The following is a 57,671-nucleotide window of genomic DNA, read 5'->3' as shown; positions in this document are numbered from 1 at the left end:
GGACTCGCCGGGCGAACCGTTCGGTGCAGGCCCCGGCCAGTCCGGGGTGATGCTGACCCTCGCGGGCCGCGGAATACTGACCGCACCGGCCGCGCTGGCCGCGATCGACGGCGTCACGTCGATCCGCCAACTCGACGAGGACGCCGACCCCGACTAACGCGCCTCCCCGTAGCGCGGGCCGAACGCTTCCGCGGGAAACAGCTTGGCGGACAGCACCGCGTCACGGATCGCTTTCGCGACGGCCGCGACCTCCTGCGCGTCGTCGTCGGACACTTTCGACCACGGCGCGTACCCGAGGTCGTCGGTGAGGTCCTCGACCCGTGAGCGCACCTGCGCGCCGGACTCGGTCAACGTGCCGTCGGCGCCGATCAGGCCGCGCGATCGCAGGCTTTCGAGGCCGTCGGCCCACTGCTCGTCGCTCCAGCCGCGCAGCGCGCGGGCGAACTGCTCGGAGAACCCGATACCGGCGATGGTGTGGCTGATCAGCGCCTGGAGCCCGTTGAGATCGTTGGCGATCAGCGCCGCGGTGTGCCCGTCACCGCGATACTCCCGCAGCAGCGTGACCGCGTGCCACAACCGGCCCGGTGTCGTCTCCGGCCACGGCAGCCCGGCATGACCGGCATACAGCGGGCGTCCGTCGCCGTTGGGAATCGACTCGGCGGCACGCCGCAGAACCTCCGTCGCCCGGGCCAGTTCCGGCGACCGCGCCAGCTCGGCACCCAGGATCCGCGGCACGACCTCCTCGACGATCTCGTACCGCAACGCCGTGACCTCATGCGGCGATGCCAATGTCCACGCGTGTGGGATCGACCTCGACACCAGGTCCGGGTTGAAGTTATAAAACGTCGCCGCCACCACCTCGGCCGTGACCGCTCCCATCGGCGCGGAGCGCACCGCGAAATACGGTGTCAAACCGTGCATTCCGAGTGCACCGAAACGCTCGGCGGCGTCCGGTACGAAGTAGGACAGCGAATGCAGTGAGTCGATGCTGCGGGTCAGTCGGCCCGCGCCGTATGCGTCCATCCGACTGACCCTACGCCGCGCGCGACCGGCGCCCGCTTCGCGTGGACGCCACCAAGCCGAGCGCGGCCACGGTCGCGAACACGGCGAACAACCACCGTGCGGGCGTCGCGGTTCCGGTCTCGGTCATGTTCACGACCACCCCGGCCAGTCCAGCGCCGAACGCGCCGCACATCAGTTGGACGGTGTTGATCGCGGCGGCCGCCGCGGGGCCCTCTGCGGGGTCGTCGACCCGGCTCATCGCCCATGCGGACAGATGGGGCCAGGCGATGCCCACGCCGGTGCCGGTGATGAGTAGGGCGAGCGCCCACGCCGTGATCAGGACCGCGGAGCCGTCGTCGTGGAGCGTGAGTACGGTCAGTCCCAGCCCGGCGGCCATCACCGCGGGTGCGACGGCGACGGTCCGTCCGATCGCCCGATCGTTGCTCATCGATGCGCTGCCGATCTCGCCGACCGTCCATCCGATGGCCAGACCCGCCGCCAGGAACCCGGCCGCTACGGGGGTCAGTCCCGCCAACCGCTGACCGAACAGCGGTACGTACATGTCGGCCATGGTGGCCGCCATCAACACACCCAGCGACAGGTATATCCACTTCAACGGGCCCGGCCCGAAAGTGCTGGGCGGCAACACCGCGGCGGGCAGCCGCCGGTCGACGACCAGGAAGACCGCCACCAGCAGTGCGCCGAGGACCAGCGTCGTCGCGGTGGCCCACGCCTGGCGCGGCACGCCCGCCACGCTGACCGCCAGCGCCGCCGAGCCCAAGAGCACCAGCGACCACACCGGGATCGGCACCCTGGGTATGTCGACGTCGGCGTCCCTGCGTGCGGGTAACGCGATGGGGACGAGCGCGGCGACCGCAGTCGTCAAGATCACCAGCATGCCGAACGCCCAACGCCACGAGGCGAATTGGGCGAAGAGCCCGCCCGCGGCCGGGCCGACCAGGGTGCCGACTCCCCACATCGCCGACACCAATGCCGACGCCTTCGTCCACAACCAGTTGGGCAAGGCGGTGTTGATCACCGCGTAGCCCAGCCCGGCCACCAGTCCGCCGCCGAGGCCCTGCACCGTGCGGCCCACCAGCAAGACCTCCATGGACGGCGCCGCGGTGCACATCACGCTGCCCATCGCGAATACGCTGAGCGCGAACAGATATGACAAGCGTGGACCCAACCGCATCAACGTCGAGTGCACGGTGGTCGCGGCGATCACCGATGCCACCAGATACACGGTGGTCACCCAGGCGTAGAACCGCTGGCCGCCGATCTGGGCGACGGCGCTGGGCATCAGGCTGATCGTCAGGAACTCGTTCGTGGCGTACAACGCGACACCGCCGGCGAGCACGGTCGACGCGCCGAGGTTCCTCGGACCCAACAGCTCACGCCAGCTGCCCGTGCGAAGCGGCGCGGTTTCGGTCACGCGCTCACGCTACGAACTCAACCAAGGTTGAGGTCAAGCCTGGGGCGTGTTACTTCAGGCCGGCGGCGTCCATGCCGCGCAGTTCCTTCTTCAGGTCGGCGATCTCGTCGCGGATGCGGGCCGCCAGTTCGAACTGCAGGTCACGCGCCGCGGTCATCATCTGCTCGGTGAGATCCCTGATCAGGTCGGCCAGTTCGGCTCGGGGCATGTTCGACGTGTCGCGGCCCTCGATGATCCCGGCGCTGACCGCGCGTCCGGGCTCACCCTGCGCGCGACGACCACGCGACGCGTTGCGGCCCGAACCACCGACCTCCACATCGTCGGCCTCGCGGTACACCTGGTCGAGGATGTCGGCGATCTTCTTGCGCAACGGCTTCGGGTCGATGCCGTTGGCCTCGTTGTAGGCGATCTGCTTGGCGCGCCGGCGCTCGGTCTCGTCGATGGCCTCGCGCATCGAGTCGGTGATGTTGTCGGCGTACATGTGCACTTCGCCGGACACGTTGCGGGCCGCGCGGCCGATCGTCTGGATCAGGCTGCGGGTGGAGCGCAGGAAGCCTTCCTTGTCGGCGTCGAGGATCGCCACCAGCGACACCTCCGGCAGGTCGAGGCCCTCGCGCAGCAGGTTGATGCCGACCAGCACGTCGTACTCGCCGAGGCGCAACTGCCGGAGCAACTCGACGCGGCGCAGCGTGTCGACCTCGGAGTGCAGGTAGCGGACCCGGATCCCCATCTCGAGCAGGTAATCGGTGAGGTCTTCGGCCATCTTCTTGGTCAGCGTGGTGACCAGGACGCGCTCGTCGCGCTCCGTGCGCTTGCGGATCTCGCCGATCAGGTCGTCGATCTGCCCCTTGGTGGGCTTGACCACCACCTTCGGGTCGACCAGGCCCGTCGGGCGGATGACCTGTTCGACGAACTCGCCGCCGGACTGGCTCAGCTCGTAGGGCCCCGGAGTCGCCGACAGGTACACCGTCTGCCCGATCCGGTCCGCGAACTCCTCCCAGGTGAGCGGGCGGTTGTCGACAGCCGACGGTAGCCGGAAGCCGAAGTCGACCAGATTGCGCTTGCGGGACATGTCGCCCTCGTACATGCCGCCGATCTGCGGCACCGTCACGTGCGACTCGTCGATGACGAGCAGGAAGTCTTCGGGGAAGTAGTCCAGCAGCGTCGCGGGCGCCGATCCGGCCGGCCTGCCGTCGATGTGGCGCGAGTAGTTCTCGATCCCCGAGCAGAAGCCGACCTGGCGCATCATCTCGACGTCGTAGTTGGTCCGCATCCGCAGCCGCTGTGCCTCGAGCAGCTTGCCCTGACCCTCCAGCTCGGCCAGCCGCTCCTCGAGTTCCTGCTCGATGGTCGAGATCGCGTGGGCCATCCGCTCCGGTCCCGCGACATAGTGCGTCGCCGGGAAGATCCGCAGCGAGTCCACCTGGCGCACCACGTCGCCCGTCAGCGGGTGCAGGTAGTACAGCGCCTCGACCTCGTCGCCGAAGAACTCGATTCGGACGGCCAACTCCTCGTAGGACGGGATGATCTCGACGGTGTCCCCGCGCACCCGGAACGAACCACGGGTGAACGCCATGTCGTTGCGCGTGTACTGGACGTCGACGAGCAGTCGCAGCAGCGCGTCACGCGGAACCTCGTCGCCGACCTTGAGCTCGACGCTGCGGTCCAGGTACGACTGCGGCGTGCCCAGACCGTAGATGCACGACACCGACGCGACCACGACGACGTCCCGACGTGACAGCAGGCTCGATGTCGCGGAGTGCCGCAGCCGCTCGACGTCGTCGTTGATCGAGCTGTCCTTCTCGATGTAGGTGTCGGTCTGCGCGATGTACGCCTCGGGCTGGTAATAGTCGTAGTACGAGACGAAGTACTCAACGGAGTTGTGCGGCAACATCTCCCGTAACTCGTTGGCCATCTGGGCGGCGAGCGTCTTGTTGGGCTCCATCACCAGGGTGGGCCGCTGCACCCGCTCGATGAGCCACGCCGTGGTCGCCGACTTCCCCGTACCTGTGGCGCCCAGCAGCACCACGTCGTGCTCCCCCGCCCTGATGCGGCGCTCGAGGTCGTCGATCGCGGCGGGCTGATCGCCGGCGGGCGCGTACGGGCTGACCACCTCGAAGCGGCCGCCGGTGCGCACGACAGAGTCGACGGGGCGGTACTCCGAGTGCGCAAGCACGGGATGTTCGGTAGCGAAGGCCATAATTCACCAGGTTAAGCGTGCACACCGACAACTTCATTCCCCGCCGGTGCCGCGAACGCGCTAGCGTGACGGCATCCACGCTCCCAAGCACGAGACGTTCGACCTGAGCGCCCGCACCAACACCGATCCCAAGGGCATCGTGCGGGCCGTCGACACCTACTCCGAGCAGCCGTGGGGGCTCTACATGGCCCGCCCCACCCCCGGCCGCGCCCAGTTCCACTACATGGAGTCGTGGCTGCTGCCGTCGCTGCGGTTGCGCGCGACGGTGTTCCACTTCAATCCCGGCCACGAACGAGACCAGGACTACTACCTCGACGTCGGTCGCTACACCCCAGGGCGACCGGCCTGGCACTCCGAGGACCACTACCTCGATCTGGTGGTGCGCACCGGCGTCGGAGTGGAGGTCGCCGACATCGACGAGCTGCTCACGGCCGTCCGACACGGCCTGCTGACACCGGAAACGGGCGAGGAAGCGGTGCAGACGGCGGTGTCCGCGGTCGACGGACTGGCCCGGCACGACTACGACCTCGACCGCTGGCTGGCGGGCCACGAAATGGCGCTCACCTGGCGCGGCAAGGCCAGTGCGTCCGACGAGTGAGCCACCACCAGGGGGCAGCGCTTAGCCGTTGCTGCCGTTGCTGCCGTTTGCTGCCGTTTGCTGCCGGTGGTCCCGCCGTCTGCGCCGGTACCACGGTCGCCGTGGGCGCGTAACGGTAGACCGCCGGGCACCGATCTTGATTGTGATGGTAAGGACTGCGAATTTGCCCGGACAGACGCGAACGGTAGTCTTCGGTCACATGAGCCCCATCCTGCGCAGATCGACGGCTGCCGCGGCCGCTGCGGCAGTGTTGATGGGCTCGTCGGCGGCCGCATCGGCCCAGCCGAGCACCGAGCCTCCCCCGCCGCCCGCCGTCGAGCAGCCGGTTCTGCCCGAGCAGCCGGCCGCGGACGACGGGTTGGCGCACAACGTCATCTATCGCGCCCGCGCGGACGGGACGTCCCGCGGTGCGGTGGTGGCCTACAAGATCGACGACACGAACGTCAACAGCGAACAGCCCACCCTGCTGCCGGGGCGGACGTTCGAGGTCAACACGGTTCTCGACGATCCGAAGCTGGCCGGCATGGAAGTGTCGATCGACTGGCCGTACGGATCGAACCTGCACTGCGAGATCTTGGTCGACGACCAGATCGTCGCCCAGGCCGACCAGTTCATCGCACCGAGGCTGCTGCGCCCCAAAGACGACCCGCAGTACGGCACGTTGCAGTGCGGCGCCCCGTTGAACACCGACGCCGCGGCGCTTCCGCCCGTGGATCCGGCGGCCGCGCCGCCGGCGGATCCGGCAGCCCTCCCGCCCGCCTGACCGCTACGGCCGCCACCCCGTGGTGTCCGCCCACTCCCACGCGCGTCGATAGGCGTCGAGGAACCAGGGTTCCTTCGCGTCGGCGTAGGCGTCGGTTCTCGCATGCCCCTCCGCGACGACGCGGTGTTTCACCGCGAGGTAGTCGGCCTGCACCCCGGGATTCGCGCGCAGCCAGTCCACGAACAGCAACGCGAACTGCTGGCCGGGCCATCCGTGGACGCGCAGATGGACGTTGGTGGGTCGGCCGGGGTCGGCGGAGCAGTGAATCCGCTTGCGCCACAAGGAGTCGTTGTTCGTTTGGTCGAATTCGGCGACCGTGCTGCGCGCGTCCGGCTTCCCGACGTCGGCCGTGATCGGCCGGTGCACGTAGCCGGCGGCCGTCAGCGCCTCGCGGAGTTCGTCGGCGACCTCGAGCGACGCGACCGTCACCTGCACGTCGACCACGTCCTTGGCGTCCATCCCGGATACCGCCGTCGAACCGATGTGGTCGATGCGGAGCGCGCGGTGTCCGCACGCGGTGGTCAACCGCGCGACGATCCGACGCGCCTGATCCGGCCACGCGGGGTCGTACGGCACCAGCACGGGCTCGGCGTGAGCGGGCGTCCCGCTGTGCAGGTTGTGCGCGAAGGGCAGGATGCGCTCGTGCCACAGCGCGCGGGCCGCCTCCACCAACTCGCCCGCCGTGCCGGAATTGTCCAGCCACACGTCGGCGACGGCCCGGCGCTGGTCCTCGGTGGCCTGCGCGGCGATCCGGGCCCGCGCATCCTGCTCGCTGAAGCCGCGATGCTCGATCAGCCGCTTCACCCGCAGGTCCTCCTCGGCGTGCACGATCACCACCAGAGGGAACATCGGCGCCATGCCGGACTCGACCAGTAGCGGGATGTCCTCGACGATCACGGCGTCCTCCGCGGCAGCAGCGATCAGCTCCGAGCGGCGGTGCGCCACCAGCGGGTGCACGATGCCGTTGAGCGTTTGGCGCTTGTCCTCGTCGCTGAACGCGATCGCCGCCAACGCGGGCCGGTTCAGGGCGCCGTCTTCGGCCAGGATGCCCTCGCCGAATGTCTCGACGAGTCTGGCCAGGCCCTCGGTGCCCGGTTCGACGACCTCGCGGGCGATCACGTCACCGTCGACGACGATGCCGCCGAGTTCGCTGAACGTCGCGGACACCGTCGACTTCCCGGCGCCGATCCCGCCGGACAACCCAATGCGCAGCACCGCAACAGTGTGTCAGGGCCGCCGGACGACGAACGCCCCGACTCGTGCTGAGCCGGGGCGTCCGTCGATCGAACTGGTCAGGCGTTGCCTGCGAGCTTCTCCCGCAGCGCCGCGAGCTGGGCGTCGCTGGCGAGCGATCCGCCGGCGGACGGCTCGTCGCCACGTGACACACCGTTGGCCGACGAGGGAGCCGCTGCGGCTTCCGCCTCAGCTGCGGCGAATTTCTCCATCTGCGCGGTGTGCATCTTGTGCCGGCGCTCGGCCTCGGCGTAGCGGGACTCCCACTCCTCACGCTGCTTCTCGAAGCCCTCGAGCCATTCGTTGGTCTCGGAGTCGAAGCCCTCGGGGAAGATGTAGTTGCCCTGCTCGTCGTAGCTGTCGGCCATGCCGTACTTCGACGGGTCGAACTCCTCGGTGTAGTCCTCGTTGGCCTGCTTGAGGCTCAGCGAGATGCGGCGCCGCTCCAGGTCGATGTCGATGACCTTGACCATCGCGTCGTCGCCGACCTGCACCACCTGGTCCGGGACCTCGACGTGGCGCTCGGACAGCTCGGAGATGTGCACCAGGCCCTCGATGCCCTCCTCGACGCGGACGAACGCACCGAACGGCACCAGCTTGGTGACCTTGCCCGGGACGATCTGGCCGATCGCGTGGGTGCGGGCGAAGTGGCGCCACGGATCTTCCTGAGTTGCCTTGAGCGACAGCGAAACCCGCTCACGGTCCATGTCGACGTCGAGCACCTCGACGGTGACCTCGTCACCGACGTTGACCACCTCGGACGGATGGTCGATGTGCTTCCAGGACAGTTCGGAGACGTGCACCAGCCCGTCGACGCCGCCGAGATCGACGAACGCGCCGAAGTTGACGATCGAGGACACCACGCCCTTGCGGATGGCGCCCTTGGTGAGCTGGTTGAGGAACTCGCTGCGCACCTCGGACTGGGTCTGCTCGAGCCAGGCGCGGCGGGAGAGCACCACGTTGTTGCGGTTCTTGTCGAGCTCGATGATCTTGGCCTCGATCTCCTTGCCGATGTACGGCTGCAGATCGCGGACGCGACGCATCTCGACCAGTGACGCGGGCAGGAAGCCGCGCAGGCCGATGTCGAGGATCAGGCCGCCCTTGACGACCTCGATGACGGTGCCCTTGACGGCCTCGTCCTTTTCCTTGAGCTCTTCGATGGTGCCCCAGGCGCGCTCGTACTGCGCGCGCTTCTTGGACAGGATGAGGCGGCCTTCCTTGTCCTCCTTGGTGAGGACCAGAGCTTCGACCTCATCGCCCACGGAAACGACCTCGTTGGGGTCGACGTCGTGCTTGATGGACAGCTCACGGGAGGGAATGACGCCTTCGGTCTTGTAGCCGATGTCGAGCAGGACCTCGTCACGGTCAACCTTGACGATGGTTCCCTCGACGATGTCGCCATCGTTGAAGTATTTGATGGTCTTGTCGATGGCGGCGAGAAAGTCCTCGCTCGAGCCGATGTCGTTGACGGCTACTTGCGGCGAGGCGACGGAGGGACTTGGCATGTGGTGGGTTGCTCCGGACAGGTTTGGTCGTAGGGACTGGACGTGAATTTGTGGTGATACCGGCCGCGGACGACGAAAACCCGCAGACAGGTACCCGTCGAGGTTACTCGACTGTGCACATGCTGGACAAACCCGGTTCGCCCGGTAACGGCTGTGGCCGGTGTGAACAGGGTTGTCGGCAGCTCGGCTGCCTCAGCGCCGACTGTAACGTGGCGGGGGGATTTCAACGCGCAGAACCCGCCGTGGCGTTACGTTCGGCGGCGCACCGCCCCCAGCTACCCTGCTCTGGTGTCGTTTCCGGGCGCGCCGCACCAGACCTGGCCCATCGCACCGCCGTTTGAGCGCAAAGTCCGCACGGTCGGCGCTCCGCTCGTCGTGCTCATCCTTCTGGGCACGGTCGCTGGCCTCATTCTCATCGCCCTGACCGCGCTCAACCCGGTCGGCGCCGCCATCGGCTTCGTGCTGTCCAGCGTGGCGATGGTGGTCGTGGTGCTGTGCTACGTCTGGCTGGACCGGTGGGAGCCCGAGCCGCCGCGGCTGCTGATCTTCGCATTCCTGTGGGGCACGTCCGTCGCCGTGGTGTTGTCGGTGATCCTCGGCCTCTACCTCGAGTCGTTGATCGCGCAGGGCGACGCGGAATCGATCGGCTGGGTGTCGACCGCCATCGGCGCGCCGGTGATCGAGGAGGCGGCCAAAGGGGCGTTTCTGCTGCTCATGATGACCGGCCGGCGCCGCCATGAGCTCAACTCGCTGACGGACTGCCTGGTGTACGCCGGCCTGGTCGGCGCCGGCTTCGCCTGGCTCGAGGACATCCTCTACATCGCCGGCGGCGAGTCGCTCGGCGACTCACTGCTCACCGCTGCGCTGCGGCTGATCATGGCGCCGTTCGCGCACTCCCTGTTCACCACGTTCTTCGCGATCGGCGTGTTCTTCGCGCTGCACCGCCGCAGTCAGCTCGCCAAGCTCGCCTACATCGGCCTGGGGTATCTGGCGGCGGTCGTCATGCACGGGCTGTGGAACGGGTCCTCGTTGCTGGGAATCGAGTGGTACTTCGGCGTGTACGTGCTGTGGATGATGCCGATCTTCGCGCTGGCGATTGTGCTCGCCGTGCAGAGCCGTCGCCGGGAGCAGCGCATCGTCGCGGCCAAGCTGCCCGGCATGGTGCAGGCCGGGCTGGTCACCCCCAACGAGGCCACCTGGCTGGGCTCGATCCGCACCCGCAAAGCGGCGGTCGCCGCGGCCGGCCGGGCGGGCGGGAAGCCGGCGGCGAAGACGGTGAAGAGGTTCGCGGCCCAGGTCGTCGAACTGGCCTTCGTGCGCGATCGCATCGACCGCGGGTTCGGCGACGAGCGGATCTACGCGATGCAGACGGAGGAGGCCTACGGCGTGCACGCCGCCCGCGCAGCCGCACCGACGCTGCAGTGGCTGGCCGACTACCGCTCACCGCTGCGGCCGTAACCTCCTTGCCGAGCGCGAGATACTGCTGACATGGCCGCCCACCTGTTCGACGTCATGCCGGCTTTTCTGGTCGCGTGTCTGATCCTTGCTGCGCTGCCGGGACCCGCGACGGCGCTGTTCCTGCACCGCTCGGTGCGGGATGGGCGCGCGGCAGGGCTCGCCGCCGTCGTCGGCAACGAGATCGGGATCTTCGGCTGGACGCTGGCGGGTGGCGCGGGACTGTCGGTGCTGTTGATGGCGAACAGGGCGCTGTCGCTTGCCCTGCACGTGATCGGCGCCGCGATCCTGATCTGGCTCGGGGTCAGCGCCTGGCGCACCGCCAATCACCCGGCAACGATCACGCCGTCGAACGAACCGCGCGGCAGGACACCGGTGGCGGCGTTCCGCGCGGCGCTACTGTCCATCGCCGCCAACCCGAAGGCGGCGCCTTCGGGATTGTGGTGATCCCGCAGTTCCTGCCGCCGAGCGGTGCGGTGCTGCCCACACTGCTGGTGCTGGCGGTGATCCAGCTCGTCATCGACACGGCGTGGTGCGCGGGCGTCGTGCTCGCTGCCACCCGGGCGCGGGAATTGTTGAGCCGCATGCCCATTCGTCGCCGGATCGAACGCGCGATGGGCGCCATTCTGGTGGCAATGGGCGTCGGACTGGCCGCGGAGGCCCGCTGACTCAGTGCGCTGCGGCGTCCCAGCTGCGGCCGTAGCCGACGGAGACCTCGAGCGGCACGTCGAGCGGGTAGGCGCTGCCCATCTTGTCGCGCACCAGCTTCTCGACGGCGTCGCGCTCCCCGTTGGCGACCTCGAAGAGCAGCTCGTCGTGCACCTGGAGCAGGATCCGCGACTTCAGGCCGGCCTCCTTGAGCGCAGTGTCGACGTTGATCATCGCCACCTTGATGATGTCGGCGGCACTGCCCTGGATCGGAGCGTTGAGCGCGGCGCGCTCGGCGGCCTCGCGCACGTTGCGGTTGCTGCTGTCGAGTTCGGGCAGATAGCGCCTGCGGCCGAACACCGTCGAGGTGTAGCCGTCCTTGCGGGCCTGGTCGACGACGTCGCGCAGATAGTCGCGGATTCCGCCGAACCGCGCGAAGTACTGCTCCATCTGCACCTTGGCTTCCTCGGTGGAGATCTTGAGCTGCGCCGCCAGCCCGTAGGCGCTCAAGCCGTACGCCAGCCCGTACGACATCGCCTTGACCCGGCGCCGCAAGTCGGGCGTCACCTCGTCGATGGGCACGTCGAATGCCCTCGACGCCACGAACGAGTGCAGATCCTCACCGGTGTTGAACGCCTCGATCAGGCCCGCGTCCTGTGACAGGTGCGCCATGATGCGCATCTCGATCTGGCTGTAGTCAGCGGTCATCAGCTCGGCAAAGTCACCCCGGCTGCCCTTGCCGACCACGAACGCGTCGCGGATGCGCCGACCGGCGTCGGTGCGGATCGGGATGTTCTGCAGGTTCGGCTCGGTCGACGACAACCGCCCCGTCGCGGCGATCGTCTGATTGAACGTCGTGTGGATGCGCCCGTCGGAGGCAACGGAATTGAGCAACCCGTCGACGGTGACCTTCAGCCGGGTGGCGTCGCGGTGCGCCAGCAGATGCTGCAGGAACGGGTGTCCGGTCTTGTCGAACAGCGACTGCAGCGCGTCGGCATCGGTGGTGTAGCCGGTCTTCGTGCGCTTGGTCTTCGGCATCTCCAGCTCGTCGAACAGCACCACCTGCAGCTGCTTGGGCGAGCCGAGGTTGATCTGCTTGCCGATCACCGCGTAGGCCGCCTCGGCGGCGTCCCGGATCATGTCGGCGAACTCGGACTGCAGCTCGCCGAGCTGGTTGAGGTCGACTGCGATGCCCGCGGTCTCCATCTCGGCGAGCACCCGCTGCACCGGCAGTTCCAGATCGCCGAGGAGCGAGGAACATTCCATGCGGGCCAGCTCCTCGTCGAGTGCTTCGGCGAGGTCCATTACCGCTTTCGCCCTCAGGATGACGGTCTGCACCGCCTGGTCGTCGACGCCGTCACTGTCGTCGAGCAGTGAAAGCTGTTGCTGCTCAGGGTTGTCCGCACGCAACTCGCGCTTGAGGTATCGCAACGAGAGGTCGTCGAGGGCGAAGCTGCGCTGCCCCGGCCGGACCAGGTATGCCGCCAGTGCGGTGTCGGAGGTGACGCCGGACAGTTTCCAGCCGCGGCCCTCGAGGTCGTGCATCGCCAGCTTGGCTTCGTGCAGCGCCTTCGGTGTTTCCGGATCGGCGAGCCAGGCCGCGAGCGCCTGCTCGTCCTCGCCGCTCAGCGTCGAGGTGTCGATGTACCGCCCGTCGCCGTCGGCGGCGACGATCGCGAGCGCGGTGGCGTCGGCGTCGTACGCCAGGTGCGTGCCCACCACCGCCATCCCGAAGCGCTTGCCGGAGCTGTGCTCGGCCAGCCAGGCGGCCAGCTCCCCGGCTTCCAGTGCGCCACCGCGCACGTCGAAGCCCTGGTCGACCTCCGGATCGGCGGAAGCCAACGTCTCGAACAACCGGTCGCGCAGCACGCGGAACTCGAGATCATCGAAGAGCCGGTGAATCTGATCGCGGTCCCAGGGCTGCATTCGCAGCGTGTCCGGGGTCTGCGCCAGGGGTACGTCTTTGACCAGGTCGGTGAGCTCGCGGTTGAGCACGACACTCGACAGGTTCGCCCGCAGCGCGTCGCCGACCTTGCCCTTGACCGCGTCGACGTTGTCGACAAGCGACTGCAGCGAGCCGTACTCGGCGATCCACTTGGTGGCCGTCTTCTCGCCCACACCCGGGATGCCGGGCAGGTTGTCGCTGGGATCCCCCCGCAGGGCGGCGAAGTCGGGGTACTGCAGCGGGGTCAGACCGTACTTCTCCAGGACCGCGTCCGGGGTGAACCGGGTCAGCTCGCTGACGCCCTTGCGCGGGTACAGCACGGTGACGTCGTCGTTGACCAGTTGCAGTGAGTCGCGGTCACCGGTCACCACCAGCACGCGGTAGCCGCCGTCGGCGGCCTGCGTGGCCAGCGTGGCGATGATGTCGTCGGCCTCGAAGCCGGGCTCGGCGAGCACCGTGATGCCCAGCGCCCCGAGTACCTCCTTGGTGATGTCGATCTGGCCGCGGAACTCGTCGGGTGTCGAGGACCGGCCGGCCTTGTACTCGGGGTACTTGTCGACCCGGAACGTCTGCCGGGACACGTCGAAGGCGGCCGCGACGTGAGTGGGCTGCTCGTCGCGCAGCAGGTTGATCAGCATTGCGGTGAAGCCGTAGACCGCGTTGGTGGTCAACCCGTTTCGGGTCTTGAAGTTCTCGGCGGGCAGCGCGTAGAACGCCCGGTAGGCCAGTGAGTTGCCGTCCAGCAGCATCAGTGTCGGCTTGGCGTCCGGCGTGCCGTCGGCGGCCGTCTTCTTGTCGGTGGCGGTGCTCGCTGGGCTCACGGCCCTACTCTATGCACCGCCGCCGACACCGGCGGCGTGGCTACCAGCTCAGTTGGGGGTGGTGTCGAAGTCGTCGGGTCCAACGCTCAAGTTGAGTCCGTCGCCTTCCACCACCAGGTAGGTGTAGTCGGCATTGGCCCCGCCCGCCGTGACGGTGCTGCCGTTGCCGATGATGCTGGCAGTGTTCCAAGTGCCGGGGCCGAACAGGGTGCCGCCCGCTTGAGCATCGCTGCCGTTCCCCCAGACGAAGGCGAGGTTGTTGTCACCGAACGCCGCCGTGGCCTCGCTGCCTGTGCCGTTGACGATGGCTTCGTTGTTGTCGCCGAACCCCGCCCCCGCGGAGCTGAAATCACCGAGCACGCCCGCCTGATTGTCATCGCCGCGACTGGCGATTGCCGTGCTGTTATTGCCGTACACCTCCGCGTAGTTCTCGTCGCCGAGGTTTGCGTCGGCGATGCTGTTGTCACCGACGACGATGGCGGTGTTGCCGTCATTGCCGTCACCAGGACTGCCGGTGAAGGTTTGGCCGGCGAAAGCCCTGCTCCCATCACCGTCGACGGTGGCGGTGTTGTTGTCGCCGCTACCCGATGCGGCCGAACTGTTGTTTCCGTCGACCGTCGCGACGTTGTTGTTGCCACTCTCCGCGTCGGTATGGCTGTTGTCGCCGGTGGTGATGGCGGTGTTGTCGTTGCCGGCGTATGCGTGAGCCTCGCTGTTGTAACCGGTGACGACGGCGATATTGCCATTGCCCGCGCCCGCCTCGGCGACACCGTCATCGCCGGTGACGGTGGCGGTGTTGCCGTCTCCGAGGTAGGTGAAGGCGCGGCTGTCATCGCCGACGACGGTCGCGGTGTTGTCGTCGCCGCTGTGCGCGATCGCCAGGCTGTCGTTTCCTGACACAGAGGCCAGATTGCCGCTCCCCTCGTAGACGTCTCCGCCGTCGGCAACGATGGTCCCGGAATAGGCACGACTGTTGTCGCCGTCGACGATGGAGGTGTTGTTTTCGCCGCCGGTCGCGGTCGCGGTGCTGAAGTTGCCGGTGACGGTGGCGGTGTTGTCGATGCCGCCTACGACGGCTCCCGCACTGCCCGCCGTGGCCGTGCTGTGGTCGCCCGTCACGGTTGCGGTGTTGCCGGCACCGTCGACGGCGGTCGCGGTGCTGAGGAACCCGGTGACCGTGGCGGTGTTGCCGTCGCCGCTCGCGGTGGCCGTGCTGTTGACTCCGGTCACGGAGGCGGTGCTGCCGGTGCCGGTCGCGGTCGCCGTGCTGGAAGTTCCGTCGACCGTGGCGGTGTTGGTGTCACCACCCGCGGTGGCGACGTTGCCGTCGCCGGTGATCGTGACGGTGTTGTTGGATCCGCCGGTCACCGTCGCCGTGCTGTAGTCGCCGTCGACGGTGACCGTGTTGCCGTTCGCGTCCGTGACGGTCGTGGCGCTGAAGGTGGCCAGGGGACTGTCGCCGGTGCCGATGGTCGCGGTGCTGTTGTTGCCTGTGACGGTCACCGTGTTGTTGTCGCCGCTGACGGTCGCGGTGCTGTTGTCACCTTGAACCGTGGCCGTGTTGCCGCTTCCCCCGATGGCGGTCGCGGTGCTGTCGGTGCCGATCGCGGTTGCCATGTTGTGGTCGCCGTCTGCAGTCGCGACGCTGCCATCCCCGCGGGCTCTCGCGACCGACCCCTGGCCGTCGCTGGTGGCCGTTGCGGTGCCCTTCTGGACGCGGGTGACCCCGTTGGTCGAGATGCTCATGTTCTGACCCGGTGCATTTGCATTCCTGTCCGAGTCGGCCGGTTTCGCTTGGGCCAAGCCCGGCAGCGCCACCACCCCGGCTCCGATGCCCAGAAAGACGGCCAGCGCTCCGACCCGGCCGATGTGATTCGCGTACATTCTGTCCTCCCCGCCGCGCCTGAGCGACGCGCGTGCAACGTCGTGGTGAGGCAAGTATGTGCTGGTCAGACCCCCTCAGAACGGGTACTGAACTACGCCTTTTCGGGCATGCCGGCCGCAGCGACTACGCCATTTCGCGTCGTTCGCGGATGTCGACTACGCCTTCCGCTTCGTGGCGCGGTACCGATGTCCCTCGACGGTTCGCACGGAGACGTTCAGCCGCTGCGCGATGTCGCGATTGGTAAAGCCGCGCGCCGCCATCGCCAAGACCTCCCGCTGCCGGCCGGTCAGCAGATCCGACTCGACCGCGCGCAGGGCGGGCGTTGCCAAGCCGCCGCAGGCTTCCGCGAGCTCGTGCGCGCGCGCCAACTCCGTCAGAGCGGACCCTCGTTGGTCTCGCCGTCGATACACGTCGGCCGAATGTGCCGCCGCGTCGACGGCCGCCGCGAGGTCACCGAAGTCCTCGAAGAGGCGCGAGGCCTGCGAAAGCCTGTGTGGGTCCCCGTGGGCCAACGCATCGGCATGCGCGGCGATGGCGGAAATGCGTGGGCCCTCGATGGTGTCGCGCAGCTCGGCCAGCCGCGTCGCCGACGTCGTGTCACCGAATCGCGCCGCGGTGTGCAGACACACCGCCTCCTGCGCGAAATAACCCCCGTGCCGGGCGATCTCGGCAGCGTGCAGGCTTTGCATCACCGCGGCCGTCAGCGCGCCTTCGGCCGCCGAAACCCAGGCCCGGGCAAGGACACAGCGGGGCTCGAGGTAGCCGAAGGGATTGTGCTCGGCTTCCAACGCCGTCAACACCGCCGCCGAGGTTTCCACGTCGCCGGCGGTCGCCAGCGCGACGACGAGATCGCACTTGGACAACACGTCACCCAACTTCACATTGCCGAGCGAAGTGAATGTGGCTACGGCCTCCTCCAGCGAAGTGCACGCGGCCCCGACCCGTCCGGTTCCGAGCTGGATATGGCCCATGAACAACGCCGCGTAGGCCGATGACGCCACCGGAGTGCCGACGGTCCTGCGGGCGACGCGCTGAGCCAGCGCTTCCGCTTCCCTCAGGTGCCCAGCGAAGACGAGGGCCTGAAGGTGGTGTTCGGTGAAGCCGAACAGCATCGGAGCCGCACCTCGTGAGCGATCGGCCAACTCGTAACCGCGTCTGGCCGCCTCGACCGCGTCGTTGCCGCGGCCGGCGTACCCGCACGCCAGAACCAGCGCGTAGTTCAGGTTCATCGCAGCCACATCCGAAAGCTGGGCGCTGTCCACCGTTTCGGCCGCGGCGAGAGCCCTGGCGGCCGAGCCTTCGGCGGCTTCCAACAAGACGCGGTAGGCGATCAGGACACCGTGTGACGCGGCCGGGAGCCGGGATTGCGCGTCGTCGAGCACGCGACGCGACTCGACCGTCCGCCCGAGGACCCAATACAGGTTGGCTGCCCGGAACATGGCGAGGTTTGCGAACTCATCCGGTGAGACATCCCTCTCCGAAATGCCGGCGAGGATGCGTTCGGCCTCGGGCGCCCGCCCGATCAGATGCAATGCGAACGCGTGCAGGTAGGTCGATTCATATGTCGGATCGACTCGCCGGGCTTCACCCGCAAGCCGTTCTGCGAGAGCTGGATCCAACAACTGCATCGCAATGCCTGCAGCCGCGGTGAACAACTGGCCGTCGGGCGGCAGGTCAGAGTCGAGCCACAGCAGTGCGCGACGCAGTTGCTCCTGCGAGTCGGGTGGTGCGGCGTCCGGAAGCGCGCGCAGAATCCGGCCCCGCAGGTGACGACCACGCTGACCGCTGGTCCTCCAACGGCGAACTTCGCCGTACAGCGGGTGACCCAGGCGTGCCACGGCGGACTCCGCGTCGTGCTCGATGCCGATCAGACCTCTGGTCCGCGCTTCTTCGACGACCGGCCAACCCACGACCTCGGCGAGTAGATCGCACTGCAGCGGCCCGGCGACGGCGATCAGATCCACGACGTCTGCCAACGGCTCCGACAGGGACCCCATTTGCGAGGTGACGAGGTCCGCCAGCTCCGTGAAGGCCGTGGCGTCACCGTGCCAGGCCCACGTGCCGTTGCGGACGGACCACTGCCGGCGTGCGAGTTCCTGGTCTACGAGATGGCGCAGGAAAAGCACATTGCCGCGGGTCAGGTTCCACAACCGGAGCAGGGTCGAGGTCTCCAACTGCCCGTCGAGGACGCGGGTCAGCAACTGGCCGGACTCTGCCTTGGAGAACGCGGGCAGGTGGATGCGCTCCAGGTACAGGTCCTTCCACAGCGCCGTCACCGCTTCAGGCGCCGGCTCGTGGCTGCGGACGGTGAGGACGACCTTGGCGAGCCGACGGTGGACGAGTTGGTGGACCACGAACGCGGACAGCTCGTCGAGCAGGTGCGCATCGTCAACTCCGACGACAACCCGACGATCGCCCGCGGTCACCGCCTCGATCACCGAGCGGACCAGCATCGTGGGTTCTGATCCGCCATCGCCGATCCATGCCGAGAAGGCTCCGAGCGGCAGTGCACGCCCGGATCTGGTGGCGACGACCCAGCGAGTCTCGTACTGCCCCGACACTGCCGCCAGGACCTCTCGAGCCAGCCGACTCTTGCCGACGCCTGCGTCGCCGACGACCACCGCGCCGGCGTAGGGGTCGACGCCCAAGAGGCCGCTCACGATCTGCGCCACTTCGTGTGCACGACCAGTGAACGGCCAGTCGTTGTCCACTAGCGAATTTTAGGGCCGACGAACTGCCCGTCACCGGCGATTAACGCCCAGTGCATGCGAATCGAGCAACTCTAGGCCGGCGGCGGACCGAGCCGACCCGTCCGGATCCAGTCGACCGCCATGTCGACGGGGTTCTGCGGGTCGACGAAGACCGCGAGCGTCGCGCCCGGTCGCACCGTCGCCGTGTGCAGGTGCGCGACGACCTCGTCGAAGACGGCACCGTAGGGCGCGGTGCCGTCCTCGCGTTCGACGCGGACCTGGATCCGCAGCACCGGCGACGTGTTCAGGTAGGAACCGACCTGCCACACGCCCTCGACCGTGACGGTCGCGGGCACGCCTGCTCCGTTCGTCAGCTGTGAGTGCCGCATCATCGTCATACCGATCTCCGAGGCGTCGGCCGCCTCGTGAATCCGGTTCGGGATGTCGACGATCTGGCCGAGGAACGACGAAGGGCGCCCCTGCGACTCCAGATACTGCTGGCCGCTGCGGTACATCCGCGCCCAGTCCTTGAACACGTTGGCCATGGCGAGGATTCGCTCAGTAGCCGAGGAACTTGCGGAACTGCTGACCGACGGCCATCGACTGGCCCATCCGCTGTACCCAGCCGTCGAGCGCGGCCTTGGTGTCCGCCGGATCCCAGCCACGCTCCTGGGCGAGGGTGATCATGCCGGCCTCGTTGTTGATTCCGCGGGCCTGCGCGTCCCGCGCGAGATCGGCATAGTCCTGCAAGGAGATTCCGTTGATCGGCTGGCAGATCGGGTCATCGGCGGCCACCGACCGCGTCGACGGACCGCCGAACATCGCCGTGTCGATCGGTCCGGCACCGCGCACGTGCACCATTCCGTCCTGCTGCTGGCCGCCCTGCTGCGCGAACGCCTGCCCGGCCTGCTGAGCCGCCTTCTTCGCCTTGTCGAAGAGTCCCATCGATGTTGTCCAATCGTTCCGGACGTCGTCCCGGTGACGTCGTCATGCGGATGAGTACAGACCGTCGCCGTGGCTACCGATCCCAACAACGACATCGTCGGTGCCGGACGCACATCCGGCTGGGGTAGCGCACTACCCCAGTCATGCACGGACCCCGAAACTGGAACACGTTTCAGTTCTCCGGCGTGACTCGGTACGCTGACCGGGTGTCAGCATCCACTCAACCGGCGATTGACGGCTGGTTTGCGACGGACGGTTCGGGGTTGCCGTATCTGATCGGCGGTAAGTGTCATCGGTGTGGGACGTATGTGTTCCCGCCGCGGGCCAATAACTGCCCCAACCCCGCGTGTGACGGTGACGAGCTTGCTCAGGTGCCGTTGTCGCGGCGCGGGAAGCTGTGGAGTTACACCGAGAACCGTTACGCTCCCCCGCCGCCGTATCCGGCGCCGGATCCGTTCGAGCCGTTCGCGGTGGCTGCGGTCGAGTTGGCCGACGAAGGCCTGATCGTGTTGGGCAAGGTCGTCGAGGGCACGCTGGCCGCCGACTTGAAGGTCGGCATGGAGATGGAGTTGACCACGATGCCGCTGTATGTGGACGACGACGGTGTCGAGCGGGTCGTGCACGCGTGGAGGATCGCGTCATGAGGCCTGAGCCGGTGTACATCCTGGGTGCGGGGATGCACCCGTGGGGCAAGTGGGGCCGCGACTTCACCGAGTACGGCGTTGTGGCTGCGCGGGCCGCGCTGGCCGAAGCCGGCCTGGATTGGCGCCAGATCCAACTGGTCGCCGGCGCGGACACCATCCGCAACGGCTATCCCGGTTTCGTGGCCGGGGCCACGTTCGCCCAGAAGCTGGGCTGGAACGGGGTGCCGGTGACGTCGAGCTACGCCGCCTGTGCCAGCGGTTCGCAGGCGCTGCAGAGCGCGCGGGCCCAGATTCTGGCCGGGTTGTGTGATGTGGCGTTGGTGATCGGCGCCGACACCACGCCCAAGGGGTTCTTCGCCCCGGTCGGCGGGGAACGCCGCAATGACCCCGATTGGCAGCGGTTCCATCTGATCGGGGCGACCAACACCGTGTACTTCGCGTTGCTGGCGCGCCGACGCATGGACCTCTACGGCGCCACGTTGGAGGACTTCGCCGCGGTCAAGGTCAAGAATGCCAAGCACGGCTTGGACAATCCGAATGCGCGTTATCGCAAGGAATCCACCATCGACGACGTGCTGGCCAGCCCGGTGGTCTCCGACCCGTTGCGACTGTTGGACATCTGCGCGACCTCCGACGGGGCGGCGGCGCTGGTGGTGGCCAGCAGGGCGTTCGCCGAAAAGCACCTCGGCTCGGTCGAAGGGGTGCCCTCGGTTCGCGCGGTCAGCCTGCAGTCCCCGCAATACCCCCAGCATCTGCCCGAACTGCCCGATATCGCCACCGATTCCACCGCCGTGGTCGCCGCACCCGAGCGGGTGTTCAAAGACCAGATCCTCGACGCCGCTTACGCCGAAGCCGGCATCGGACCCGAGGACCTGAGCCTGGCCGAGGTCTACGACCTGTCCACCGCGCTGGAACTGGACTGGTACGAACACCTCGGGCTGTGCGCCAAGGGCGAGGCCGAACACCTGCTGCGCAGCGGGGCCACCACCATCGGCGGAACCACCCCGGTCAACCCCTCCGGCGGACTGGCCTGCTTCGGTGAAGCCATCCCCGCCCAAGCCATCGCCCAGGTCTGCGAACTGACCTGGCAACTCAAGGGCCAAGCCACCGGCCGCCAAGTCGAAAACGCCACCGTCGGCATCACCGCCAACCAAGGCCTCTTCGGACACGGCTCCTCGGTAATCGTTGCGCGCTAGCGACTTTCAGCCCTACGGCCCCTCGTATTGGGGCGCGCTGGCGGTGTTCGTGATCGGCGTTGCCCTGCTGGTGTGGACGGGACGCAGGCAGTCCGACGAACAGTCACGTCGCTTCGGCCGGATCCTCGGAGCAGTGACCGCGGCCATCTACGCCGCGATCCTGGTCTACAACCTGATCCCGCCGGACATCGGCTACTCCGTGCCGCTGCAACTCACCGATCTCGCGACGATCGTCGCCGCGTATGCACTGTGGACGCAACGACATTGGGCGTACGCCTTGACCTACTACTGGGGACTGGTGCTGAGCGTGCAGGCGCTGATCTCACCAGTGCTGCGTGGCCCGGACTTCCCGCACTACCGATTCCTCGCGTTCTACGCGATCCACCTGGTGGTGGTGTGGGCCGCCGTCTACCTGACCTGGGGGCGTCGCATGCGACCCGACTGGCGCAGCCTTCGGTTCGCGGTCCTGGTCACCCTGGTGTGGGGAGCGGTCACGATCACGTTCAACGCCATCGCGGGTACCAACTACGGCTTCCTGAACTCGAAGCCGGCGACGGCATCGCTGCTGGATTTCATGGGGCCCTGGCCCGTGTACGTCTTGGTCGGCACGGCGCTGGTCGCCGTCGCCTGGGCGCTCATAACCTGGCCCTGGCAGCGGCGATGATCGTCGTCGTCCGGGTGAAACCCGGCAGTTCCAAGGGCCCGCTCGTCGAAACCGACAGCGCGGGCGCTCTCACCGTCTACGTCCGTGAGCGGGCGATCGAGGGAAAGGCCACCGAAGCGGTCGCCAAGCTGCTGGCCGCACACCTCGGGGTGCCCACCGGTCGAGTGCAACTGGTGTCCGGGGCGAAATCGCGCGTGAAGCGATTTCGGATCACCTAGCCCGCATCGACGGCGTCAAGCCACGCCCAGGTAGGCGGCTCGAATGCTGTCGTCGGCCAACAGATCCCGGGCGCCACCTTCGCGCGTCACCTCACCCGTCTCCAGGATGTAGGCCCGGTCCGAGCGGCTCAGCGCCTGCTGGGCGTTCTGCTCGACGAGCAGCACCGTGGTGCCTTGCGCGTTGATCTCGGCGATGATCTTGAAGATCTGCGAGATCACCATGGGCGCCAGGCCCATCGACGGCTCGTCGAGCAGCAGCACCCGGGGGCGGGCCATCAGCGCCCGGCCGATCGACAGCATCTGCTGCTCGCCGCCCGACAGTGTCCCGCCGACCTGGTTGCGCCGTTCGGCCAGCCGCGGGAAGGTCTCCAGCACCCAGTCCAGGCGCTCACGGTGCTGCTGCTTGGAATCGAATTTTCGCCCGTAGCATCCCATTTCGAGATTCTCGACGACGGTCATGCCGGGGAACACCCCCCGCCCCTCCGGCGCCTGCACCAGTCCCCGGACCACGCGGTGGTGGGCCTTGACCTTGCTGATGTCGGCGCCTTCAAACCAGATCGATCCCGAGGTCAGCGGCAGCAGTCCCGAGATCGCCCGCATCGTCGTGGTCTTGCCGGCGCCGTTGGAGCCCAACAGTGTCACGAGTTCGCCCTCGTGGACCGTCAGCGAGATCCCGTGCAGAGCACGGATCCGCCCGTATTGCACGACGATGTCCCGCAATTCGAGAACAATGGGCCGTGGGGCCTCAGTCGGCTGCGTCATCGGGCACCCCCAAATAGGCCGCGATCACCGTCGGGTCCTCGCGGATCTCGGCGGGCAGGCCGTCGGCGATCTTGCGGCCGAATTCCAGCACCACGATGCGGTCGGTCACGCCCATCACCAACCGCATGTCGTGTTCGATCAACAGCACGGTGTACCCGTCGTCGCGGATCTTCTGGATCAGCTCGATCAATGCGGCCTTCTCGCGCGGGTTGAACCCGGCCGCCGGCTCGTCGAGGCACAGCAGCTTGGGCTCGGTCGCCAGCGCTCGGGCGATCTCCAGTCGGCGCTGATCGCCGTACGGCAGGTTCTTCGCCTTCTCCTCGCCGCGGTGGGCGATGCCTACAAAATGAAGCAGCGCCGCCGAGCGCTCGATCGCCGACCGTTCCTCACGGCGATGACGCGGAGTGCGGATTAGGGCGCCGGGAACGGAGGTGTGATGTCTGGCGTCGGTCCCCACCATGACGTTCTCCAGCGCGGTCATCTCGCCCCACAACCGAATGTTCTGGAAAGTGCGGGCGATTCCGCGGCGGGTGATCTGATGCCGCTTGATCCGGCCGAGCGGCGCACCGTCGAAGGTGACCGTCCCCGACGTCGGGCGGTACACCCCGGTGATCGCGTTGAAGCAGGTGGTCTTTCCGGCGCCGTTCGGGCCGATCATGCCGAGGATCTCACCGCGCCGGATTTCGAAGGTCAGCGAGTCCAGGGCCGTCAAGCCGCCGAACTTGACCGTCAACTCCTTTGTCTGCAGCAGAATTTCGCCTTCGGCGGCCCGGATGTCGCGGTGGACACCGGCCAGTTCCTCGATTGTCACCTCACTGACTCCTTCTCCGAGGAATTCAACAGGTTGCGCGCGGCCCTGCCGTAGGCGAGGAGCTGCTGGCGCGCCGGGAACAAGCCCTGCGGCCGGAAGATCATCAGCACCACCAACGCTATACCGAAGAACAGATACTTCAGATCGCCCAGGTTGATGCCGAGGAATTCCACGCCCAACAACCGGTTCGGCAGATAGACGATGACGAACGCACCGACGATCACGCCCAGCTTGTTGCCTTGTCCCCCGAGCACCACCGCACACAGGAACAGCATCGAGTTGATGATGTTGAACGTCGGTGGCGCCACATACTGGACCTGACCGGCATACAGGGCCCCGGACAGTCCGCCGATCGCCGCTCCGATCACGAAGGCCCAGAGCTTGAACCGGAAAGCGTTGACGCCCATGATCTCCGCTGCGTCTTCATCCTCCCGCACAGCGATCCATGCTCGCCCGACCCGGCTGCGTTCGAGATTTCCCACGAGCATGAGGATGACGACGATGAGCACCAGGCCCAGCCAGAACCACCAGGTGCCGTAGTTCGCGTCACCCGTCGAATTCGCGCTGGAGAACACCCCTTCGGGAAGTCGCTCGCTCTCCCCGACCCGGGGGTACTCGACGCCCGGCAGGCCTCGGGGCCCGTTGGTGATGTCGGAGAGATTGTCCGCCATCAGGCGGATGATCTCGCCGAATCCGAGGGTGACGATGGCCAGATAGTCACCGCGCAGTCGCAGCGTCGGGGTGCCCAGGATCAGGCCGGCTAGTGCCGTGATCGCCATCGCCAGCGGTATGCATGACAGCCACGCCCAGTCCTCGCTGAAGAGCCCCGTGGGTCCCGTCTTGTTCCACGGACTGCTCGGACTGGTCAACAGTGCGACTGTGTAGGCGCCCACGGCGTAGAAGCCGACGTACCCGAGGTCGAGCAGCCCCGCCTGGCCCACCACGACGTTGAGGCCGATCGCGATGATCGCGACCATCGCGAACTGCGCCATGGTTCCGCCGAAGCTGATGTTGGGGGTGTTCAGGAACGGTGGCGGGAACAGGGGTAGCAACGCGAGTGTGCCGAAGGCCAACACACCGAAGCCCCACTTCTGCACCCGCGACAGGCCCTCCCACCATCCGCGCAGCGCGTCGCCGGGGGCCAGCGCCTTACTAGAGAGACTCATGCACGGGCCTTCCCGAGGCTCTCACCGAGTATCCCGGTGGGACGGAACAGCAGCACCAGCACCAGCAGCACGAACGCCACGACGTCGCGCCACTGGGTCCCGAACACCGCCTGGCCGTAGTTCTCCATGATGCCCAGCAGCAACCCGCCGAGCAGCGCGCCGCGCAAATTGCCGATACCGCCGAGCACGGCCGCCGAGAACGCCTTGATCCCCAGCAGGAAGCCACCCGAGTAGATGATGCCCTGCGGCACCTTGAGCGTGTAGAGCAGCGCCGCAGCGCCCGCAAGCAGGCCCCCGATCAGGAATGTGGTCATGATGACGCGTTCGCGGGATACGCCCATCAGGGTCGCGGTGGTGGGATCCTGGGCGACCGCGCGGATGCCACGGCCGAACTTGGTGCGGTTGATCGCCACGTCGGTCATCAACGCGAAGATCATCGCGGCCACGACGATGATCAAGGTGATGTTGCTGACCGCCGCACCGAAGATCGTGAACTGAGTCTCGGGCTCTACCAGGCGAATCGGCTGTTGTGCGTTGGACCCGCCGTAGCCGTCGATGATCTTCGGGAGGATGAAGTGCACGAACTCCTGAAGCGCGAACGACATGCCGATCGCGGTGATGAGGAACGAGAGCCGCTCTGCGTTGCGCCTGCGCAGCGGCCGGTACGCGACCGCTTCCAGGCCGACGGCCGTCGCGCCGGACACCAGCATCGCGAAGACCATCGCGATGGCCAGATACAGCACCGTCAGCGCGATCCCCACGTTGTAGCTGTTACCGCTGGGCGTGAAGCCGAGGATCATGTCCAGGCAGAAGTAGGCGCCGAACATGCCGAGCATGAACACTTCGGAGTGCGCGAAGTTGATCAGCTTGAGCACGCCGTACACCAGCGTGTAGCCGACCGCCACCAGTGCGTAGATCGCACCCCAGGACAGGCCGTCGATCGTCAATTGCCAGAAGCCGTCTCGCAGACCGTCCAGATTGAAGTTGATGTTGGCGGCCAAGCAGGCGTACTCGTCGACGCACTGGGAAATCATCCGGCGGCAGGCTCCTCGCGAACGCTGTGATGACGAGAACGCGCCCGAGCCTTACGGTCTCGGACGCGTTCTCGGTCGGCCTCTACTGGACCTTGTAGATCCAGATCAGGCTGGTGGTCAGCTCCCCGTTCGGGGTCCACTGATACTGCCGTGCCACGCCCTGGCCGTTGTAGTTGCGCACGAACTCCAGCAGCGCGGGCCGCGTGATGGCGCCCGAATCGATGCCCTTGAGCAGGATCGTGCCGAGGTCATAGCCCTCGGCGCTGTAGGTCCCGGGTTCCTGGTTGAACTTCTTGGTGTACTCGTCGGCCCACGCACCGGTCGCCGGACCGCACGGGCACGACAGGACCGCATCCTTGGCCGATTCACCGGCCTGCTTGACGAACTCGGGATCCTTGACGCCGTCACCGGTGACGAAGGTGCCTTCGAAACCGCCGTCCTTCAATTGCTGGGCGAGCGGTGCCGCCTCGGCGTAGTACCCGCTGAAGAACACACCGTCGGGTGCGGCGCCCTTCAGCTGGGTCACCGCCGCCGAGAAATCCTTGTCGCCCTTCTTCACCGAGATGTTGCACCCCGGATCGGCGACCGGACCGAGGGTCTCGCGGATGGCCTGGGCCAGCCCGAGTCCGTAGTCGGTGCTGTCGTCGACGACGCAGACCTTTCCGAAGCCGAGCCCGTTCTTCATGTAGTTGGCCACCGAGGGCCCCTGCACACCGTCGTTGCCCAGGCCGCGGAAGAAGGTCCGCCAGCCCTTCTCCGACAGCGTGACATTCGTCGCCGATGCGGTGGCCGCGACCAGTCCGGCCTGGTTGAACACGTCGCCGGTGGCGTTGGTCTCACCGGAGAAGGCCGGGCCGATCAGGCCGATGGTGAACGCGTCATCGACGATCTGCGGCGCGATCTGTGTGGCCTTCTGCGGGTCGCCCTCGGTGTCGAAGGTCTTCAGTTGCACCTGGCAGCCCGGGTTGGCGGCGTTGTGCGTGTCGACGGCCAGTTGGATGCCGTTCTTGATGTTGATGCCCAGCGCGGCGTCGGGTCCGTTGAGTGCGCCCGCCATTGCCAGCGACACCGGCGGGCACTGAGCGTTACCGTCACCGGCCGGATCGGCGGCCGCAGCCTCCTGGGGCGGTGGGATCTCGGCGCCGTTCTCGTCGATCTGCACCTGCTCGACGATCTTCAGGTCGGCCTGCGCGCCGTCTCCGTCACTCGGCTGGGACTGTTGGCAGCCGGCTATGCCGAGCACAACCAGGCTTGCGCCACCGACAGCAAATGCTTTCCGTGCCACGCCACCGCGCACGCTTCACCTCCGGGTCATTGATTTGGTCGGCGTCGGCGCCCAAGCCGAAGCAGGCGGGGGCGGCGACGCTTCGGGACGACCATAGCCAACGCATGGCCGCAGTGCGTGCTGTTGGGAAATGCGCGACGACCGTCCGGTGTGCGTACCCGCAGAAGTGCGGGGTCGGAAACGCACTCTTAACGGTTCGACACCCATTAGCTGGACGCCGCGGTGTCGCCGGGCGTGTCGAGAGTTTCCATCACCACCTCGGCGACCCGCCTCATGGTGGTTCGGCGGTCCATGGCGGCGCGCTGAATCCACTTGAACGCCTCCGGCTCGGTCATCCCCTGCCTGGCCTGCAGCAAACCCTTCGCGCGCTCGACCAGCTTGCGGGTCTCCAGCCGGTCGGACAACGTCGCGACTTCCTGCTCCAGAGCGGAGATCTCGCTGAACCGGCTGACCGCCACCTCGATGGCCGGGATCAGGTCGGTAATGGTGAACGGCTTGACCAGGTACGCCATCGCGCCGGCGTCGCGGGCCCGCTCGACCAGTTCCCGCTGACTGAACGCGGTCAGGATGACGATGGGCGCAATGCGCTTGCCGGCGATCTCCGATGCCGCGTCGATGCCGTCGCGCCGCGGCATCTTGACGTCCATGATCACCAGGTCCGGTTTGAGGCTCTCGGCCAGATCGACCGCCTGCTGCCCGTCACCGGCCTCACCGACGATCTCGTATCCCTCGTCGCGCAACATCTCGGCCAAGTCCATCCGGATGAGCGCCTCGTCCTCAGCGACGAGAACTCGGCGTGCCTTCTGACTGTCGGCTGGTGACCCGGTCATGGGTGACATTGTGGCGGTAGCGGCCGCGTTCGGCGACCTCGGGTCATCCTCTATCGTGGTAAGCCGCGCATGAACGCCCTCGTAGCCCAATTGGCAGAGGCACACGACTCAAAATCGTGACAGTGTGAGTTCGAGTCTCACCGAGGGCACTTCCCGGACGCAAACTCTCGTCAAAGTGTGCAGGTCGTCGACAATGCCGGCGCTACGCTTCGTAAGTGGACATGAGGTTTCGGCCCGTTTGCGTGCCCGAAGTGGCACTGGAGAGTCGAATGCCCGCCCGGGTCCGCCATCACGCCGAGAACGCCGCCCGCCACCGCCGGGTACTGAACGTGACAGCGATGATCAGCGCGGGCATCACCGCGTTCTTCGCCGTCCAGGGCCTGCTGATCGGGCAGGACACCTGGTGGATCGCCGCGGTGAACTTCGGCAGCGCAGCGGTTTTCGTGATGATCCCGCTGCTGTGCCGGTTTGGTGAACTGTTGGCGCCATTGGTGTTCTTCACGGTCGCCTACGCCCAGATCACCGTGCTCTGCATCCATCTCGGCACGGGTACTGGCCTTCAGTTCTACTTCGTCGTCGCCGCAGCGATCACCGTCGTCGTCCTCGGCATCGACCACATCCTGTTGGCGTCGGCGCTGGCGGCCATCGGCGCGGTGACGGTTGTCGTCCTGGAATTCTTCGTCCCGAATGACACCGGAAGTCAGCCCCCGTGGGCGTTCACCCTGTCCTTCGTGCTGACGGTGGTAACAGCGTGGATCCTCGTCATGGCAACACTGTGGTACGCCCTGCGCGAGATCCGTCGTGCCAGGGAGGCGATGGAGGCGGAGTATGAACGTTCGGAGCGGCTGTTGACCAACATCCTGCCCGCGTCCGTCGCCGAACGCCTCAAGGACCCGAGCCGCACCGTGATCGCCGACAGGTACGACGACGCGTCGATACTCTTCGCCGATATCGCCGGCTACACGAAACGGGCCAGCGACACCCCGCCCGACGAGCTGGTCAGGTTCCTGGACCGGCTCTACACCGATCTCGATGCCCTCGTCGACCGGCACGGGTTGGAGAAGGTGAAAACCAGCGGCGACTCCTACATGGTCGTCAGCGGCGTGCCCCAGCCGAGGCCGGATCACATCGAGGCGCTGGCCTGTCTGGCGTTGGACATGGCCGACGCCGTCGCCGAGCTCAGGGATCCGCGCGGTCGTGAGGTACCGCTCCGGATCGGACTGGCGGCAGGGTCAGTGGTCGCCGGGGTGGTTGGGGCGCGCAAGTTCTTCTACGACGTGTGGGGCGATGCCGTCAACGTCGCATCACGCATGGAAACCACCGATGTCGTGGGCAAGATCCAGGTGCCGCAGGACGTCTACGAACGGCTCAACGACTCGTTCGTGCTCGAGCGCCGCGGCGAGGTCGACGTCAAAGGCAAAGGAGTCATGACGACCTGGTACCTCGTCGGTCGCCGCGACGAGGAAGCGGTGCGCCGCGCCGTGGAAACCGAACCGCTCAGCGGTCGGAGAGCTCAGTCGGTTTGAGCCGTTCGGCCAGCGCGCCGAGCCGCCACAGGGTTTCGCGGTTGCGCGGGTACACGGCGACGTCGGACAGCCGGTTCGGCAGGACGGCGGCGGGTCCGCTGACCGGGAACTCCTGCATCTCGACTCGGCAGCCGTCGGGAATGTCGCTGAGCCGCAAAGCGATCCGAGCACCCCCGAATGGACGGCCCTTGGCGTGCAGCACCAGTTCCTCCAAGGGCACGCTCTTCTCGACCACTGTTTCGTCATTCAACAGCAGCGGCCACACACCGACCGAGTGGCGGATGGAGGCGCCGGGCGCGGGCCAGTTCGCGTCGACGGCGCGCATCCGGCTGTTACCGACCACCCACTGCGAATACGTCCATCCGTCGGCCATCACGTCCCACACCTGCCGGCGAGAGGCATGGATATCTCGAGTCACGGTCACGCCGGAGATATACCCGCATCGCGCGAAACGACGCACGGCCGCTTTAACAGCTGCAGGATCACCGCGGTCACCTCGACGGGCCGCTCCTCCATGACGTAATGGTCGGCGCCGGTCAGTCGGGTCAACGTGGCTCCGGGTATGTGATCGGCCAAATCGCGCACGGTGGCGAAGGGGATGTAGCGATCGCGGTCGCCCCAAAGGGGCTGCTTCCTGCTCGGTACGGCGCTCACCGAAGCCCCCGGCGACGCGGAGGTACGCGCGATCGTCGAGGACACGATGGAGGCCTTCACCGCCACCTTCGCCGACCGACACTCAACACCCTGGCGGTCCGGGCCCGGACCGGGGCGGACCGCCGGGAGTTGGACGCCCTCATCGACGCGACCATCGCGGTCATCTGCGCTGCGCGCGACTGACCCGCCGGATCAGACCTTGCGGTTCTCCGACTTGATCAGCCAGGCCAGCTTCTCCAGGCCGTCGATGAGCTGATGCAGGATGTCGGCGGTGCTGGGGTCCTCGGCGTCGACCGCGTCGTGCACCACGCGGATCGTGTCAACCGTGGCGTAGATGCGGCCCGTGATCAGATCGACGACCTCGCCGGTGCTGAGCTCGTAGGCCGGGAACTCCGGCAGTGAGGTGCCGGCCGCGACGGTGTCCGACCGGCCATCTGGCACGGCGTCGAGGGCACGCATGCGCTCGGCGATCGTGTCACTGGCCTCGCGGGCGAAGTCGACGAGTTCGTCGAGCTGAAGGTGCAGGTCGCGGAAGTTCGTCCCGACGACGTTCCAGTGCGCCTGCTTGCCCTGCAGGTGCAGTTCGACCAGGTCGACCAGAACCCTCTGCAGGCTGGCGCTCAGCTCGGGTGACGCCTGGAATCCTTGTACTTCTACCTCTGTACGACGTGTTGATGTGCCCATGACTCCTTCAACGCCTCCTTATCTGGATTAAGTCCAGTTTAGCGCGTGTCGGCGGTCACATCGGGTTGCTGCTGATCCTGCTTCTCCAGCAGGCGGGCGTAGCCGGCCCCCATCCCCAGCAGGACCAAGCCGACGACGATGAACACCGCCACCCGGAAAATTCCGTCCAGGGTGCCCAAGTCGAAGAGGAACAGCTTGGCCATCGCGGCCGCGACCAGGGCCAGTCCCCCACCGATGGGCATCGACCGGTCAGGGCGCGTCAGCCGGGCGGCGTACCCGAACAAGGCCGCCGCAACCACGATCCAGCAGATGGTGGCGGCCATATGACCGGCGAAGAAGCCGCCGTCCGGGCCGCCGACCAGTACGCCTGCGGTCACGGTGAACGTGGTGACCGCATAGATCGCCACCGATGCCGACGCCGCCCACGCCGCAGAGTCCCGGCGCGGCAGGGACCAGACCAGCACTGCGGCGAACGCGGTGAGCAGGACACTGGCGATGAGCGTCGACACGGCGTGCGCGACCGTCATCTCCGTCGGTTCGACCAAGAACACGGGCGGCGCATAGCTCAGGTAGAAACCGGCGCCGACGACCGCGAAGCCCGTCGCCGTCCATCTCGCAACCCGAAGGCTGCGTCCCGCGAGCGCCGTCACCAGGGCCATGGCCAGCAGCACCGGGCCCACGAGGTACCCGTCGAACGCCAGCAGCACGGCCATCAGCGCCGAGACCGCCGACAGCGCCGCCCACACAGTGCGCACGATCCGGTCGCCGCCGGGGGACCGATCGCCGAGCAGTACCAGCGCCAGCATCACCGCGGCCAGCGCAGCGGCCATGAGCGCGGCGACGGTCCGGTCGACGGCCAGGCCCGCGCACAGCACGGGCAGCGCGCCAGCAGCGGTCAGCAGCGCCATCACCGCCTTGTTGCCGGTGTGCGGCAGGAGGATCAGCGCCGAGGCGATGGCCAGTGCAGCCGCGATGCCGCATGCACCCGCCAGCCATGGATCGGTCCCGTCACCGTCGTGGACGGCGGCGAGCGCCACCAACAGCGGCAGCGTGCCGGCGGCGATGCGCGCGGCGTGCAGCCAGATCCAGTCCTTGCCTAGTTGCACCGGCAGGGACGCCGCCGACAGCGCCAGCATGAACCCGACGAGCAGCAGCGAGATGCCGCCGACCACGACAGGTGCGAGCACGAGCAGCGGGACGAGTACCAGGAGTCCGAGGTGCTCGGAGTTCCACCGGCGCGCCATGGTCAGTCCACCGCCGCCGATGGCCGCGGCGATGATGAGTCCGACGGGCGCCACCACCCAGTCGTAGATGGTCGTGGCGGCGATGACGTCCATGTAGGCCGCCGCAATACCGGTGGCGGCCAACGCGATCGCGCCCGTGCGGCCGCCGGGACGGGTGTACAGCCAGGCGCCGGCGCCCACCAGCGCCGCCGCCAGCACAGCGCCGGCCGCCACCCTGATCTCGGGTCGCAGAATGCCGGCCTGAGCGGCCAGCACCAGCAGCAGCACGACGCCGATGAGCGTGACAGCGACGCCCGCGACCGCGAGCAGCTTGCCGATCCAGCCCTGGTCGCGCGGCGGTCGCGGCGCAGGCGGCGGGACCGGCACGGGGGTCGGGGCCGGCGCAGGCGGCGGGGGCGGCGGCGCCTGGTACTGCGGATACTGCGGCACATACTGCGGCGGCCAGTACGGCGGCGGGGAGACTGCAGGACGCTGCGCCAACACCCGGTCGAGCTCGGTCAGATCGGCCGACGCCCGGGCCAGCTGCTGGGAAAGCGCGGCGAAATCGGCGGACAGCCGGGCGATGACGGCACGATGCGGTTCGGTCATGTCCGCCATCCTCACCGCCGTGCGGCCGCTGCGGATGAGTAGGACTACTCGTCCAACCCGTGTTCGATTGCGTAACGGGCCAGTTCGACGCGGTTGGCGACCTGCAGCTTGCGAAATGTCGCCTGCACGTGGTTCTCGACCGTGCGGTGGCTCAGCGACAGCCGGCTCGCGATCTGCTTGGCGGTCATGCCTTTCGCCACGTACCGCAGGATCTCGGTCTCGCGCTCGGTCAGGCTCGGGGTCTGCGGCCCCGGTGTCTGCGCGATGCGGCGGTACTCCCCCAGCACCAGCCCAGCGAGACCGGGGGTGAACACCGCCCGGCCTTGGGCGGTGGCCCGCACCGCATCGCCGAGTTCCTGCTTGGAGGCGCTCTTCACCAGATAGCCCGTCGCCCCGGCCTTCACCGCTTCCAGCACGTCGTCGCGCTCATCGGAGGCCGACAACACCAGGATCCGCGACGACGGCGACACCGCGAGCACCTCGGCCGTCGCCCGTGCGCCGTCACCGTCGGCGAGCCGCATGTCCATCACCACCACATCGGGGCGGACGACGGCGGCCCGGCGCCCCGCCGCCGCCACCCCGTCGGCGGTGGCGACCACGCTGAAACCGGCCTCGGCGAGGTCGCGGGCCACCGCGTCGCGCCAGATGGGATGGTCGTCGACCACCATCACCGTCGGGGTACCGTCAGTTCCCATTCCGTCCCGCTCCCTGGACCGGTGTTGAGCTCGGCACTGCCGCCCAGCCAAGTCAACCGTCCGACAATCGATTTCGATACTCCCACCCGTCCCTCGCGGACGGCCTCGGCGAGCCGACCGTCGGGGATGCCGACGCCGTCGTCGCGGATGCTGACGGTGACCGTGTCCCCGAGATCTTCCAGCAGCACATAGGCGTGCGCGTCGGGACCCGCGTGGGCGGCCACGTTGTCGAGAGCGTTGCCGGCCGCCGCGACCAACTCCGCGGCCACCCTCGCGTCGAGGAACACCGGGTCGGCCGGCAGGCTCACCGAGACGCGGTCGGATGCCCGCTGCCGCAGCAGCGTGCCGACGTCGGTCATCGCGTCGTTGCGGGACTCGGCCTCGGCGGAGCTGACCAGCCGCCGCAGCGCGCGTTCCTGCTCGCCGGCCAGTTCGGCGAGTTCTGCTGTCTCGCCGCCGATTTCGCGACCCCGGCGGGACACCAGGGCCAGTACCTGGATCGCGCCGTCGTGCACCTCGCGCGACAGGCGCTCGCGCTCCTGGTGCGCGGCCGCCACTCGTGCCGCCTGTTCCAGCTCGGCGTGCGCGCGGCGGGCGGTCTGGACGGCCATCCCGACCACGAGACCGACCGCGAGTTCGATGACGATGGTGGCGTTCCGGCCGAGGTCGTAGTTGATGAAGCCCTTGACGATCGTGCTGGCGATCATCACGACCACGCCGGTCAGCATCCCGGCGATCGGCCCCGCCACGATGGCGGCCGAGATGGTGGCGTTGGTGGCCCACAACGTCGTCGGCCACGATTGGTTGTCGAAAGCCCACTGTGGTGAGGCGACGACCCTCGTCGACAGGATCAGCACCGCCACGACGACGATCTCGGCCACCACCCACGCCGGTCGCCTGCCGAAGCCCTGAAGGTATGCCAGCGCGCATGCGGCGCTCCACGCGATCAGCACGGCGAACAGCACCCAGGCCAGGGCGGGTCGGTCGAGGTTGTCGTTGACGGCGATCTGGAAGCCGAGCGCGTAAAGACAACTCAGCAGCCGGAACACCTGCGCGGCGCGCCACAGTGGCGTCGCCGGATCCGGTGCGCTGTCCGGCATTGGACTTACAGCACCTTGGACAGGAACGCCTTCGTGCGGTCGTGTTGCGGGTTGCCGAGCACCTCGCGGGGCGGTCCGCTCTCCACGACGACGCCGCCGTCCATGAACACCAGCTGGTTGGCCACCTCGCGGGCGAAGCCCATCTCGTGGGTCACCACCACCATCGTCATACCTTCTGAGGCAAGCTTTTTCATCACCTCGAGTACTTCGCCGACCAGCTCGGGGTCCAGCGCCGAGGTCGGCTCGTCGAACAGCATCAGCTTGGGGTTCATCGCCAGCGCCCGCGCGATCGCCACACGCTGCTGCTGGCCGCCGGACAGCTGCGCGGGATACGCGTCGGCCTTCTCCGACAGCCCGACCTGCTTGAGCAGATCCCTCCCCCGGGCGATGGCGTCATGCTTCTTCATCCGCTTGACGTGGATCGGCGCCTCGACGAGGTTCTCCAGCGCCGTGCGGTGCGGGAACAGGTTGAAGTGCTGGAACACCATGCCGATGTCGCGCCGCTGCTTGGCCGCGTCGCGGGGGGACATCTCGTACAACTTGGTGCCCTTGTCGCGGTAGCCGATCAACTCACCGTCAACGTACAGCCGGCCTGCGTTGACCACTTCGAGATGGTTGATGCAGCGCAGGAACGTCGACTTGCCCGACCCCGACGGCCCGACCATCACCAGCACCTCGCCCCGGCCGATTTCGAGCGTGATGCCCTTGAGGACCTCCAGGGCGCCGAAGCTCTTGCAGACACTTTCGGCCTTCACCATCGGGGTCGTCATACGTGTCCCTCCGCGGTCTGCGCCTTGGCCAGCGCCTCGAGCTGCTTGGTCGTCAACTTCCGCGAGGCGCCGCGCGAGAAGTGGCGTTCCAGGTAGAACTGGCCGACCATCAGCACGCTGGTGACCACCAGATACCACGTCGCCGCCACCAACAGCAGTGGCACGGGTTCGAAGATGCGCGCCGCGATCTCACGCGACGTGATGCCGTACAGGTCCAGCGTGAACGGCACCGCGGTCACCAGCGAGGTCGTCTTGAGCATGCTGATGACCTCGTTGCCGGTCGGCGGGATGATCACCCGCATCGCCTGCGGAAGTACGGTGCGGCGCATCGTCATTCCCCACGACATGCCCAGCGCCGTCGAAGCCTCGGCCTGCCCCTCGGGCACGGAACTGATTCCGGCGCGGATGATCTCGGCCATGTAGGCCGCCTCGTTGAGCGCCAGCCCGATGATCGCCAGCAGGAACGGGATCGACAGCGCCTGCAGGTCCAGCTGGAAGAACGTCGGGCCGAACGGCACGCCCAGCCGGATGTTCTGGTAGATGGTCGGGATCAGGCCCCAGAACACCAACTGCACGTACACCGGGGTGCCGCGGAAGATCCAGAGGTACACCCAGGACACGGATCGCAGCACGGGATTCGGCGACAGCCGCATCACCGCGAGCACCACACCGAGCGCAATCGCCCCGACCATCGAGTAGATGGTCAGCTGCAGGGTGTTGACGACACCGACCTTGAGGACCCGCTCGTTGAACAGGTACTCCGAGTACGTCGACCAGCGATACGCATCGTTGGTCGCGGCGCCGTAAAGGAACAGCGCGACGAGCACGAGGATGACGACGGCCGCCACCCACCGCCACGGATGCCGCAGCGGTACGGCGTCGATCGCGGCGGGGACGGCGGGTGGCGAGGTGTCGACATCGGTCATCGCGAAATCCTTAGTTGATGGCGCCGTTGATCACGGGCTTGTCGATCGTCCCGTTCTCGACGCCCCAGTTCGTGGCGATCTCTTCGTACTGGCCGTTCTCAATGAGGTGCTCGAGCGCCTTCTGCAGCGACTGCGCCAGCGGTGAGCCCTTCCGCACCGGCCAGCCGTAGGGTGCGGCATCGAACACCTCCCCGGCTGCCTCGAGCTTGCCGTTGGTCTCCTTGATCGCATAGAGCGTCACCGGCGAATCCGCGGACATCGCGTCGGTCTGGCCGAGCACCACGGCATTGGTTGCGGCGTCCTGACCGTCGAACCTGACGATCTCGATCGGCGGGTTGCCGGCGTCGGTGCACGCCTTGCTCTTGGCGGGCAGCTCGTCGGTGTCCTGGTATGTGGTCGCCTGCACCGCAACCTTCTTGCCGCAGGCGTTGTTCGGATCAAGTGGCGAGCCGGGGCGCTGCGCCCACAGGGTGCCTGCCGAGAAGTAGGTGACGAAATCGACGGACTGCTCGCGCTCCTTCGTGTCGGTGAACGAGGACATGCCGACGTCGAAGGTGCCCTCCTGGATCGACGGGATGATCCTGGCGAAGTCGGCCTCGCGGTATTCCGGCCGCAGGCCGAGCGTTGCCGCGATCGCGTTCATCAAGTCCACGTCGAATCCCACGATCTTGCCGTCGGGATCCTTGAATTCGTTTGGCTTGTAGGGGATGTTGACACCGATGACCAGCTCGCCGGACGACTTGATCTCCTCGGGAACGGTGTTGGCGATCTCGTCGACCTTCTCGGCCGACACGGCCGGGGCCTGGCTGGTGGTCTCGCCGCCACCGCCGGTTTCGCTCGCGCAGCCGGACAGGGCGAATGCGCCGGCCGCAGCAAACACCACGGCGAAGCGCCAGAATTTCCCTCGACGGTTCTGACAGTCACCTAACACGTCTGCCTCTACTTTCTGCTCCGTGGACCCGACGCGAAGCGCCGGTAACGGAACAGTAGTAGAGACCTAACCCGCTGGCAGGCTTAATCCGAGCGCTACTCGACTCCCCAGACCTTTGGGCAGTACACGTACGCCGCGCCCTCGACCAAGGTTTCGGTCTCGGTCTGGCTCCAGTCGCCGGCGGTCACGGTGGAGAACAAATACCATGCACACCATAATGACGCGGTTCGAATCGATATCGAATCGCCATCTTAATTCCATTCCGCTATGCCACACTTCGGCCATGGAAAGCCTCGCTCCGCCCAGCATGCTGGGGCATCTCTGGAAATCCACCCTGCTCTCGGGGGTCCTGGCCGTCGCTCTCGGCGTGCTGATCTGGCTCTGGCCGGGAAAAACCATCGTCATCGCGGCGATTTTCTTCGGCGCCTATCTGCTGGTCACGGGCATTGCCCAGGTGATATTCGCGTTCAGCCTGCACGTCTCGGCGGGCGGCCGGGTGCTGCTGTTCATCTCCGGGGCCGCCGCACTGATCCTTGCCGTGCTGTGCTTCCGCAGTTTGCAGGAGTCGATCCTGCTGCTGGCGATCTGGATCGGTATCGGCTTCATCTTCCGCGGCGTGGCCACCGCGGTGTCCGCAATCAGCGATCCGACGCTGCCCGGACGCGCCTGGGAGATCTTCATCGGGGTGATCAGCCTCATCGCGGGCGTGGTCATTTTGGCGGCGCCGTTCGAGTCGCTCGAGACGCTGACCATCGTGGTTGGTATCTGGCTGATCGTCCTCGGTGTGTTCGAAATCGTGTCCGCGATCGGTATCCGGAAAGCGTCGAAGAACCTGGCCGCAGCCGTTTCCGAGCGTACTGCTCAGCCTGCCGAGTAGGCGCAACGGCACGCATCGCTACTACACTGTGTCGTAGATTGTGTCGGCGATGCTGGGGAGTGGCGGATGGATGCCTTGGACGTCTCACGGTGGCAGTTCGGGATCACCACCGTCTACCACTTCCTGTTCGTCCCCCTGACCATCGGGCTGGCGCCGATCATCGCCGCCATGCAGACGGCGTGGGTCGTCAGCGGCGACACGCGGTGGTATCGGCTGACCAGGTTCTTCGGCAAGTTGTTCCTGATCAACTTCGCGCTCGGCGTGGCCACCGGGATCGTGCAGGAGTTCCAGTTCGGAATGAACTGGAGCGAGTACTCCAGGTTCGTCGGCGACGTGTTCGGCGCTCCCCTGGCATTCGAGGGTTTGATCGCGTTCTTCTTCGAGTCGACCTTCATCGGGCTGTGGATCTTCGGGTGGCACCGGCTGCCGCGACTGGTGCATCTCGCCTGCATCTGGATCGTCGCGCTCGCGGTCAACGCCTCGGCGTACTTCATCATCGCCGCGAACTCGTTCATGCAACACCCGGTGGGAGCCCAGTTCAACCCGCAGACCGGACGCGCGGAGCTGGTCGACTTCGGTGCGCTGCTGACCAACAACACCGCCGTCTGGGCCTTCCTGCATGCGGTCGCCGGATCCTTCCTGACCGCAGGCACTTTCGTGGCCGGCGTGTCCGCCTGGTTGATGATCCGGGCGCACCGGCAGGCCGAGGAGCCCGACGCTCGCTCCATGTACCGCCCGGCGACGATCGCGGGCAGCCTGGTCGCGCTCGTGGCGGCCGCGGGCCTGTTCTTCACCGGCGACATCCAGGGCAAGCTGATGTTCGTTCAACAGCCGATGAAGATGGCGTCGGCAGAATCGTTGTGCCACAACGAAACCGACCCGGACTTTTCGATTCTGACCGTCGGCACCCAGAACAACTGCAGCAGCGTCACACATGTGCTCGATGTCCCCTACGTGCTGCCCTATCTGGCCGAGGGTGAGTTCAGCGGCGTCACCCTGCAGGGCGTCGAAGACCTACAGCGGCAGTATCAGGACCGGTTCGGTCCCGGTGACTACCGGCCGAATCTGTTCGTCACCTACTGGGCGTTCCGCGCAATGATCGGCCTGCTGCTGGTTCCGGTCGTGTTCGCGCTCACCGCGCTGTGGCTGACCCGGCGCGGCCGGATCCCGACGCAGCGGTGGTTCTCCTGGCTCGCGCTGATCTCCATCCCGACGCCGTTCCTCGCCAACTCGGCCGGGTGGGTGTTCACCGAAATGGGCCGTCAGCCATGGGTTGTGGTGCCCAACCCGACCGGTGACCCACTGGTCCGGCTGACCGTGCAAGAGGGGGTGTCGGGGCACGCTGCGGGCACGGTGCTGTTCTCGTTGGCGGTGTTCACGCTCGTTTACGGCGTGCTGGCGGTGATCTGGTTCTGGCTGATGCGCCGCTACGTGGTCGAAGGCCCCCAGGAGCACGACGCGGAACTCGCCCCTCCCGAACCGCCCGGAGAAGACGACGTCAAGCCGTTGTCGTTCGCGTACTAGGAGATTGTGGTGGGACTTCAAGAACTGTGGTTCGTGCTCATCGCGGCACTGTTTCTGGGCTTCCTGATTCTCGAGGGCTTCGACTTCGGTGTCGGCATGCTGATGATCCCCATGGGACGCGTGGGCGATGAGGACCCCGAGCCGCGTCGGCGCGCGGTGCTCAACACCATCGGCCCGGTCTGGGACGCCAACGAGGTTTGGCTGATCACCGCGGGGGCCGCGATGTTCGCGGCCTTCCCGAACTGGTACGCGTCGGTGTTCTCGGCGCTCTACCTGCCGCTGCTGGCAATCCTTTTCGGCATGATTCTGCGGATCGTCGGAATCGAATGGCGCGGCAAGATCGACGACGCCCGCTGGCGGTCCTGGGCCGACACCGGCATCGCGCTCGGGTCGTGGCTGCCCGCCCTTCTGTGGGGCGTCGCGTTCGCGATCCTGGTGCGCGGTCTGCCCGTCGACGCCGACGGCAATGCGCAGCCGTCGATTTCGGACGTGCTGAACCCCTACACGCTTCTCGGCGGCCTCGCGACCGCCTCTCTGTTCGCCTTCTACGGTTCGGTGTTCGTGGCGCTCAAGACGGCCGGCTCGGTGCGCGAGGACGCCTTCCGGTTCGCGCGTGCGCTGTCACCCCCCGTGGTCGTACTGGCAGGCGGCTTCGCGCTGTGGACGCAGGCGACCCACGGCAAGACGTGGACGTGGCTGGCGTTGGGGGTCGCGGTCACCGCGTTGCTCACGGCCGTCGCGCTGATGTGGGCGCGGCGGCGCGAGGGCGTCGCGTTCGCCGCCATGGTCGTGGTGGTGGCCGCCGTCGCGGTGCTGCTGTTCGGGTCGATGTACCCGAACCTGCTGCCGTCCACCCTGAACCCGGACTGGAGCGTGACGATCTTCAACGGCTCGTCGAGCGCCTACACGCTCACGATCATGTCGTGGGCGTCGTTGACGTTGGTGCCGCTGGTCATCGGCTACCAGGCGTGGACGTACTGGGTGTTTCGCAAGCGCATCAGCGCCGAGGCGATTCCCGCCCCCACGGGCCTGGCGAGGCGGGCATCCTGACGACCGTCGCCCGCGGACCCGTCGATCCCCGGCTCGTGCGTGGATCGTCGGCGATGCGTCGCTTCCTGGTCGCCACCACCGGCTACGGCGTGGTGATCTCGGCGTGCACGATCGCGTCGGCGGTCGTGCTGGCCGACATCGTGGCCCGGGTGATCACCGACCCGGCCCGACGCGACCTGCAGGCTCTTGCGTTGCCCTTGTGGATCCTGTTGTCGGTATGGACGATTCGCGTCGTCGCCCAGTGGCGGCAGGGCCGGGTCGCCCAGCGTGGTTCGAGCGCGGTGATCGCCGATCTGGCCGACCGGGTGCTCACCGCGGTCACCTCGCTCCCGCCGCGCCGCCTGGCCGAGCATCGCGACGACGCGGCTGCGGTGGTGACGCGCGGGCTCGACGGGCTCCGGCAGTACCTCACCACCTACATTCCCGCGCTGGTCCTGGCGGCGATCCTGACGCCCGCGACCGCGGCGGTGATCGCGGTGTACGACTGGAGATCGGCGGCGATCGTGTTGGTCGCCCTGCCCCTCATCCCGATCTTCATGGTGCTCATCGGGCTGGCCACCGCCGACCGCTCCGCCGCGGCGCTGGCGGCCATGAGCACCCTGCAGTCCCGATTGCTGGACCTCATCGCGGGACTGCCGACGCTGCGCGCACTGGACCGGGTCGGCGGTTCGGTGAGCAGAATCGCCGAACTGGGTGCGGCACATCGCCGTTCGACCATGGCCACGCTCCGGATCGCATTCCTGTCGGCGCTGGTGCTCGAACTGCTGGCCACCCTCGGGGTGGCACTGGTCGCGGTGAGTGTCGGCATGCGGTTGGTGTACGGGAACATGACCTTGACGGCGGGACTGACAGCGCTGCTGCTGGCGCCCGAGGTGTTCTGGCCGCTGCGGCGCGTCGGCGTGGCGTTCCACGCCGCCCAGAACGGAAAGACGGCCGCCGACGCGGCCTTCGCCCTCGTCGAACAGCTTCCCGCCCCGCCGGCCGGCGCACGGACGGTGACGGCCAAGGGTGCGACGATTCACATCGACGCGCTGGATGCCGACATCGAACCCGGCCGGGTGACCGTGCTGACGGGCCCCAACGGGGTGGGCAAATCCACGTTGCTCCAGGCCATCCTGGCGCTCGACAGGCCGCCGTCGGGCCGTGTCCTCATCGACGGTATCGACGTCGCGGATCTCGAACCGCGCGCATGGTGGTCGCAGGTGGCATGGCTGTCGCACCGACCGGTACTGATCGCCGGCACCGTGCTCGAGAACCTGGCGCTGTTCGGACCCCTGACCGATGTGCAGAGTGCCTGCCGCGCAGCCTATTTCGATGAGGTGCTGGCCGGGCTGCCGGAAGGACTGAACACGCGGATCGGGCGTGGTGGTGTCGGTCTGTCGCTGGGGCAACGCCAGCGACTGGGCCTGGCCAGGGCGTTCGGGTCACCGGCACCGGTGCTGCTCCTGGACGAGCCCACCGCTCATCTCGACACCGCCGCCGAGGACCGAGTGCTGCGCTCGGTGGTGGATCGCGCCGCCGCCGGCGACACGGTCGTCGTGGTGGGCCACCGCGACGCGGTACTGGCGATCGGCGACCGAATCGTGCCGGTGGGGTACGCCGATGTTTCTTGACCTGGTGCGGCCCCGACTGCCCCGGCTGCTGTTGGCGATCGGGCTCGGCGTGCTGTCGCTGGGCAGTGCGCTCGCGCTGGCCGGTGTCTCGGCATGGCTCATCACCCGGGCCTGGCAGATGCCTCCGGTTCTCGACCTGACGGTCGCGGTGGTCGCCGTTCGCGCGCTCGGCATCGCCCGCGGCGTGCTCGGCTACTGCGAACGGCTCGCCTCGCACGACACCGCGCTGCGGACCGCCGCGGCGGTCCGGGAGCGGCTGTACACGACTCTCGCCCGCGGCGACGCCGAAGCGGTCATGCGCCACCACAGCGGCGAATTGGTGACCCGCGCCGGCGCCGACGTCGACGAACTCTCCGATGTGCTGGTCCGCGCGGTGGTGCCGATCGCGGTCGCCGCCGTACTGGGGCTGGCCGCCGTCGGGACCATCGCAGTGATCTCCCCTGGCGCGGCGGCGTTGCTGGCGGCATGCCTCCTGGTCGCCGGTGTCGCGGCGCCATGGCTGAGTGCACGGGCCGCCGGCGCGGCCGAGAGGCTTGCAGCACAGCACCATTCGTCGCGCGATGCGGCGGTGATGACCGCGCTCGAACACGCGCCGGAGCTGCGTGTATGCGGTCGACTCGACGACTTCATCGCCGACGCCGGCCGCCAGCAACGCGAATGGGGCCGCGCCATCGACCGGGCGTCGGCACCCGCTGCGCTTGCCTGGGCGGCACCCGCCGCAGCGATCGGCGCCAGCGTTCTGGGCGCGGTCATCACCGGGATCGGTCTGGCGTCGACCGTGGCGCCGACGACGCTGGCGATCCTGATGCTGTTGCCGCTGTCGGCGTTCGAGGCCACGACGGCACTGCCCGGCGCCGCCGTGCAACTCTCCCGGTCCCGCAGCGCCGCCCGCTGGTTGGCCGAAATGACCGCGCCGTCGACTCCGTCGCGTCGCCGACCGAGCGTTCGCCCGGTCGACCTGGCACCTGGTGACCGGCTCGCGATCACCGGGCCCAGCGGCTCCGGTAAGACGACACTGCTGCTGAACTTGGCGGAAAAATATTCGGGCGCAGTATTTTTCGCCGAGGATGCGCACCTGTTCTCGACCACCGTGCGGGACAATCTGCTGGTCGCGAGGGGCGATGCCCGCGACGATGAGATAATCGACGCGTTGTCGCGGGTGGGGCTGGGTGCCTGGCTCGACTCACTGCCCGATGGCCTGTCCACCGTGCTGGTCGGAGGCGCGACATCGGTGTCGGCAGGACAACGCAGGCGCCTGCTGCTCGCCCGCGCACTCCTGACGACGGTTCCGATCGTGCTGCTCGACGAACCCACCGAGCACCTCGACGCCGCCGACGGTCGCCGGGTCCTCTCCGAACTGCTCAGTCCCGGCTCACTTTTCCCGGCTCAGCGCACGGTCGTCGTCGCGACCCATCACCTGCCGGACGTAGTTTTCTGTCGCACCGTTGATCTGGCGCTCGGCGGAGTAACCTCATCGCCATGAGCGAACCGGACAAACCCGAGACGCCGTCATCACCGCCATCGTCCGCACCGCCGGGACCTCCCCCGCCGCCGCCTCAGTACGGCACCTACCCGGGTGGCTATCCCCCGCCGCCGCAGCAGCCCTATCCCGGATACGCGCCGCCGCCCACCGGCCCGAAGAACGGCCTGGGCATCGCCTCGCTGGTGATCGCGATCATCGCGCTGCTGTCGGTGTTCGGCGGCATCGTGCTCGGCGTGGTCGCGGTGATCCTCGGGTTCCTGGGCTGGGGCCGGGCCAAGCGCGGTGAAGCCACCAACGGCGGGATGGCTGTTGCAGGCATCGTGCTCGGCTTTCTGAGCATCATCGAGGCCCTGGTCTTCATCGGCCTGGCTGTCTGGGGTTTCGGCGAGGTCGGCGGTGGCGACTACATCGACTGCCTGTCCCGCGCGGGCGGCGACCAGCAAGCCGTTCAGGAGTGCGCCGAGCAGTTCCAGCAGCGCGTCGAGGACCAGTTCTCGGTGACGTTGACCCCGACGCCCTAGTTGATGGTCGGACTCCTCAACGCTCCTCGTTCCTCGTCGCTATATCGTCGTCCGACTAGCGGGCCGGGAAATACTTGACGATGCCCTCCTGCACCACCGTGGCGATGAGCTGACCCGACCGGTCGAAGAAGTGCCCGGTGCCCAGGCCGCGGGAATCCGCTGCCACCGGCGAGGACGTCGAGTACAGCACCCACTCGTCGAATCGCACCGGCCGGTGGAACCACACGGAGTGGTTGGTGGTCACCGCGAAAATCCGGTCATAACCCCACGACAGGCCGTGGGTGGTGATGATCGAATCCAGCACGGTGGTGTCCGAGGAGTACACGAGCGCCGCCGCGTGCAGAACCGGGTCCTCGGGCATCTGACCCAGCGCCTTCATCCACACCCGGTTGTGCGGTAGCGCCTCGCCCTTGCTGCGCATCACCCAGGTCGGGTCGTTGGTGTAGCGCCAGTCGATCGGCCGCAGCGCGCTGACGAAGTGCGGAACGACGTCCTCGTAACCGCGCAGCAGGTCATGGACCGGCGGGACGTCGAGCGGGCCGGGCAGCTCGGGTGGCTCGATGCCGTGCTCGAGGCTGCGGCCACCGGACAGGAAGGACACCATCGCGGTGGTCAGCAGCTGGCCGTCCTGCATCACGTCGACGCGGCGATTGGCGAACCGGCGCTCGTCGCGCAGCCGCACGACGTGGAACTCGAGGTCCTTCTCCGGATCACCGCCGGCGATGAAGTGCACGGAGAGCGCGCTCGGCGGCGTCGGGTACGCGAGGCTGCGGCTGGCCGCCACGAAGGACTGGGCCATCATCTGGCCACCGAACGTGCGCACGGGGTTGCGGCTCGGATGAGAACCGACGTAGGTGGTGTCGTCGGTCTGCCGCAGGTCGAGTATCGCGAGCAGCTCGTCGAAGTCTGAGTTCATTGCTCTTCGCGCAAGCGGCTCATCGCCGGTCGACACTCGCATCCTCCCGGCCGCTAGACGTCGTCCTCCCCGATCCGGTGCACATGGATCAGATTCGTGGAGCCTACTGTGCCGGGCGGAATGCCCGCGATCACGACCACCAGGTCGCCGCGCCGGTACCGGCCGAGTTCGAGCAGCGACTTGTCGACCTGGCGGATCATGCCGTCCGTGGTCTGGATGTGCGGCACGATGAACGTCTCGGTGCCCCAGCTCAGCGCCAACTGGCTGCGCACCTCCGGCAGCGCTGTGAACGCCAGCAGCGGCAGCGGCGTGTGCAGCCGGGCCAGCCGGCGCACGGTGTCCCCGGACTGCGTGTAGGCCACCAGCGCCTTGGCGTCGAGCCGTTCGCCGATGTCGCGGGCCGCGTAGGAGATGACGCCGCGCTTGGTGCGTGGCACGTGGGTCAGCGGCGGCGCGGCCACCGAGTTCTCCTCGACGGCCGCGATGAGGCGCGCCATGGTCTTGACCGTCTCGAGCGGGTACTTGCCGACCGATGTCTCACCGGAGAGCATCACCGCGTCGGTGCCGTCGAGCACCGCGTTCGCGACATCGGACGCTTCGGCGCGGGTGGGCCTGGAGTTCTCGATCATCGACTCCAGCATCTGCGTGGCGACGATGACGGGTTTCGCGTTCTCCCTTGCCATTTGGATCGCGCGCTTCTGCACGAGCGGGACCTCTTCGAGCGGCAACTCCACTCCGAGGTCACCGCGGGCCACCATGATCGCATCGAACGCGAGCACGATCGCCTCGAGGTTGTCGATCGCCTCGGGCTTCTCCAGCTTGGCGATGACGGGCACGCGCCTGCCGACGCGGTCCATCACCTCGTGCACGAGTTCGATGTCGGCCGGTGAGCGGACGAACGACAGCGCGACGAGGTCGATCCCGAGGCGCAGCGCGAACTCGAGGTTCTCGATGTCCTTCTCGGACAGCGCGGGCGCGGACACGCTCATGCCGGGCAGCGACATGCCCTTGTTGTTGCTGACCTGACCGCCCTCGGTGACCGTGCAGACCACGTCGTTGCCGTCGATCTCTTCGACGACCAGCCCGACGTTGCCGTCGTCGACCAGTACGCGGTCCCCCGGGGAGGCGTCCTGCGCCAAGCGCTTGTAGGTCGTCGACACCCGATCGTGGGTGCCCTCGTAGTCGTCGACCGTGATGCGAACGGTCTCCCCCGCGGTCCAGGTCGTCGGCCCGTCCTTGAAGCGACCGAGGCGGATCTTCGGACCCTGCAGGTCGGCGAGGATGCCGACGGCGCGGCCGGTGGAGTCGGAGGCGGCGCGAACGCGCTTGTAGTTGGCTTCGTGGTCGGGGTAGTCGCCGTGGCTGAAGTTGAGCCGGGCGACGTCCATTCCGGCCTCGACCAGCGCACGGACGGCGTCGTCGGAGGCGGTGGCCGGGCCCAGGGTGCAGACGATTTTTCCGCGTCTATTCACGACAGATGAGCATAGTCGTTGATCGATTCAGACGACGGCCAGCGGAAGGGCGCCGGGGACCACCGGGGCGGGCAGATCCGACTCCCCCATCAGATACGCATCGACGGCATGCGCGGCGCTGCGACCCTCCGCGATCGCCCACACGATCAGCGACGCGCCCCGGTGGGCGTCGCCGCAGACGAAGACGCCGGAGGCGTCGGTCTGCCAGTCCGAACCGCACGACAGCGCACCGCGCCGGTTGAGCGTGAGCCCCATCGCGTCGAGCAGTGGCATGTGTTCGACTCCGTCGAACCCGATGGCCAACAGGGCCAGATCGCAGGGGATCTCCATGGGGTCTCCGACCGGGGTGATGATGCGTCGACCGTTGGCGTCGCGCTCGACTTTGACCTCGGCGATCACCATGGCCCGCAGATGGCCGCGATCGTCGCCGAGGAAGCGTTGCACCGCGACCTCGTAGCGGCGGTCGCCGCCCTCGGCGTGTGCGGGTGACAGGCGGGTGCGCAGCACGATCGGCCATGTCGGCCACGGTGAGCGTTCATCGTCGCGGACCTCGGGCGGTTCGGGGTTGTAGTCGAGTTGGGTGACCGACGTGGCCCCCTGGCGGTGTGCGGTGCCCAGGCAGTCGGCCCCGGTGTCGCCGCCGCCGATGATCACCACGTGCTTGCCCTCGGCGCTGATGGGACTGGGCCCGTCGCCCTCACACTCCTTGTTGGCCGGCACGAGATGCTCCATGGCCAGATGCACGCCGCCGAGATCGCGGCCTTCGACGTCGTTGTCGCGTGCGCGCAGGGCTCCGACGGCGAGTACGACCGCGTCGTACTGCGCCCTGAGCTGCTCGACGGACAGGTCTACGCCGACCTCGCACTCGGTGACGAAACGTGTTCCCTCCGCGCGCATCTGGGCCAGCCGCTGGTCGAGGGTCGCCTTCTCGAGCTTGTACTCGGGGATGCCGTAGCGCATCAGGCCGCCGATGCGGTCATCGCGCTCGTAGACGGTGACGTCGTGGCCGGCGCGCGTGAGCTGTTGTGCCGCAGCGAGTCCGGCGGGCCCCGAGCCGACGACCGCGACGCGCTTGCCGGTCGCGATTGCCGCGGGCTGCGGCTCGACAATGCCGTCCATCCACGCCTGGTCGGCGATGGTCTGCTCGATGCGCTTGATCGTGACGCTGCCGCCGGTGTCCTCCTCGGAGATGGACAGCACGCACGCGGCCTCACACGGCGCGGGACACAACCTGCCGGTGAACTCCGGGAAGTTGTTGGTGGCGTGCAGGCGGTCGCTGGCCGCGTCCCATCGACCGCGACGCACCAGGTCGTTCCATTCGGGGATCAGGTTGCCCAGCGGGCAGCCCGCGGTTCCGGAGTGGCAGAACGGGATTCCGCAATCCATGCAGCGACGGGCCTGTTGCGAGACCTCGCCGGCGCGCTGGTGCGGATCCTGCTGTTCGTAGACCTCGCGCCAGTCGCCGACTCGTTCGTCGACGGAACGCTTGGGCGCGTCGACCTTCGGGACTTTGAGGAACCCGGTGGGATCAGCCACGGCTGGCCTCCATGATCGCGGCGTCGACGTCACGTCCCTCGCGTTTGGCCAGCAGCGTCGCCTCCAGGACGCGCTGGTAGTCGCGGGGCATGATCTTGGTGAATTGGGCGCTGCGCCTCGGCCAGTCGGCCAGCACGGATGTCGCCACGCTGCTGCCGGTGTACTGCGCGTGCCTGGCTATGACCTCGCGCAGCCAAGCGAGGTCCTCGGGTTCGAGGCGCTGCAACTCGACCATCTCGGTGTTGACGCGATTGGGGTCGAGTCCGAGCACGAACGCGATGCCCCCGGACATGCCCGCGGCCAGGTTGCGGCCGGTCCTACCGAGCACCACCACCCGGCCGCCGGTCATGTACTCACAGGCGTGGTCGCCGACGCCCTCGACGACCGTCAACGCGCCCGAGTTGCGCGCGGCGAACCGCTCGCCGACCCGGCCGCGCAGATACAGCTCACCGGAGGTCGCGCCGAACAGCAGGGTGTTACCGGCGATCACGTTGTCCTCCGGCAGGAACAGCACGTCGTCCGGCGGCCGGACGATGATTCGGCCACCGGAAAGCCCCTTGCCCACATAGTCGTTGGCGTCGCCGACGAGTTCGAGCGTGATGCCCGGCGGCAGAAACGCGCCGATGGACTGGCCGGCCGATCCGGTCAGTGCGATGTGAATGGTGCCGTCGGGCAACCCCTGGGTGCCGTAGCGCCGGGTGACCTCGGTGCCCAGCAGAGTGCCGACGGTGCGGTTGACGTTGCGGACGGGCAGTTCGAGCCTTACCGGATGGGCGTCTTCGAGCGCGCCCTCGGCGAGCTGGATCAGCGTCTGGTCGAGCGACTGGTCCAGTGCGTGGTACTGCTCGCGGACCTTCCGCCTCGGCGTCGGTTCGCCGGTGTGGCCGTCCGGCGGAACGGCGAAGATCGGCGACAGGTCAAGACCCTGGCTCTTCCAGTGCGCGACGCCCCGGTCGGTGTCGAGCATCTCGGCTCGGCCGACGGCCTCGTCGATGCTGCGGAAGCCGAGTTCGGCGAGAATGCGCCGGATGTCCTCGGCGATGAAGCGGAAGTAGTTCTCGATGAACTCGGGCTTACCGGTGAACCGCTTGCGCAGTTCTGGGTTCTGGGTGGCCACGCCGACGGGGCAGGTGTCGAGGTGGCAGACGCGCATCATGATGCAGCCCGACACCACCAGCGGTGCGGTGGCGAAGCCGAACTCCTCGGCGCCCAGCAGAGCCGCGACGACGACATCTCGCGCGGTACGCATGCCGCCGTCGCACTGCACGGTGATGCGGTCGCGTAACCCGTTGAGCATCAGCGTCTGCTGGGTGTCGGCGAGCCCGATCTCCCACGGCACGCCCGCGTGCTTGAGGCTGGTCAGCGGTGCGGCGCCGGTGCCGCCGTCGTACCCCGAGATCAGCACGACGTCGGCGTGCGCCTTCGAGACTCCGGCGGCGACGGTGCCGACGCCGACGCTGCTGACCAGTTTGACGTGGATGCGCGCCTGGTCGTTGGCGTTCTTCAGGTCGTGGATGAGCTGGGCCAGGTCCTCGATGGAGTAGATGTCGTGGTGCGGCGGTGGCGAGATGAGGCCGACGCCGGGGGTGGAGTGCCGGGTCTTGGCGATGTTCGGGTACACCTTGTAGCCCGGAAGCTGGCCGCCTTCACCGGGTTTGGCACCCTGAGCCATTTTGATCTGGATGTCGGTGGCGTTGACCAGGTAGTCGCTGGTGACCCCGAAGCGGCCGGAGGCGACCTGCTTTACGGCGCTGCGGCGCAACGGATCGTAGAGCCGGTCGGTGTCTTCTCCCCCCTCACCGGAGTTGGATCGCCCGCCGAGCTTGTTCATGGCGATCGCCATGGTTTCGTGGGCCTCGGCGGAGATGGAGCCGTAGCTCATCGCGCCGGTGTTGAATCGGGTGACGATCGAATCGACAGGCTCGACCTCCTCCAGCGGAACTGGCGGCCTCAGCTTCTTGAACTCGAAGAGCCCACGCAGCGTGCCGCCCTCACGGGACAGCCGGTCGACCTCGTCGGAATACTGCCGGAAGACGTCGTGGCGGCCGGTGCGGGTCGAATGTTGCAGCAGGAACACGACTTCCGGCGTGAAGAGATGCAACTCGCCTTCGCGGCGGAAGGCGTACTCGCCGCCGACCTCCAGGCGTCGGTGCACGCGCTCGGTCGGGTTCTCCGGGTAGGCACGCCGGTGGCGCTGCTTGACCTCCTCGGCGATGACGTCGAGGCCGACGCCGCCGAGTTGGGTCGGTGTTCCGGTGAAGTACTCGTCGACGACGTCGGCATCGATGCCGACCGCCTCGAACGCCTGCGCGGCGGTGTAGGAGGCGACGGTGGAGATGCCCATCTTACTCATCACCTTCATCACGCCGTTGCCCAGCGCCTTGCAGTAGTTGCGCACGGCCGCGGCGGGTTCGATGCCGGTGAGTTCGCCTTCGCGGACCAGGTCTTCGATGGATTCGAAGGCCAGGTACGGGTTCACCGCGGCGGCGCCGAAGCCGATGAGCATCGCGATGTGGTGCACTTCGCGGGCGTCGCCGCTCTCGACGACCAAGGCGACGGTGGTGCGCTCCTTGGTGCGGACGAGGTGGTGGTGCACGGCGGAGACGGCGAGCAGCGACGGGATCGGCGCGCGGGTGTGGTCGGAGTCGCGATCGGAGATGACCAGTGTGCGTGCACCTTTCGCGATCGCATCGCACGCCTTCATGCGCAGCTCGTCGAGCGCCTCGACGAGGCCTTCGCCGCCGCGTTCGACGTCGTAGAGCGCCTTGAGGACCGTCGTACGGAGCCCGGGATGCTCACCGTCGTCGTTGATATGGACGATCTTGCCGAGCTCGTCGTTGTCGAGCACCGGCCAGCGCAGCACGATCTGCCGGCAGGAGGCCGCGGTGGGTTCGAGCAGGTTCTGTTCGGGTCCCATGATGCGGGCCATGGAGGTGACGATCTCCTCGCGGATCGCGTCCAACGGCGGATTGGTGACCTGGGCGAAGAGTTCGACGAAGTAGTCGTAGAGCAGCTTCGACCGTTGCGACAGCACCGCGGCGGGCGTGTCGGTGCCCATCGAGCCGAGCGGTTCGGCTCCGGAGGCGGCCATCGGGGTGAGCAGGATGCGCAGATCCTCCTCGGTATAGCCGAAGGCGATCTGGCGCTTGACGACGTTCTCGTGATTGGGCTGGACGCGGTTGCGGCCCGGGAGCGTGGTCAGGTCGAGGAGGCCGGCGTGCAGCCACTCGCCGTAGGGTTCCTGCGCGGACAGGTTCTCCTTGATCTCGTCGTCGGTGACGATGTGGCCGGCGGCGGTGTCGACGAGGAACATCTTGCCCGGCTGCAGGCGACCCTTGGCGACGATCTGCGCGGACGGCACGTCGAGCACCCCACTCTCGCTCGCGAGAATGACGCGGTCGTCGATGGTGCGCCACCAGCGTCCCGGTCGTAATCCGTTGCGGTCCAAAACGGCTCCGACAAGCGTGCCGTCGGTGAAGGTCACGCACGCCGGACCGTCCCACGGCTCCATCAACGAGGCGTGGAACTGCCAGAAGGCCCGCTCCTCGGCGTCCATGGTGGTGTTGTTCTCCCACGCCTCGGGGATCATCATCAGCACGGCGTGGGGCAGGCTGCGGCCGCCGAGGTGCAGCAGTTCGAGGACTTCGTCGAACGATGCCGAGTCGGATGCCTGTGGCGTGCAGATCGGCGACAGGCGCGACAGGTCGCCCGGGATCTTGGCGCTGGCGAGCATCGCCTCGCGCGCGTGCATCCGGTTGCGGTTCCCGCGGACCGTGTTGATCTCACCGTTGTGCGCGACTAAGCGGAACGGGTGAGCCAACGGCCAGGAGGGAAAAGTGTTGGTGGAGAAGCGGCTGTGCACGATTGCGATCGCGCTCTGGCAGCGCTCGTCGCGCAGATCGGAAAAGTATTGCGGCAGCTGCGTTGTGGTGAGCATGCCCTTGTAGACGATGGTACGGCTGGACAGCGAAGGGAAGTACACGCCCTCGCGTTCGGCCCGCTTGCGCAGCGGGTAGACGCACCGGTCGAGTTCGACGCCGCCGACGCCGCGGTTCGACGTGACGAACAGCTGCTCCATGTGCGGCATGCAGCTCAACGCAGTCTTGCCGATGTCAGCGCCGTCGGGGTCGACGGGCAGTGTCCGCCAGCCGAGGATCTTGAGGCCTTCGTCGTCGGCGATGGCTTCCACCGCCTCGCGGGCTCGGGCGCGGGCTTCGGGATCTCGGGGCATGAAACAGATGCCGGCGGCGGATGCGTTGGTGTCGTCGAGCGCGGGCGCGGGTAGCTCGAAGTCGGCGGCCTCGCGAAGCATTTGGACTGGCAACTGGATCAGGATGCCCGCACCGTCACCGCTGTTGGTCTCGGCGCCCGCGGCGCCGCGGTGGTCGAGGTGTTCCAGGGCGGTCAACCCATCGGTGACGATGGCGTGCGACCGGCGGCCCTGGATGTCGGCGACCATGGCGACGCCGCAGGAGTCCGCCTCGTTGGCGGGGTCGTAGAGACCCTGGCGGTCGGGAAATGCCGAGAAGAGCATCGAGAGGCACCTTCGCAGTCCGGAGAAGTTCATGTCCGGGACTGCACCGGCCCTGACGAAATTGTATCAGCGCAACCGGTGGCTCACCCGTCGAGAACCGTCGGGACCAGCGGGAATCCTGGCAGATTGCGGACCACCGCCCACGTGACGGCAGCGACGATCACCACGACGAGTGCCGGTGCATTCATCAAGGGTTTGCCCTGCCGCCTCCGGGCTACACACCACGCCAGCAGCAGCGGCAGACCGACGAGAAGGAAGGCGTTGTCGGTGACGGCAGCGGACAGGTCGCCATGTAGAAGGTCGTGGGTCATGCGAAGGCCGCCGCAGCCCGGGCAGTACAGGCCGGTGAGGGCGTAGAAGGGGCACGCTGGGAACAGGAAACTCGGGCTGTGCGGGTCGCCGAGACCGACGTAGGCGACGGAGCCCGCCAGCAAGGCGCCCGTGCCGAGCGCGCCGTAGAGCCGTTTGCGGTCGGTGCCGACGTCAGGTGCCATCGCGCAGCGGAAGCCCCTGCGGGTCGCGGACCTTGTCGGTGAAGATGAGGACGGCGTCGATGATGCCCCAGATAATGGCGCCGATACCGCAGGTGATCAGGCCCACGACCAGCTGGGCGATGCCCAGACCGGTGTAGCCGAGGTAGATACGACCTATGCCGACCAGTCCGAACAGGCCGATCAGCTGCAGAAGCCCCGCGACGACTTTGGACTTGTCCGAGTATGGCTCACCCGTCATGGGATGGCGTCCGTACGGCGCGGTCGGGTCCGCGTACTGCGGATAGGCCCCTGGCGGCGGACCGTACTGGCCCGGGGGCGGCGGGTACTGCGGCTGGTATTGCGGCTGCTGCGGGGGCGGCGGAGGCGTGCTGCCGTACTCGCTGCCACCGAACTGCGGCTCAGTCATGGCGTCCAGCATGCCATGCGGGGCTGCGCCCGGTAAGTAGGGAAAACCCGCCTGTTGCAGGCCGCTCAGAAGGGTGGTGGCTGGTAGTTCGCGGCGAGCCCAGCTAGGCATTGGCGCATTGACCAGAAGATGGCACCAAACGCGAAAGACACGCTCTTACGGATGGGGGCCATCTGCGCCTCCGGTCGACAGGTAGTTGCCGGACGGTCAGCTAACCCTTTCCTATCAGAAGGGAAATCTCGCCGCTGGGCGATTACGTCGGCATCCCATAGTTCAGGACCATTTACGTCAAACATCCACAACAGCGAATGGAGACCAAAATGACCCTGGTGCCCAAGCGTTTTCGTCAGCTTACGACAGCTGCCGTCATCGCTATCGCCCTCGCGACCGGAGCCAACACGGTCGCCTTGACCGCCATCGCGAGCGCCGAACGAGTATGGGATATCGAACGGTACGACGGATGCATGCTGGGCGGGCCTATCGACTCCCTGGACGACAAGTACAAGCGTGAGAAATTCTGCTGCGGCCAGTCTGGCGGAGTGTGGAACGGAGCCGATTGTGTTGCCCCGCCAGCCAGCCCGCAGGACTCGTCGCGCGGTCCGGGGCTGCGCCCACCGAGAGTTCCAATTGACGTTCTCGGCCCGGCTCAACCTGACGCTCTCAGCGTGGCGGCGCCGTAGCCGGCTAGCCTCGACTAGCTGCGGTGCCGTGGTACTCGAGGGGTTTTCGTCATTGGCCTACAAGCAGGCACGTTCACGTGAGGCAACGGATCCGCATTCGCGCGCATCTTGACATGAGGAACAGGCCGAACACAGGTGGGAACGGATCTTCGCTGTTGTGGTGACTATCGGCGGCGTCGGAAGAGACGGCGCAACCGTCCACCCGAATCGCTGGTTGACCGTCCGGAAGAGGTAGTCGCTCCGGCCTCTGGTGTGCTCTTCTCAGCCGAATCATGAACGGGCTCAGCACTTTCTGCGGAGCCAGCAGCCTCTTGGCCCTCGGTGGCTTCCACGGCTTCGTCGGTGGCTTCCTCTGCCGCCTCGGTCTCGGCCTCGTCCGCCAATTCCGCGGCATCGCCTTCACCTTCGACGGCCGCGTCGTGAACCTGCTCAGCGCCGGCTAGCGCCTCGGCGGCGTCCTCGCCCTCCACCGCACCGACGCCGCCCACTTCGCCCACGCCCTCGCCAGCGTCATCGTCGGTGGCTTCCACGGCTTCGTCGGTGGCTTCCTCTGCTGCCTCGGTCTCGGCCTCGTCCGCCAGTTCCGCGGCATCGCCTTCACCTTCGACGGCCGCGTCGTGAACCTGCTCAGCGCCGGCTAGCGCCTCGGCGGCGTCCTCGCCCTCCACCGCGCCGACGCCGCCCACTTCGTCCACGGCCTCGCTACCATCGTCGTCCACGGCCTCATCGGCTGCCGCCTCGACATCGTGTTCCAGCGCGTCGGCGGCCTCGGCCAGCTCATCGGCGAGATCTTCCTCATCATCGTCAACATCCGGCGTTTCAGTCTCTTCGGGCGCTCCGGCTTCGACTGCCAGGGAATCGGCGGCCTCAGCCAATTCCTCGGCGAGGTCTTCTTCATCATCGGCGGCTTCATCTGCCTGGGCCGCCGCGGCCGCAGCGTCGGCGGACTCGGCCAACTCGGCGGCCTCTGCTTCACCTTCGACGGCTGCTTCGTGGGCTTCCGGTGCGTCGACCAATGCCTCCTCGGCATCCTCGCCTTCGACGGCGCCTACGCCACCAACCGGCTCGGTATCCTCGGCGGCCTCCGCGAACTCCTGCGCCGCTTCGATCTCTTCGGCGGGCGCCTCGGCGACGTCCTCGGCAAGTTCTTCCGCTTCTGCGACCGCCTCGAATTCGGGCTCTTCGGCGCCTTCCGCGGCGAACTCCTCGGCCTCCTCGACACTTTCCGCGGGCACGCCGGCCACGTCGGCCCCGAGCTCCTCGGCCGACATCTCCTCGGTCGATAGCTTTTCCGCATCGGCACGATCGCCGGCTTCGGCGAAATCGGCTGCCTCGGCGCTCTCCTCGTCCGGCGCCTCGACGACATCTGCCGTGAGCGCTTCGGCTTCGGTGGCCGCTTCCGACTTGGTCTCGGCGTCGTCCTCTGCGGACGCCACCTTCGCCGCGGCCACCACACCAGACGTCGCGGCGACGGCAGCGAGCCCCTCGGTCAGCTCCTCGACCGTGGACCTTTCCGCGACCTCCGGTTCGACGTTGCCCCGCAGAGTCGCAGGGTCTTCCCGACCCTTCGGCGCGGCCATGATGTACACCACGGCGCCAATGAAGACGAAGGTGGAAGTGAAGGAGTTGATCCGGACACCGTCGATCAACGTCGCATCATCGACGCGCAGCAGTTCGATCCAGAACCGGCCGAGGCAGTATCCCGCCACGTACATCGCGAACAGTCGGCCGTGGCCGAACTTGAACCGTCGGTCGACGTAGATCAGCACCGCGAAAACCACGAGGTTCCACAGCAGTTCGTACAGGAACGTCGGATGAACGGTACTGATGACTTCGCCGGTGGAAACGCCGTTCAGGTTGTCGATCGCACCGGAAGCGTCCCTACGTTCGTAGATCTTGAGCGCCCATGGGAGGTCCGTGGGGGCCCCGAACAACTCTTGATTGAAGTAGTTGCCGATGCGTCCGATCGCCTGCGCCAGAATGATTCCCGGGGCGATCGCGTCCCCGAAAGCCGGCAACGGAATACCGCGCCGGCGGCAGGCGATCCATGCGCCGACGCCGCCGAATGCGACCGCTCCCCAGATCCCGAGGCCGCCGTCCCAGATCCGCACCACGCCCATCAGACCGGCGCCGCCGTCACCGAAGTACCGCCACCAGTCGGTCATCACGTGGTACAACCGACCACCGATCAGGCCGAACGGCACCGCCCACAGCGCAATGTCGTAGATGACGCCACGCTCGCCGCCGCGGGCCTCCCATCGTCGATCGCCGATGACGAGCGCCGCGATGATGCCGATAATGATGAACACCGCATACGCACGGATCGGTACGGGACCGATCTGCCACACGCCCTGAGCGGGGCTGGGTATCGCCGCCAAGAAGGTTGTCGTCACGCAGTGATCCTCTGCCGGACACCGTCGGCGAGCTCAGCGGCCAGCGTGCCGACCGCGTCGACGCCGTCCTTCAACGCCGAGACCAACGCCGAGCCGACGATGACCCCGTCCGCGTAAGCCGCGATCTCGGCGGCCTGCTCGCGGGAGCGGACGCCCAACCCGACACCCACCGGAATGTCCGACACCGCCTTCACCCGGCGCACCAGTTCGGGCGCGGCCGTCGACACCGCGTCGCGGGCACCGGTCACCCCCATGGTCGACGCGGCGTAGACGAATCCGCGCGACGCCTTCACGGTCGCGGCGAGTCGTTCGGGTGTCGACGACGGCGCCACCAGGAAAATCCGGTCCAGGTCGTGCTCCTCGGACACTGCCATCCACTCCGACGCCTCATCCGGGATCAGATCGGGGGTTATCATGCCCAGGCCACCGGCCGACGCGAGGTCGCGCGCGAAGGCATCGACACCCCATCGCAACACGGGGTTCCAGTAGGTCATCACCACCGCGCGGCCGCCTGCGGTGCTGATCGCCTCGACCGCCCGCAACGCGTCACGCACCCGCACTCCCCCGCGCAGCGCCACCTCGGTGGCCGCCGCGATCACCGGCCCGTCCATGCCGGGATCGGAGTACGCGACGCCGACTTCGATGAGGTCGCAACCGTTCTCCACCAGCGTGGTCATCGCCGAAATGGACGTCGGCAGGTCGGGAAAGCCGGTGGGCAGGTAGCCGATCAGCGCGCTGCGGCCCTCGCCGCGGCACGCATCGAACATCGGCGCCAGCCGGCTCACGCGCCACCGTCCAGGAGGCCGAACCACTTGGCGGCGGTCTCGACGTCCTTGTCGCCGCGGCCGGACAGGTTCACCAGGATGATCGCACCGGCACCCAGTTCGTGGCCCAACTTCACCGCACCCGCAACGGCGTGCGCCGACTCGATCGCGGGAATGATGCCCTCGGCGCGGCTCAGCAACGAGAAGGCGTCCATGGCCTCGGTGTCGGTGATCGGCCGGTACTCCGCGCGGCCGATGTCCTTGAGGAACGCATGCTCGGGCCCGACGCCGGGATAGTCCAAACCTGCTGAGATGGAATGCGATTCGATGGTCTGCCCGTCTTCGTCCTGCAGCAGGTACGAGAACGAGCCTTGAAACGCACCAGGCGACCCGCCGGTGAAAGTCGCTGCGTGACGGCCTGTCTCGACGCCGTCGCCGGCAGCCTCATATCCAATCAACCGCACGTTGGGGTCGTCGATGAACGCGTGAAAGATGCCGATCGCGTTCGATCCGCCACCCACGCACGCCGTCACCGCATCGGGAAGGCGACCCGCC

The 57,671-nt window shown here is 67.5% G+C and carries 52 protein-coding genes and 1 tRNA gene (2 of these 53 running past the window's edge); 19 read left to right on the top strand and 34 right to left on the bottom strand.

All coding sequences use genetic code 11. The features are described from left to right. Window positions 1-157, top strand: the end of a protein-coding gene (locus tag ABGB19_RS20435; protein ID WP_347687837.1) for an MgtC/SapB family protein. Its footprint begins 587 nt before the window's first position; 157 of the gene's 744 nt are visible here — the last part of the coding sequence; its start codon lies off the left edge, out of view; the stop codon is at window positions 155-157. Here ABGB19_RS20435 and ABGB19_RS20430 read toward each other — a convergent pair. Genes ABGB19_RS20430 through uvrB form a run of 3 tightly spaced genes read right to left on the bottom strand, consistent with a single transcriptional unit; the run spans window position 154 to window position 4,637 of the window. Next, window positions 154-1,023, bottom strand: a complete 870-nt coding sequence (locus ABGB19_RS20430) for a hypothetical protein (protein ID WP_347687803.1) — start codon at window positions 1,021-1,023, stop codon at window positions 154-156. The genes ABGB19_RS20435 and ABGB19_RS20430 overlap by 4 nt on opposite strands. A gap of 10 nt (window positions 1,024-1,033) precedes the next feature. Then, entirely contained in the window at window positions 1,034-2,437 is a 1,404-nt protein-coding gene (locus tag ABGB19_RS20425) for an MFS transporter (RefSeq protein ID WP_347687802.1), read from the bottom strand. A 49-nt stretch (window positions 2,438-2,486) separates the two neighbouring features. Next, a complete protein-coding gene (gene uvrB / locus ABGB19_RS20420; protein ID WP_347687801.1) occupies window positions 2,487-4,637 on the bottom strand; it encodes an excinuclease ABC subunit UvrB in 2,151 nt (716 codons plus the stop codon). Window positions 4,638-4,710: 73 nt separating this feature from the next. On the opposite strand from uvrB, the gene ABGB19_RS20415 reads away from it, so the two are divergent. Then, complete coding sequence (locus ABGB19_RS20415; RefSeq protein WP_347687836.1) at window positions 4,711-5,235, top strand: DUF402 domain-containing protein; 525 nt, start codon at window positions 4,711-4,713, stop codon at window positions 5,233-5,235. 199 nt (window positions 5,236-5,434) lie between these two features. Then, window positions 5,435-5,998: a hypothetical protein gene (locus tag ABGB19_RS20410; RefSeq protein ID WP_347687800.1), complete on the top strand. Its 564-nt coding sequence runs from the start codon at window positions 5,435-5,437 to the stop codon at window positions 5,996-5,998. 3 nt (window positions 5,999-6,001) lie between these two features. Here ABGB19_RS20410 and coaE read toward each other — a convergent pair whose 3' ends face one another. Together coaE and rpsA are read right to left on the bottom strand one after the other, a co-directional pair. After that, window positions 6,002-7,213 (bottom strand): dephospho-CoA kinase, encoded by a 1,212-nt coding sequence (gene coaE / locus ABGB19_RS20405; RefSeq protein ID WP_347687799.1) that lies wholly within the window; start codon window positions 7,211-7,213, stop codon window positions 6,002-6,004. A 77-nt stretch (window positions 7,214-7,290) separates the two neighbouring features. After that, window positions 7,291-8,736 (bottom strand): 30S ribosomal protein S1, encoded by a 1,446-nt coding sequence (gene rpsA, locus ABGB19_RS20400; RefSeq protein WP_347687798.1) that lies wholly within the window; start codon window positions 8,734-8,736, stop codon window positions 7,291-7,293. 288 nt (window positions 8,737-9,024) lie between these two features. Between rpsA and ABGB19_RS20395 the strand changes: the two genes are divergently transcribed. Genes ABGB19_RS20395 through ABGB19_RS20385 form a run of 3 tightly spaced genes read left to right on the top strand, consistent with a single transcriptional unit; the run spans window position 9,025 to window position 10,859 of the window. After that, entirely contained in the window at window positions 9,025-10,194 is a 1,170-nt protein-coding gene (locus ABGB19_RS20395; RefSeq protein ID WP_347687797.1) for a PrsW family intramembrane metalloprotease, read from the top strand. 30 nt (window positions 10,195-10,224) lie between these two features. Continuing rightward, entirely contained in the window at window positions 10,225-10,638 is a 414-nt protein-coding gene (locus ABGB19_RS20390; protein ID WP_347687796.1) for a LysE family translocator, read from the top strand. Beyond that, window positions 10,632-10,859 carry a hypothetical protein gene (locus ABGB19_RS20385; protein WP_347687795.1) on the top strand — a complete coding sequence of 76 codons (228 nt, stop codon included), beginning with the start codon at window positions 10,632-10,634 and terminating at the stop codon, window positions 10,857-10,859. Before ABGB19_RS20390 ends, ABGB19_RS20385 begins: the two co-directional genes overlap by 7 nt. Before the next feature lies 1 nt (window position 10,860). On the opposite strand, the gene polA is transcribed toward ABGB19_RS20385, so the two are convergent. The 5 genes from polA to ABGB19_RS20360 all read right to left on the bottom strand — a co-directional run bounded on the left by polA (window position 10,861) and on the right by ABGB19_RS20360 (window position 19,125). Beyond that, window positions 10,861-13,533 carry a DNA polymerase I gene (gene polA / locus ABGB19_RS20380; RefSeq protein WP_347687835.1) on the bottom strand — a complete coding sequence of 891 codons (2,673 nt, stop codon included), beginning with the start codon at window positions 13,531-13,533 and terminating at the stop codon, window positions 10,861-10,863. Window positions 13,534-13,653: 120 nt separating this feature from the next. Then, on the bottom strand, window positions 13,654-15,489 hold the full coding sequence (locus ABGB19_RS20375; RefSeq protein WP_347687794.1) for a hypothetical protein: 1,836 nt from the start codon (window positions 15,487-15,489) through the stop codon (window positions 13,654-13,656). A gap of 156 nt (window positions 15,490-15,645) precedes the next feature. Next, window positions 15,646-18,201, bottom strand: coding sequence for a LuxR C-terminal-related transcriptional regulator (locus ABGB19_RS20370; protein ID WP_347687793.1), 2,556 nt, complete (start codon window positions 18,199-18,201; stop codon window positions 15,646-15,648). A 71-nt stretch (window positions 18,202-18,272) separates the two neighbouring features. Next, complete coding sequence (locus tag ABGB19_RS20365) at window positions 18,273-18,725, bottom strand: hypothetical protein (RefSeq protein ID WP_347687792.1); 453 nt, start codon at window positions 18,723-18,725, stop codon at window positions 18,273-18,275. Window positions 18,726-18,738: 13 nt separating this feature from the next. Then, the gene (locus ABGB19_RS20360; RefSeq protein WP_347687791.1) at window positions 18,739-19,125 is read right to left on the bottom strand and encodes a hypothetical protein; all 387 of its coding nucleotides are present in this window, start codon (window positions 19,123-19,125) and stop codon (window positions 18,739-18,741) included. 206 nt (window positions 19,126-19,331) lie between these two features. Between ABGB19_RS20360 and ABGB19_RS20355 the strand changes: the two genes are divergently transcribed. Genes ABGB19_RS20355 through ABGB19_RS20340 form a run of 4 tightly spaced genes read left to right on the top strand, consistent with a single transcriptional unit; the run spans window position 19,332 to window position 21,847 of the window. Next, entirely contained in the window at window positions 19,332-19,769 is a 438-nt protein-coding gene (locus tag ABGB19_RS20355; RefSeq protein ID WP_347687790.1) for an OB-fold domain-containing protein, read from the top strand. After that, window positions 19,766-20,965 (top strand): lipid-transfer protein, encoded by a 1,200-nt coding sequence (locus ABGB19_RS20350; protein ID WP_347687789.1) that lies wholly within the window; start codon window positions 19,766-19,768, stop codon window positions 20,963-20,965. The genes ABGB19_RS20355 and ABGB19_RS20350 overlap by 4 nt, the downstream gene beginning before the upstream one ends. Continuing rightward, on the top strand, window positions 20,955-21,629 hold the full coding sequence (locus tag ABGB19_RS20345) for a TIGR02206 family membrane protein (RefSeq protein WP_347687788.1): 675 nt from the start codon (window positions 20,955-20,957) through the stop codon (window positions 21,627-21,629). The genes ABGB19_RS20350 and ABGB19_RS20345 overlap by 11 nt, the downstream gene beginning before the upstream one ends. Next, window positions 21,626-21,847: a DUF167 domain-containing protein gene (locus tag ABGB19_RS20340; RefSeq protein WP_347687787.1), complete on the top strand. Its 222-nt coding sequence runs from the start codon at window positions 21,626-21,628 to the stop codon at window positions 21,845-21,847. The genes ABGB19_RS20345 and ABGB19_RS20340 overlap by 4 nt, the downstream gene beginning before the upstream one ends. Window positions 21,848-21,862: 15 nt before the next feature. Here the strand turns inward: ABGB19_RS20340 and ABGB19_RS20335 are convergent, their stop codons facing one another. The 6 genes from ABGB19_RS20335 to ABGB19_RS20310 form a co-directional block, all read right to left on the bottom strand. After that, window positions 21,863-22,609 carry an ABC transporter ATP-binding protein gene (locus tag ABGB19_RS20335; protein WP_347687786.1) on the bottom strand — a complete coding sequence of 249 codons (747 nt, stop codon included), beginning with the start codon at window positions 22,607-22,609 and terminating at the stop codon, window positions 21,863-21,865. Beyond that, window positions 22,593-23,420, bottom strand: a complete 828-nt coding sequence (locus ABGB19_RS20330) for an ABC transporter ATP-binding protein (protein WP_347687785.1) — start codon at window positions 23,418-23,420, stop codon at window positions 22,593-22,595. The genes ABGB19_RS20335 and ABGB19_RS20330 overlap by 17 nt, the downstream gene beginning before the upstream one ends. After that, complete coding sequence (locus ABGB19_RS20325) at window positions 23,417-24,586, bottom strand: branched-chain amino acid ABC transporter permease (protein WP_347687784.1); 1,170 nt, start codon at window positions 24,584-24,586, stop codon at window positions 23,417-23,419. The genes ABGB19_RS20330 and ABGB19_RS20325 overlap by 4 nt, the downstream gene beginning before the upstream one ends. Next, the gene (locus ABGB19_RS20320) at window positions 24,583-25,620 is read right to left on the bottom strand and encodes a branched-chain amino acid ABC transporter permease (protein WP_347687783.1); all 1,038 of its coding nucleotides are present in this window, start codon (window positions 25,618-25,620) and stop codon (window positions 24,583-24,585) included. The genes ABGB19_RS20325 and ABGB19_RS20320 overlap by 4 nt, the downstream gene beginning before the upstream one ends. 82 nt (window positions 25,621-25,702) lie before the next feature. After that, window positions 25,703-26,917: a branched-chain amino acid ABC transporter substrate-binding protein gene (locus ABGB19_RS20315; RefSeq protein WP_347687782.1), complete on the bottom strand. Its 1,215-nt coding sequence runs from the start codon at window positions 26,915-26,917 to the stop codon at window positions 25,703-25,705. 194 nt (window positions 26,918-27,111) lie between these two features. Continuing rightward, window positions 27,112-27,735 carry an ANTAR domain-containing response regulator gene (locus ABGB19_RS20310; protein WP_347687781.1) on the bottom strand — a complete coding sequence of 208 codons (624 nt, stop codon included), beginning with the start codon at window positions 27,733-27,735 and terminating at the stop codon, window positions 27,112-27,114. A 75-nt stretch (window positions 27,736-27,810) separates the two neighbouring features. On the opposite strand from ABGB19_RS20310, the gene ABGB19_RS20305 reads away from it, so the two are divergent. Beyond that, a tRNA-Leu gene (locus tag ABGB19_RS20305) sits at window positions 27,811-27,884 on the top strand. A gap of 120 nt (window positions 27,885-28,004) precedes the next feature. After that, window positions 28,005-29,261, top strand: coding sequence for an adenylate/guanylate cyclase domain-containing protein (locus ABGB19_RS20300; RefSeq protein WP_347687780.1), 1,257 nt, complete (start codon window positions 28,005-28,007; stop codon window positions 29,259-29,261). On the opposite strand, the gene ABGB19_RS20295 is transcribed toward ABGB19_RS20300, so the two are convergent. From ABGB19_RS20295 to ABGB19_RS20255, 9 genes are all read right to left on the bottom strand, one after another. Beyond that, a complete protein-coding gene (locus tag ABGB19_RS20295) occupies window positions 29,233-29,685 on the bottom strand; it encodes an SRPBCC family protein (RefSeq protein WP_347687779.1) in 453 nt (150 codons plus the stop codon). The genes ABGB19_RS20300 and ABGB19_RS20295 overlap by 29 nt on opposite strands. Beyond that, entirely contained in the window at window positions 29,682-29,975 is a 294-nt protein-coding gene (locus ABGB19_RS20290; RefSeq protein ID WP_347687778.1) for an alpha/beta hydrolase, read from the bottom strand. The genes ABGB19_RS20295 and ABGB19_RS20290 overlap by 4 nt, the downstream gene beginning before the upstream one ends. 132 nt (window positions 29,976-30,107) lie before the next feature. Continuing rightward, entirely contained in the window at window positions 30,108-30,599 is a 492-nt protein-coding gene (locus ABGB19_RS20285; protein WP_347687777.1) for a DNA starvation/stationary phase protection protein, read from the bottom strand. A gap of 38 nt (window positions 30,600-30,637) precedes the next feature. Continuing rightward, window positions 30,638-32,431, bottom strand: a complete 1,794-nt coding sequence (locus ABGB19_RS20280) for a DUF2339 domain-containing protein (protein ID WP_347687776.1) — start codon at window positions 32,429-32,431, stop codon at window positions 30,638-30,640. Window positions 32,432-32,475: 44 nt separating this feature from the next. Further along, complete coding sequence (locus ABGB19_RS20275) at window positions 32,476-33,126, bottom strand: response regulator transcription factor (protein WP_347687775.1); 651 nt, start codon at window positions 33,124-33,126, stop codon at window positions 32,476-32,478. Then, a complete protein-coding gene (locus ABGB19_RS20270) occupies window positions 33,099-34,226 on the bottom strand; it encodes a DUF5931 domain-containing protein (RefSeq protein ID WP_347687774.1) in 1,128 nt (375 codons plus the stop codon). The genes ABGB19_RS20275 and ABGB19_RS20270 overlap by 28 nt, the downstream gene beginning before the upstream one ends. A gap of 5 nt (window positions 34,227-34,231) precedes the next feature. After that, a complete protein-coding gene (locus ABGB19_RS20265; RefSeq protein ID WP_347687834.1) occupies window positions 34,232-34,984 on the bottom strand; it encodes an amino acid ABC transporter ATP-binding protein in 753 nt (250 codons plus the stop codon). An 8-nt stretch (window positions 34,985-34,992) separates the two neighbouring features. After that, window positions 34,993-35,922: an amino acid ABC transporter permease gene (locus ABGB19_RS20260; protein WP_347687773.1), complete on the bottom strand. Its 930-nt coding sequence runs from the start codon at window positions 35,920-35,922 to the stop codon at window positions 34,993-34,995. 10 nt (window positions 35,923-35,932) lie between these two features. Further along, entirely contained in the window at window positions 35,933-36,853 is a 921-nt protein-coding gene (locus tag ABGB19_RS20255) for an ABC transporter substrate-binding protein (protein WP_347687772.1), read from the bottom strand. Window positions 36,854-37,136: 283 nt separating this feature from the next. Between ABGB19_RS20255 and ABGB19_RS20250 the strand changes: the two genes are divergently transcribed. The 6 genes from ABGB19_RS20250 to ABGB19_RS20225 all read left to right on the top strand — a co-directional run bounded on the left by ABGB19_RS20250 (window position 37,137) and on the right by ABGB19_RS20225 (window position 43,921). Beyond that, window positions 37,137-37,730 (top strand): HdeD family acid-resistance protein, encoded by a 594-nt coding sequence (locus ABGB19_RS20250; RefSeq protein WP_347687771.1) that lies wholly within the window; start codon window positions 37,137-37,139, stop codon window positions 37,728-37,730. Window positions 37,731-37,796: 66 nt separating this feature from the next. Further along, window positions 37,797-39,254 (top strand): cytochrome ubiquinol oxidase subunit I, encoded by a 1,458-nt coding sequence (locus ABGB19_RS20245; protein WP_347687770.1) that lies wholly within the window; start codon window positions 37,797-37,799, stop codon window positions 39,252-39,254. A 9-nt stretch (window positions 39,255-39,263) separates the two neighbouring features. Continuing rightward, the gene (gene cydB, locus ABGB19_RS20240) at window positions 39,264-40,304 is read left to right on the top strand and encodes a cytochrome d ubiquinol oxidase subunit II (RefSeq protein WP_347687769.1); all 1,041 of its coding nucleotides are present in this window, start codon (window positions 39,264-39,266) and stop codon (window positions 40,302-40,304) included. A gap of 53 nt (window positions 40,305-40,357) precedes the next feature. Then, on the top strand, window positions 40,358-41,917 hold the full coding sequence (gene cydD, locus ABGB19_RS20235; protein WP_347687768.1) for a thiol reductant ABC exporter subunit CydD: 1,560 nt from the start codon (window positions 40,358-40,360) through the stop codon (window positions 41,915-41,917). Next, complete coding sequence (locus ABGB19_RS20230) at window positions 41,907-43,400, top strand: ATP-binding cassette domain-containing protein (protein ID WP_347687767.1); 1,494 nt, start codon at window positions 41,907-41,909, stop codon at window positions 43,398-43,400. Before cydD ends, ABGB19_RS20230 begins: the two co-directional genes overlap by 11 nt. Continuing rightward, window positions 43,397-43,921 (top strand): DUF4190 domain-containing protein, encoded by a 525-nt coding sequence (locus tag ABGB19_RS20225; protein ID WP_347687766.1) that lies wholly within the window; start codon window positions 43,397-43,399, stop codon window positions 43,919-43,921. The genes ABGB19_RS20230 and ABGB19_RS20225 overlap by 4 nt, the downstream gene beginning before the upstream one ends. A 55-nt stretch (window positions 43,922-43,976) precedes the next feature. Here ABGB19_RS20225 and ABGB19_RS20220 read toward each other — a convergent pair whose 3' ends face one another. The 6 genes from ABGB19_RS20220 to ABGB19_RS20195 form a co-directional block, all read right to left on the bottom strand. Further along, window positions 43,977-44,837, bottom strand: coding sequence for an acyl-CoA thioesterase II (locus ABGB19_RS20220; RefSeq protein ID WP_347687765.1), 861 nt, complete (start codon window positions 44,835-44,837; stop codon window positions 43,977-43,979). 53 nt (window positions 44,838-44,890) lie between these two features. Continuing rightward, complete coding sequence (gene pyk / locus ABGB19_RS20215) at window positions 44,891-46,309, bottom strand: pyruvate kinase (protein ID WP_347687764.1); 1,419 nt, start codon at window positions 46,307-46,309, stop codon at window positions 44,891-44,893. Window positions 46,310-46,336: 27 nt separating this feature from the next. Further along, window positions 46,337-47,845, bottom strand: coding sequence for a glutamate synthase subunit beta (locus ABGB19_RS20210; protein WP_347687763.1), 1,509 nt, complete (start codon window positions 47,843-47,845; stop codon window positions 46,337-46,339). Next, a complete protein-coding gene (gene gltB / locus ABGB19_RS20205) occupies window positions 47,838-52,379 on the bottom strand; it encodes a glutamate synthase large subunit (protein WP_347687762.1) in 4,542 nt (1,513 codons plus the stop codon). Before gltB ends, ABGB19_RS20210 begins: the two co-directional genes overlap by 8 nt. Window positions 52,380-52,462: 83 nt before the next feature. After that, window positions 52,463-52,873: a DUF2752 domain-containing protein gene (locus ABGB19_RS20200; protein ID WP_347687761.1), complete on the bottom strand. Its 411-nt coding sequence runs from the start codon at window positions 52,871-52,873 to the stop codon at window positions 52,463-52,465. Further along, window positions 52,863-53,279 carry a TM2 domain-containing protein gene (locus tag ABGB19_RS20195; RefSeq protein ID WP_347687760.1) on the bottom strand — a complete coding sequence of 139 codons (417 nt, stop codon included), beginning with the start codon at window positions 53,277-53,279 and terminating at the stop codon, window positions 52,863-52,865. Before ABGB19_RS20195 ends, ABGB19_RS20200 begins: the two co-directional genes overlap by 11 nt. Window positions 53,280-53,599: 320 nt before the next feature. Here ABGB19_RS20195 and ABGB19_RS20190 point away from each other — a divergent pair, with 320 nt between their 5' ends. Then, window positions 53,600-53,959, top strand: a complete 360-nt coding sequence (locus tag ABGB19_RS20190; protein ID WP_347687759.1) for a hypothetical protein — start codon at window positions 53,600-53,602, stop codon at window positions 53,957-53,959. A 164-nt stretch (window positions 53,960-54,123) separates the two neighbouring features. On the opposite strand, the gene lgt is transcribed toward ABGB19_RS20190, so the two are convergent. The 3 genes in view from lgt to trpB are tightly spaced (at most 14 nt apart) and all read right to left on the bottom strand, a layout consistent with a single transcriptional unit that may run on beyond the window. Next, window positions 54,124-56,352, bottom strand: coding sequence for a prolipoprotein diacylglyceryl transferase (lgt, locus tag ABGB19_RS20185; protein WP_347687758.1), 2,229 nt, complete (start codon window positions 56,350-56,352; stop codon window positions 54,124-54,126). Beyond that, the gene (gene trpA / locus ABGB19_RS20180; protein WP_347687833.1) at window positions 56,349-57,119 is read right to left on the bottom strand and encodes a tryptophan synthase subunit alpha; all 771 of its coding nucleotides are present in this window, start codon (window positions 57,117-57,119) and stop codon (window positions 56,349-56,351) included. The genes lgt and trpA overlap by 4 nt, the downstream gene beginning before the upstream one ends. Before the next feature lie 14 nt (window positions 57,120-57,133). Beyond that, window positions 57,134-57,671, bottom strand: partial view of a tryptophan synthase subunit beta gene (trpB, locus tag ABGB19_RS20175; protein WP_347687832.1) — the 3' end only. Its footprint extends 722 nt past the window's final position; the window shows 538 of its 1,260 coding nt (coding positions 723-1,260); its start codon lies off the right edge, out of view; the stop codon is at window positions 57,134-57,136.

It is taken from the genome of Mycobacterium sp. B14F4, assembly GCF_039871645.1.
GTDB lineage: Bacteria > Actinomycetota > Actinomycetes > Mycobacteriales > Mycobacteriaceae > Mycobacterium.
The sequence above is the reverse complement of the archived record's forward strand: the minus strand, read 5'-3'. Positions and strand labels throughout refer to the sequence as shown.

Coding starts and splice junctions, on each gene's coding strand:
- ABGB19_RS20200 (WP_347687761.1), bottom strand. CDS start 52,873: ATGGCACCTGACGTCGGCACCGACCGCAAACGGCTCTACGGCGCGCTC.
- uvrB (WP_347687801.1), bottom strand. CDS start 4,637: ATGGCCTTCGCTACCGAACATCCCGTGCTTGCGCACTCGGAGTACCGC.
- gltB (WP_347687762.1), bottom strand. CDS start 52,379: ATGCTCTTCTCGGCATTTCCCGACCGCCAGGGTCTCTACGACCCCGCC.
- ABGB19_RS20265 (WP_347687834.1), bottom strand. CDS start 34,984: ATGGTGAAGGCCGAAAGTGTCTGCAAGAGCTTCGGCGCCCTGGAGGTC.
- ABGB19_RS20190 (WP_347687759.1), top strand. CDS start 53,600: ATGACCCTGGTGCCCAAGCGTTTTCGTCAGCTTACGACAGCTGCCGTC.
- ABGB19_RS20350 (WP_347687789.1), top strand. CDS start 19,766: ATGAGGCCTGAGCCGGTGTACATCCTGGGTGCGGGGATGCACCCGTGG.
- ABGB19_RS20320 (WP_347687783.1), bottom strand. CDS start 25,620: ATGATTTCCCAGTGCGTCGACGAGTACGCCTGCTTGGCCGCCAACATC.
- ABGB19_RS20195 (WP_347687760.1), bottom strand. CDS start 53,279: ATGACTGAGCCGCAGTTCGGTGGCAGCGAGTACGGCAGCACGCCTCCG.
- ABGB19_RS20230 (WP_347687767.1), top strand. CDS start 41,907: ATGTTTCTTGACCTGGTGCGGCCCCGACTGCCCCGGCTGCTGTTGGCG.
- ABGB19_RS20260 (WP_347687773.1), bottom strand. CDS start 35,922: ATGACCGATGTCGACACCTCGCCACCCGCCGTCCCCGCCGCGATCGAC.
- cydD (WP_347687768.1), top strand. CDS start 40,358: ATGCGTCGCTTCCTGGTCGCCACCACCGGCTACGGCGTGGTGATCTCG.
- polA (WP_347687835.1), bottom strand. CDS start 13,533: ATGCTGCTGGACGGCAACTCACTGGCCTACCGGGCGTTCTACGCGCTG.
- ABGB19_RS20365 (WP_347687792.1), bottom strand. CDS start 18,725: ATGGCCAACGTGTTCAAGGACTGGGCGCGGATGTACCGCAGCGGCCAG.
- trpA (WP_347687833.1), bottom strand. CDS start 57,119: ATGTTCGATGCGTGCCGCGGCGAGGGCCGCAGCGCGCTGATCGGCTAC.
- ABGB19_RS20410 (WP_347687800.1), top strand. CDS start 5,435: ATGAGCCCCATCCTGCGCAGATCGACGGCTGCCGCGGCCGCTGCGGCA.
- rpsA (WP_347687798.1), bottom strand. CDS start 8,736: ATGCCAAGTCCCTCCGTCGCCTCGCCGCAAGTAGCCGTCAACGACATC.
- ABGB19_RS20250 (WP_347687771.1), top strand. CDS start 37,137: ATGGAAAGCCTCGCTCCGCCCAGCATGCTGGGGCATCTCTGGAAATCC.
- ABGB19_RS20310 (WP_347687781.1), bottom strand. CDS start 27,735: ATGACCGGGTCACCAGCCGACAGTCAGAAGGCACGCCGAGTTCTCGTC.
- ABGB19_RS20220 (WP_347687765.1), bottom strand. CDS start 44,837: ATGAACTCAGACTTCGACGAGCTGCTCGCGATACTCGACCTGCGGCAG.
- ABGB19_RS20275 (WP_347687775.1), bottom strand. CDS start 33,126: ATGGGAACTGACGGTACCCCGACGGTGATGGTGGTCGACGACCATCCC.
- ABGB19_RS20245 (WP_347687770.1), top strand. CDS start 37,797: ATGGATGCCTTGGACGTCTCACGGTGGCAGTTCGGGATCACCACCGTC.
- ABGB19_RS20375 (WP_347687794.1), bottom strand. CDS start 15,489: ATGTACGCGAATCACATCGGCCGGGTCGGAGCGCTGGCCGTCTTTCTG.
- ABGB19_RS20280 (WP_347687776.1), bottom strand. CDS start 32,431: ATGACCGAACCGCATCGTGCCGTCATCGCCCGGCTGTCCGCCGATTTC.
- ABGB19_RS20430 (WP_347687803.1), bottom strand. CDS start 1,023: ATGGACGCATACGGCGCGGGCCGACTGACCCGCAGCATCGACTCACTG.
- ABGB19_RS20335 (WP_347687786.1), bottom strand. CDS start 22,609: ATGACGCAGCCGACTGAGGCCCCACGGCCCATTGTTCTCGAATTGCGG.
- ABGB19_RS20225 (WP_347687766.1), top strand. CDS start 43,397: ATGAGCGAACCGGACAAACCCGAGACGCCGTCATCACCGCCATCGTCC.
- ABGB19_RS20325 (WP_347687784.1), bottom strand. CDS start 24,586: ATGAGTCTCTCTAGTAAGGCGCTGGCCCCCGGCGACGCGCTGCGCGGA.
- ABGB19_RS20285 (WP_347687777.1), bottom strand. CDS start 30,599: ATGGGCACATCAACACGTCGTACAGAGGTAGAAGTACAAGGATTCCAG.
- ABGB19_RS20300 (WP_347687780.1), top strand. CDS start 28,005: ATGCCCGCCCGGGTCCGCCATCACGCCGAGAACGCCGCCCGCCACCGC.
- ABGB19_RS20270 (WP_347687774.1), bottom strand. CDS start 34,226: ATGCCGGACAGCGCACCGGATCCGGCGACGCCACTGTGGCGCGCCGCG.
- ABGB19_RS20390 (WP_347687796.1), top strand. CDS start 10,225: ATGGCCGCCCACCTGTTCGACGTCATGCCGGCTTTTCTGGTCGCGTGT.
- ABGB19_RS20340 (WP_347687787.1), top strand. CDS start 21,626: ATGATCGTCGTCGTCCGGGTGAAACCCGGCAGTTCCAAGGGCCCGCTC.
- ABGB19_RS20360 (WP_347687791.1), bottom strand. CDS start 19,125: ATGGGACTCTTCGACAAGGCGAAGAAGGCGGCTCAGCAGGCCGGGCAG.